This is a genomic window from Alphaproteobacteria bacterium (assembly GCA_030740435.1).
Lineage (GTDB): Bacteria > Pseudomonadota > Alphaproteobacteria > UBA2966 > UBA2966.
Genome location: JASLXG010000035.1, coordinates 1 through 52,582, shown reverse-complemented (window position 1 = coordinate 52,582; position 52,582 = coordinate 1). Strand labels below are relative to the sequence as shown.

51 protein-coding genes and 2 pseudogenes are annotated in these 52,582 nt (G+C 65.9%); 29 read left to right on the top strand and 24 right to left on the bottom strand.

The window, feature by feature from the left end:
* Positions 1-257 (top strand): mechanosensitive ion channel (locus tag QGG75_04210; protein ID MDP6066444.1); only part of this gene is annotated, 257 nt, incomplete at its 5' end.
* Between the two features lie 37 nt (positions 258-294).
* Here the strand turns inward: QGG75_04210 and QGG75_04205 are convergent.
* Positions 295-1,248, bottom strand: a complete 954-nt coding sequence (locus QGG75_04205; protein MDP6066443.1) for a DMT family transporter — start codon at positions 1,246-1,248, stop codon at positions 295-297.
* Positions 1,249-1,365: 117 nt separating this feature from the next.
* Between QGG75_04205 and QGG75_04200 the strand changes: the two genes are divergently transcribed.
* The 3 genes from QGG75_04200 to QGG75_04190 are packed head-to-tail and all read left to right on the top strand — an operon-like array spanning position 1,366 to position 4,295.
* Positions 1,366-3,327, top strand: coding sequence for an acetoacetate--CoA ligase (locus tag QGG75_04200; GenBank protein ID MDP6066442.1), 1,962 nt, complete (start codon positions 1,366-1,368; stop codon positions 3,325-3,327).
* A 19-nt stretch (positions 3,328-3,346) separates the two neighbouring features.
* Positions 3,347-3,763: an HIT family protein gene (locus QGG75_04195; GenBank protein MDP6066441.1), complete on the top strand. Its 417-nt coding sequence runs from the start codon at positions 3,347-3,349 to the stop codon at positions 3,761-3,763.
* 7 nt (positions 3,764-3,770) lie between these two features.
* A complete protein-coding gene (locus tag QGG75_04190) occupies positions 3,771-4,295 on the top strand; it encodes a hypothetical protein (GenBank protein ID MDP6066440.1) in 525 nt (174 codons plus the stop codon).
* A 436-nt stretch (positions 4,296-4,731) separates the two neighbouring features.
* On the opposite strand, the gene QGG75_04185 is transcribed toward QGG75_04190, so the two are convergent.
* Positions 4,732-5,607 (bottom strand): D-amino-acid transaminase, encoded by an 876-nt coding sequence (locus QGG75_04185; protein MDP6066439.1) that lies wholly within the window; start codon positions 5,605-5,607, stop codon positions 4,732-4,734.
* A 3-nt stretch (positions 5,608-5,610) separates the two neighbouring features.
* Entirely contained in the window at positions 5,611-7,200 is a 1,590-nt protein-coding gene (locus QGG75_04180; protein ID MDP6066438.1) for an AMP-binding protein, read from the bottom strand.
* A 114-nt stretch (positions 7,201-7,314) separates the two neighbouring features.
* Here QGG75_04180 and QGG75_04175 point away from each other — a divergent pair, with 114 nt between their 5' ends.
* From QGG75_04175 to QGG75_04165, 3 genes are all read left to right on the top strand, one after another.
* A complete protein-coding gene (locus tag QGG75_04175; GenBank protein ID MDP6066437.1) occupies positions 7,315-7,737 on the top strand; it encodes a helix-turn-helix transcriptional regulator in 423 nt (140 codons plus the stop codon).
* A complete protein-coding gene (locus tag QGG75_04170) occupies positions 7,737-8,498 on the top strand; it encodes a hypothetical protein (protein ID MDP6066436.1) in 762 nt (253 codons plus the stop codon). Before QGG75_04175 ends, QGG75_04170 begins: the two co-directional genes overlap by 1 nt.
* 84 nt (positions 8,499-8,582) lie before the next feature.
* Positions 8,583-12,863 carry a BadF/BadG/BcrA/BcrD ATPase family protein gene (locus QGG75_04165; protein MDP6066435.1) on the top strand — a complete coding sequence of 1,427 codons (4,281 nt, stop codon included), beginning with the start codon at positions 8,583-8,585 and terminating at the stop codon, positions 12,861-12,863.
* Between the two features lie 12 nt (positions 12,864-12,875).
* On the opposite strand, the gene QGG75_04160 is transcribed toward QGG75_04165, so the two are convergent.
* On the bottom strand, positions 12,876-14,009 hold the full coding sequence (locus QGG75_04160) for a nitronate monooxygenase family protein (protein MDP6066434.1): 1,134 nt from the start codon (positions 14,007-14,009) through the stop codon (positions 12,876-12,878).
* Positions 14,010-14,159: 150 nt separating this feature from the next.
* On the opposite strand from QGG75_04160, the gene QGG75_04155 reads away from it, so the two are divergent.
* Positions 14,160-14,450: a hypothetical protein gene (locus QGG75_04155; GenBank protein MDP6066433.1), complete on the top strand. Its 291-nt coding sequence runs from the start codon at positions 14,160-14,162 to the stop codon at positions 14,448-14,450.
* 30 nt (positions 14,451-14,480) lie between these two features.
* Here the strand turns inward: QGG75_04155 and QGG75_04150 are convergent, their stop codons facing one another.
* Both QGG75_04150 and QGG75_04145 read right to left on the bottom strand, forming a co-directional pair.
* Positions 14,481-14,915, bottom strand: coding sequence for a DUF2784 domain-containing protein (locus QGG75_04150; GenBank protein MDP6066432.1), 435 nt, complete (start codon positions 14,913-14,915; stop codon positions 14,481-14,483).
* On the bottom strand, positions 14,915-15,598 hold the full coding sequence (locus tag QGG75_04145; GenBank protein MDP6066431.1) for a lysoplasmalogenase: 684 nt from the start codon (positions 15,596-15,598) through the stop codon (positions 14,915-14,917). The genes QGG75_04150 and QGG75_04145 overlap by 1 nt, the downstream gene beginning before the upstream one ends.
* Before the next feature lie 185 nt (positions 15,599-15,783).
* Between QGG75_04145 and QGG75_04140 the strand changes: the two genes are divergently transcribed.
* On the top strand, positions 15,784-16,575 hold the full coding sequence (locus tag QGG75_04140) for a lipase family protein (GenBank protein MDP6066430.1): 792 nt from the start codon (positions 15,784-15,786) through the stop codon (positions 16,573-16,575).
* A gap of 28 nt (positions 16,576-16,603) precedes the next feature.
* Complete coding sequence (locus QGG75_04135; protein MDP6066429.1) at positions 16,604-18,322, top strand: hypothetical protein; 1,719 nt, start codon at positions 16,604-16,606, stop codon at positions 18,320-18,322.
* 48 nt (positions 18,323-18,370) lie between these two features.
* On the opposite strand, the gene paaF is transcribed toward QGG75_04135, so the two are convergent.
* Genes paaF through paaG form a run of 4 tightly spaced genes read right to left on the bottom strand, consistent with a single transcriptional unit; the run spans position 18,371 to position 22,123 of the window.
* Positions 18,371-19,693, bottom strand: coding sequence for a phenylacetate--CoA ligase (paaF, locus tag QGG75_04130; GenBank protein ID MDP6066428.1), 1,323 nt, complete (start codon positions 19,691-19,693; stop codon positions 18,371-18,373).
* A gap of 9 nt (positions 19,694-19,702) precedes the next feature.
* Entirely contained in the window at positions 19,703-20,911 is a 1,209-nt protein-coding gene (gene pcaF, locus QGG75_04125; GenBank protein MDP6066427.1) for a 3-oxoadipyl-CoA thiolase, read from the bottom strand.
* The gene (paaI, locus tag QGG75_04120; GenBank protein MDP6066426.1) at positions 20,908-21,327 is read right to left on the bottom strand and encodes a hydroxyphenylacetyl-CoA thioesterase PaaI; all 420 of its coding nucleotides are present in this window, start codon (positions 21,325-21,327) and stop codon (positions 20,908-20,910) included. The genes pcaF and paaI overlap by 4 nt, the downstream gene beginning before the upstream one ends.
* 1 nt (position 21,328) lies before the next feature.
* A complete protein-coding gene (gene paaG, locus QGG75_04115; GenBank protein ID MDP6066425.1) occupies positions 21,329-22,123 on the bottom strand; it encodes a 2-(1,2-epoxy-1,2-dihydrophenyl)acetyl-CoA isomerase PaaG in 795 nt (264 codons plus the stop codon).
* A gap of 130 nt (positions 22,124-22,253) precedes the next feature.
* Here paaG and QGG75_04110 point away from each other — a divergent pair, with 130 nt between their 5' ends.
* Positions 22,254-22,865, top strand: coding sequence for a transferase hexapeptide repeat family protein (locus QGG75_04110; protein ID MDP6066424.1), 612 nt, complete (start codon positions 22,254-22,256; stop codon positions 22,863-22,865).
* Positions 22,855-24,030 (top strand): acyl-CoA dehydrogenase family protein, encoded by a 1,176-nt coding sequence (locus QGG75_04105; protein MDP6066423.1) that lies wholly within the window; start codon positions 22,855-22,857, stop codon positions 24,028-24,030. Before QGG75_04110 ends, QGG75_04105 begins: the two co-directional genes overlap by 11 nt.
* Before the next feature lie 15 nt (positions 24,031-24,045).
* On the opposite strand, the gene QGG75_04100 is transcribed toward QGG75_04105, so the two are convergent.
* Both QGG75_04100 and QGG75_04095 read right to left on the bottom strand, forming a co-directional pair.
* Entirely contained in the window at positions 24,046-24,858 is an 813-nt protein-coding gene (locus QGG75_04100; GenBank protein MDP6066422.1) for a nitroreductase family protein, read from the bottom strand.
* A 145-nt stretch (positions 24,859-25,003) separates the two neighbouring features.
* Positions 25,004-25,249, bottom strand: coding sequence for a hypothetical protein (locus tag QGG75_04095; protein ID MDP6066421.1), 246 nt, complete (start codon positions 25,247-25,249; stop codon positions 25,004-25,006).
* Between the two features lie 251 nt (positions 25,250-25,500).
* Here QGG75_04095 and QGG75_04090 point away from each other — a divergent pair, with 251 nt between their 5' ends.
* The 4 genes from QGG75_04090 to QGG75_04075 all read left to right on the top strand — a co-directional run bounded on the left by QGG75_04090 (position 25,501) and on the right by QGG75_04075 (position 30,184).
* On the top strand, positions 25,501-26,466 hold the full coding sequence (locus QGG75_04090; protein ID MDP6066420.1) for a hydroxymethylglutaryl-CoA lyase: 966 nt from the start codon (positions 25,501-25,503) through the stop codon (positions 26,464-26,466).
* A 107-nt stretch (positions 26,467-26,573) separates the two neighbouring features.
* Positions 26,574-27,443 carry an SAM-dependent methyltransferase gene (locus tag QGG75_04085; protein MDP6066419.1) on the top strand — a complete coding sequence of 290 codons (870 nt, stop codon included), beginning with the start codon at positions 26,574-26,576 and terminating at the stop codon, positions 27,441-27,443.
* 30 nt (positions 27,444-27,473) lie between these two features.
* On the top strand, positions 27,474-29,144 hold the full coding sequence (locus QGG75_04080; protein ID MDP6066418.1) for an acyl-CoA dehydrogenase family protein: 1,671 nt from the start codon (positions 27,474-27,476) through the stop codon (positions 29,142-29,144).
* 125 nt (positions 29,145-29,269) lie between these two features.
* A complete protein-coding gene (locus tag QGG75_04075) occupies positions 29,270-30,184 on the top strand; it encodes a hypothetical protein (GenBank protein ID MDP6066417.1) in 915 nt (304 codons plus the stop codon).
* Positions 30,185-30,255: 71 nt separating this feature from the next.
* Here QGG75_04075 and QGG75_04070 read toward each other — a convergent pair whose 3' ends face one another.
* The gene (locus QGG75_04070; GenBank protein ID MDP6066416.1) at positions 30,256-31,710 is read right to left on the bottom strand and encodes an FAD-dependent oxidoreductase; all 1,455 of its coding nucleotides are present in this window, start codon (positions 31,708-31,710) and stop codon (positions 30,256-30,258) included.
* A 76-nt stretch (positions 31,711-31,786) separates the two neighbouring features.
* Here QGG75_04070 and QGG75_04065 point away from each other — a divergent pair, with 76 nt between their 5' ends.
* Together QGG75_04065 and QGG75_04060 are read left to right on the top strand one after the other, a co-directional pair.
* On the top strand, positions 31,787-32,161 hold the full coding sequence (locus tag QGG75_04065; GenBank protein ID MDP6066415.1) for a cupin domain-containing protein: 375 nt from the start codon (positions 31,787-31,789) through the stop codon (positions 32,159-32,161).
* Positions 32,162-32,300: 139 nt separating this feature from the next.
* Positions 32,301-33,074, top strand: a complete 774-nt coding sequence (locus QGG75_04060; GenBank protein ID MDP6066414.1) for an enoyl-CoA hydratase/isomerase family protein — start codon at positions 32,301-32,303, stop codon at positions 33,072-33,074.
* A 95-nt stretch (positions 33,075-33,169) separates the two neighbouring features.
* Here the strand turns inward: QGG75_04060 and QGG75_04055 are convergent, their stop codons facing one another.
* The gene (locus QGG75_04055) at positions 33,170-34,468 is read right to left on the bottom strand and encodes an aspartate aminotransferase family protein (protein ID MDP6066413.1); all 1,299 of its coding nucleotides are present in this window, start codon (positions 34,466-34,468) and stop codon (positions 33,170-33,172) included.
* A gap of 94 nt (positions 34,469-34,562) precedes the next feature.
* Between QGG75_04055 and QGG75_04050 the strand changes: the two genes are divergently transcribed.
* Entirely contained in the window at positions 34,563-35,795 is a 1,233-nt protein-coding gene (locus QGG75_04050) for an MFS transporter (GenBank protein MDP6066412.1), read from the top strand.
* A 102-nt stretch (positions 35,796-35,897) separates the two neighbouring features.
* A pseudogene (locus tag QGG75_04045) lies at positions 35,898-36,044 on the top strand (glycine cleavage system protein T).
* A gap of 19 nt (positions 36,045-36,063) precedes the next feature.
* Here the strand turns inward: QGG75_04045 and QGG75_04040 are convergent.
* Together QGG75_04040 and QGG75_04035 are read right to left on the bottom strand one after the other, a co-directional pair.
* Positions 36,064-37,472, bottom strand: a pseudogene (locus tag QGG75_04040) (trimethylamine methyltransferase family protein).
* 31 nt (positions 37,473-37,503) lie between these two features.
* Complete coding sequence (locus tag QGG75_04035; GenBank protein ID MDP6066411.1) at positions 37,504-37,980, bottom strand: thioesterase family protein; 477 nt, start codon at positions 37,978-37,980, stop codon at positions 37,504-37,506.
* Positions 37,981-38,228: 248 nt separating this feature from the next.
* On the opposite strand from QGG75_04035, the gene QGG75_04030 reads away from it, so the two are divergent.
* The gene (locus tag QGG75_04030; GenBank protein ID MDP6066410.1) at positions 38,229-39,089 is read left to right on the top strand and encodes a LysR family transcriptional regulator; all 861 of its coding nucleotides are present in this window, start codon (positions 38,229-38,231) and stop codon (positions 39,087-39,089) included.
* 3 nt (positions 39,090-39,092) lie between these two features.
* Here QGG75_04030 and hisI read toward each other — a convergent pair whose 3' ends face one another.
* Both hisI and QGG75_04020 read right to left on the bottom strand, forming a co-directional pair.
* Positions 39,093-39,491 (bottom strand): phosphoribosyl-AMP cyclohydrolase, encoded by a 399-nt coding sequence (hisI, locus tag QGG75_04025; GenBank protein MDP6066409.1) that lies wholly within the window; start codon positions 39,489-39,491, stop codon positions 39,093-39,095.
* 31 nt (positions 39,492-39,522) lie between these two features.
* Positions 39,523-40,431, bottom strand: a complete 909-nt coding sequence (locus QGG75_04020) for a zinc ABC transporter substrate-binding protein (protein ID MDP6066408.1) — start codon at positions 40,429-40,431, stop codon at positions 39,523-39,525.
* A 72-nt stretch (positions 40,432-40,503) separates the two neighbouring features.
* Between QGG75_04020 and QGG75_04015 the strand changes: the two genes are divergently transcribed.
* From QGG75_04015 to QGG75_04005, 3 genes are read left to right on the top strand one after another with little or no spacing between them, the layout of a single operon-like run.
* Positions 40,504-40,980 carry a Fur family transcriptional regulator gene (locus QGG75_04015; GenBank protein ID MDP6066407.1) on the top strand — a complete coding sequence of 159 codons (477 nt, stop codon included), beginning with the start codon at positions 40,504-40,506 and terminating at the stop codon, positions 40,978-40,980.
* Positions 40,973-41,728, top strand: a complete 756-nt coding sequence (locus QGG75_04010) for a metal ABC transporter ATP-binding protein (GenBank protein ID MDP6066406.1) — start codon at positions 40,973-40,975, stop codon at positions 41,726-41,728. Before QGG75_04015 ends, QGG75_04010 begins: the two co-directional genes overlap by 8 nt.
* Positions 41,721-42,515: an iron chelate uptake ABC transporter family permease subunit gene (locus QGG75_04005; protein ID MDP6066405.1), complete on the top strand. Its 795-nt coding sequence runs from the start codon at positions 41,721-41,723 to the stop codon at positions 42,513-42,515. Before QGG75_04010 ends, QGG75_04005 begins: the two co-directional genes overlap by 8 nt.
* Here QGG75_04005 and metC read toward each other — a convergent pair.
* Positions 42,499-43,665, bottom strand: coding sequence for a cystathionine beta-lyase (gene metC / locus QGG75_04000; protein MDP6066404.1), 1,167 nt, complete (start codon positions 43,663-43,665; stop codon positions 42,499-42,501). The genes QGG75_04005 and metC overlap by 17 nt on opposite strands.
* A 236-nt stretch (positions 43,666-43,901) precedes the next feature.
* On the opposite strand from metC, the gene QGG75_03995 reads away from it, so the two are divergent.
* From QGG75_03995 to QGG75_03975, 5 genes are all read left to right on the top strand, one after another.
* Positions 43,902-44,918 carry an amino acid ABC transporter substrate-binding protein gene (locus QGG75_03995; GenBank protein ID MDP6066403.1) on the top strand — a complete coding sequence of 339 codons (1,017 nt, stop codon included), beginning with the start codon at positions 43,902-43,904 and terminating at the stop codon, positions 44,916-44,918.
* 123 nt (positions 44,919-45,041) lie between these two features.
* Positions 45,042-46,238 (top strand): amino acid ABC transporter permease, encoded by a 1,197-nt coding sequence (locus QGG75_03990; protein ID MDP6066402.1) that lies wholly within the window; start codon positions 45,042-45,044, stop codon positions 46,236-46,238.
* Between the two features lie 3 nt (positions 46,239-46,241).
* A complete protein-coding gene (locus QGG75_03985; GenBank protein ID MDP6066401.1) occupies positions 46,242-47,336 on the top strand; it encodes an amino acid ABC transporter permease in 1,095 nt (364 codons plus the stop codon).
* A 21-nt stretch (positions 47,337-47,357) separates the two neighbouring features.
* Complete coding sequence (locus tag QGG75_03980) at positions 47,358-48,146, top strand: amino acid ABC transporter ATP-binding protein (GenBank protein ID MDP6066400.1); 789 nt, start codon at positions 47,358-47,360, stop codon at positions 48,144-48,146.
* 7 nt (positions 48,147-48,153) lie between these two features.
* Positions 48,154-49,356: a crosslink repair DNA glycosylase YcaQ family protein gene (locus tag QGG75_03975; GenBank protein MDP6066399.1), complete on the top strand. Its 1,203-nt coding sequence runs from the start codon at positions 48,154-48,156 to the stop codon at positions 49,354-49,356.
* A 4-nt stretch (positions 49,357-49,360) separates the two neighbouring features.
* On the opposite strand, the gene QGG75_03970 is transcribed toward QGG75_03975, so the two are convergent.
* The 5 genes from QGG75_03970 to QGG75_03950 form a co-directional block, all read right to left on the bottom strand.
* Positions 49,361-49,711: a HigA family addiction module antitoxin gene (locus tag QGG75_03970; protein ID MDP6066398.1), complete on the bottom strand. Its 351-nt coding sequence runs from the start codon at positions 49,709-49,711 to the stop codon at positions 49,361-49,363.
* A gap of 87 nt (positions 49,712-49,798) precedes the next feature.
* Positions 49,799-50,755, bottom strand: coding sequence for a GNAT family acetyltransferase (locus QGG75_03965; protein MDP6066397.1), 957 nt, complete (start codon positions 50,753-50,755; stop codon positions 49,799-49,801).
* Positions 50,756-50,768: 13 nt separating this feature from the next.
* On the bottom strand, positions 50,769-51,620 hold the full coding sequence (gene sseA, locus QGG75_03960) for a 3-mercaptopyruvate sulfurtransferase (GenBank protein MDP6066396.1): 852 nt from the start codon (positions 51,618-51,620) through the stop codon (positions 50,769-50,771).
* Between the two features lie 24 nt (positions 51,621-51,644).
* A complete protein-coding gene (locus QGG75_03955) occupies positions 51,645-52,349 on the bottom strand; it encodes an alanyl-tRNA editing protein (GenBank protein MDP6066395.1) in 705 nt (234 codons plus the stop codon).
* A 7-nt stretch (positions 52,350-52,356) separates the two neighbouring features.
* Positions 52,357-52,582, bottom strand: a 226-nt coding sequence (locus tag QGG75_03950; GenBank protein MDP6066394.1) for a cysteine synthase A, incomplete at its 5' end; no start/stop codon positions are given.

Here is a 52,582-nt window from a genome sequence, read left to right as displayed (position 1 = left end):
AACCCGAGCCCTTCGTGCTTTTTCAGGACTTCGGAGCCAGCAGCCTGGATTTTGAACTGCGCTGCTTCACCGGAAACGTCATGGACCGGCGGGCTATCGCCAGCGACATCCGCTTCGAAATCGACCGCCGCTTCCGCGATGCGGGCATCGAGATCCCCTTCCCGCAACGAGTCGTCCACATGCCCAGCGAAGGGGATCGGGAAATTGTCGATCGGGCCGCCGACCGCCACGGCGGCGAGGCCGGGGAAGCGGGGTGAAGCCGGCCGGCAAGGCGGCGGTCGGCGAGCCCCCCCCTTACCCCCCCGGCGGCGTCACCTGGGCCTCGCCGCCGCTGCCGGAGGCTTCGCGGGCGGCCAGCTCACGCGACAACTGGGCCTCGCGGTGGGTGATGTAAAGCGTGGCGCTGAAAATTATCGCGGCGCCCACCCAGGTCCAGATGTCGGGCACCTCGCCGAAGGCAAAAAACCCGATCAGCGCGGCGATGGGCAGGCGCACGAAATCGTAGGGCGCCATGGCCGAGGCCTCGGCCATGGCGAGCGCCCGGGTGATGGCCAGGTGGCCCAAGGTGGCGACGCCGCCGATCAGCGCCAGCCAGAACCATTCGGCGGCCGTTGGCCACTGCCAGACGAAAAGCGCCGGGATCAGCGTGATGGGTGCCAGATAGATCCCCATGTAGGCGACGATGGCGCCGGACTTTTCCGTGCGCGCCAGCACCTTCACGATGCAGACGTTGAGGCCCAGCATGGCGGAGGAAAAAAGCACCAGCAGGGCGCCCGGCTCGAGCACGCCGGCGCCCGGCCGGACGATGATCAAGGTGCCGAGAAAGCCGATCGCCGTGGCCGTCCAGCGCCGCCCGCGCACCACCTCGCGCAAAAACAACACGGCGGCGATGGTGGCAAACAGCGGTGCCGTGAAGCTCAATGCCATGACATCGCCCAGCGGCATCAGCGAGAGGGCATAGAACCAGGCCCACATGTTCAAGGGCCCCATCAGGCCGCGCAGCGCAAAGAGGCCGTGGCGTCGCGTCCTCAGCCCACCTAGCCCGTGTTGCCAGAACCAGGGCGCCAGGGCCACGAGCCCGAAAAAGTTGCGGAAGAAGGCGATCTCGAAGGGCGAGAGGCCACCCGAGAGGTGGCGGATGGTGGCCGACATGATGGTGAAGCAGGTCATGGCGACGACCATCAGGGCCGCCGCCTGCAAGGCGACGGGCGCGCGCCCGGCGGCGGCAAGAGATCGGAACGGCGGCATGGCGCTAAACTAGAGCCTCGCGGTGCCCGGCACCACTGCGCCGGGCGCAGAGCTGCCTTGTGCAGGCTCAAGCCGCTCGGCGATACTGAGCGACCTGCCGGCCACCGGAGAAGCGCCGTGACGAATGCCGACCAGCCGCTCTGGCAACCCTCAATGGCACAGATCGAAGCGGCCAACCTGACCGCCTTCATGCGCCAGGCGGCGGCGCGCTGGCAGACCGAATTCGCCGACTACCAAGCCTTCCGGCGCTGGAGCGTGGCCGAGAGCGAAAAATTCTGGCAAAGCCTCTGGGATTTTGGCGGCGTCATTGCTTCGACCCGCGGCGACCGCGTGGTGGCCGACAAGGAACGCATGCCGGGCGCGCGTTGGTTCCCGGATGCCCGCCTCAATTTCGCCGAGAACCTCTTGCGCCGGCGTGACGGCGCCACCGCCATGGTCTTTCGCGGCGAGGACCGGGTGCGGCGCTCAACGACGTTCGGCGAGCTCTACGACCGCGTCTCGCAGCTCGCCCAGGCCCTGGCGGCGGCCGGCATCGGGCCCGGCGACCGCGTCGCCGCCTTCATGCCGAATTTGCCCGAGACCATGATGGCCATGCTGGCCAGTGCCAGCCTGGGCGCCATCTGGTCGTCGTGCTCGCCCGACTTCGGCCCCAAGGGCGTGATGGACCGCTTCGGCCAGATCGAGCCCCGCGTGCTGTTCACGGCCGACGGTTATTTTTATGCCGGCAAGCAGCACGATTCGCTCGAGCGCGCCCGTGCCATCGCCGGCCAGCTCGATAGTCTGGAAACCGTCGTGGTGGTGCCCTACGTCGGCGAAAACCCCGATCCCGGCGGGCTGCCGGGCGGCGTGTTGCTGGATGACTTCGTCGCCCCCCATACGCCGGGCGACATCGCCTTTCAGCCCATGGGCTTCAACGATCCCCTCTATATCCTCTATTCCTCGGGCACCACCGGCATGCCCAAGTGCATCGTCCACGGTGCCGGGGGCACGCTCTTGCAGCACTTGAAAGAGCACCAATTGCACTGCGACCTGAAGCCCGACGACAGGCTCTTTTACTTCACCACCTGCGGCTGGATGATGTGGAACTGGTTGGTCTCGGGCCTGGCCACGGGGGCGACGCTGATGCTCTACGACGGCGCCCCCTTCCATCCCGACGGCAACACCGTCTTCGATTTTGCCGCCGAGGAGCGCTTCAGCCACCTCGGCACCTCGGCCAAGTTCATCGATGCCGCCAACAAGGCGGGGCTGGAACCGGCCCGCAGCCACGACCTGGGCGGCTTGCGCGCCATCCTGTCCACCGGCTCGCCGCTGGTGGCCGAGAGCTTCGATTACGTCTACCGCGCCATCAAGTCCGACGTCTGCCTGGCCTCGATGTCGGGCGGCACCGACATCGTCGGCTGCTTCGCCGGCGGCAACCCCATAGCACCGGTCTGGCGGGGCGAATTGCAGAGCCTGGCGCTGGCCATGGACGTCGAGGTCTTCGACGCCGCCGGCCAGCCGCTGCGCGGCGACAAGGGCGAGCTGGTGTGCCGCAATTCCTTCCCCTCGATGCCCGTGAGTTTTTGGCACGACGACGACGGCGCCAAGTACCGGGCCGCCTATTTCGAGGTCTACCCCGGCGTCTGGCGCCACGGCGACTGGTGCGAGATTACCGGCCACGAAGGCATGATCATCTACGGCCGCTCCGACGCCGTGCTCAATCCCGGCGGCGTGCGCATCGGCACGGCCGAGATATACCGGCAAGTAGAACAGCTCGACGAGGTGCTGGAGGCCCTGATCATCGGCCAGGACTGGCAGAACGACGTGCGGCTGGTGCTGTTCGTTCGCCTGGTCGAAGGGCTCGAGCTCGACGGCAAACTGGAGACCCGCCTCCGCCGCCAGATCCGCGACAACACGACGCCGCGCCACGTGCCGGCCCGCATCGTCCAGGTGGCCGACATTCCGCGCACCATCTCGGGCAAGATCGTCGAACTGGCGGTGCGCGACGTGGTGCACGGCCGCGAGGTCAAGAACCGCGATGCGCTGGCCAACCCCGAGGCGCTCGAGCTTTTCAGCGGGCTGCCGGAGCTGGCTGAATAGGGATAGGGACACGAGTGTCATGGACCAGCGCCTCCTCGACGTGAGCTACCCGGTTGTCGAACTCGAAACCGCCGCCGTCAGGCTGTGGCGCGACTTCGCCCACCCCGGGCGTTCACTGCTGATCCCGTTGGCCGAAGCGCGCGAGATCCATGACCTGGCGGCCGAGGACTACATCGTGCTGATGGCCGAACTCCGCCTTCTCAGCCGGGTGCTGCAGCACCTCTACCGGGCCGACAAGATGAACCTGGCCTGCTTCGGCAACCAGGTGCCCTGGCTGCACTGGCACGTCATCCCGCGCCACCAGGACGATGCGCAATGGCCCCTGAGTGTCTGGCAAGAGCCGCCCGAGGCGGCACCGGCCGACGAGGCGGTTCTGGCTGAGCACGCCGAGCGCCTGCACTGGGCGCTGGTTGACGACGACGGGGAGGGGGCCTGAGGCGATCATGTCCCGGCTGCATCAGTTCAGCATCGACTTCGTGGCCGAGGAAGACCGGCTGCTGCTCAAGGTCAGCACCACCGATGGCCAGGAAGTCCGGGCCTGGCTGACGCGGCGTTACGTGCGCACCATCTGGCAGCTCATCGCCAAGCTCTTGGAACGCCATCCCGAGGTGCAGCGCCAGAGCGACCCGGCGACGCGCCAGGCCGTCGTCGGCTACCAGCACGACAAGGCCGTCGAGGCGGCCGATTTTTCCCAACCCTACCAGGCGGCCGAGGCGGTGACGGTGCGTCCGGCCGGCGACGATCCCATCCTGCCGATCACCCTTACGATCAAGACCAAGGGCAACATGCACACGCTGACGCTGTCCCCGGAGGCCGGCAAGGAGGTGGCGCTGGGTCTCGATTCCGATCATTTGCATTCCTTCGCCCACCTCTTGGTGGCCGCCGTCAAGCGGGCCGACTGGCAGCTCGAGCTGCCCATCGGCGACAAGGGCACGACCGAGCACGCGGCGCCGGAGTATCTTATGTAGCCGCCGCGGGCGGTGGTTCCTGGACAACGAAAAAACACCCCCTCCCTCGCCCTCCACCGCTTGCGCTAAGGGATGCACACATCTTCAAGGGCGCAGCCAGTTGAAGCACGGGGAATTGACCACAGAGGCACAGAGGCACAGAGAGAGTTGTCAGGGCGCGCCGTGGCGGAATCTTCATGAGCCACCGGCTCTCAGCTGTCTTTTTGCCGGACGCTGCCCTAGCGATGCAGGTATCAAGACTCTTCCTTGGCGATAACACCGGCCAGGCGACCGACGCCATTGGCCTCTTGGCAAATCTCTGTGCCTCTGTGCCTCTGTGGTCAATCTACAAGGCTTTTCCACAGCCCAGCCGGTGCCGGGCATGACCGGAACGTCAACTACTCGATGTGTGCATCCCTTAGCTTGATGGGGGAGGCAGGGAGGGGGTGTTTTTTCGTTATCGAGAGGGCGCGCTTTTGCGGTCGGGCGCCAGGGTGTAGCTGTCGTAGAGCTCGACCAGCAGGCTGGTCAGGTGGCCGGGCTTGCCGTTGGCGATGACGCTGTCGTCGATTTGCACCACCGGGCTGACGTAGGCGGTGGTGCTGGTCATGAAGGCCTCGCGGGCCGCCTTGGCCTCGGCCACCGTGAAGGGGCGCTCGACGATTTCCACCTGTTCGCGCTCGGCCAAAGCGAGAATCGCCCGCCGCGTGATGCCAGACAGGATGGCGTTGCCAAGGTTGCGCGTCACCAGCTTGCCGTCGGCATCGACGATCCAGGCGTTGGTCGACGAGCCCTCGCTGACGCTGTCGTCGGGGCGCACCATCCAGCCCTCCTGGGCACCGGCGTCGCGGGCCAGCTGCTTGACCAGGACGTTGGGCAACAGCGAGACCGACTTGATGTCGCAGCGCTGCCAGCGGATGTCGGGCGTGGTGATGACTTTGATGCCATCCTCCACGACCTGTCGCGAGGGCGGCCGTTGGCTGCGCGCCATGACCACCAGGGCGGTTCGCGGCACCGCCGGAAAGCCGTGATCGCGGCGCGCCACGCCGCGCGTCATTTGGATGTAAACGATGCCCTCGCGCACCCGGTTACGGCGTACGGTCTCATTGATTACCACCTCGATGGCGCGTCGTGACCGGCCCATCGCGATGCGCAGCTCGGTCAGCGAATATTCCAGCCGGTCGAGATGCGCTGCGGCATCGACCAGGGCGCCCCGGCGCACGGCAATGACCTCGTAGACGCCGTCGGCGAACTGGTAGCCCCGGTCCTCGACGTGAACCGCTGCCAGGTGGTGCGGCAGATAGCGTCCGTTGACGTAGGCAACGCGGGACATGGTTTACGCTCCCTTCTCGAGCCGGGCGCGAAGCTCGGCCTTGGCGATTTTCTCCAGCGTCGAGCGCGGCAGGCTGTCGACCAGGATAACCTCTTTCGGCACCTTGAAGTCGGCGAGCTTTTCCCGGCAAGCGGCCAGCACCTTCTCGGCCAGATCGGACGCCGCCCCCTCGAGGCCGCCTTCGACCAGCACGAAGGCCACGGGCACTTCGTCCAGCATCTCGTGTTTCTTGGCCACCACGGCCACTTCGGCGGCCTCGGGTATCTCCATGATGACACGCTCGAGCTCGGAGGCGGCGACGTTTTCGCCGCCCACCTTGAGCATGTCCTTGTCGCGGTCGGCAAACGAGATGAAGCCGTCCTCGTGCAGCGTCACCAGGTCGCCGGTGTCGAACCAGCCCTGGTCGTCGTAGGCCGCTGTGGTGGCCTCGGGGTCGCCCAAGTATTCCTTGAAGAGCGACAGCCCCGGCACCCCCAGCACCCGCAGCCCGCCCGTCTCACCAGGCGCCACCGGGTTGCCGTCGGGGTGCAATATCGCGATGCCGTATTCCGGCGCCGGTTTACCGATGGCCAGCGAGCGGTTGGGATGATGCACGTCGCCGACGATGCCGTGGCTCATGGTTTCGGTCATGCCCCACCAGCCGATGGTCTTGACGCCAAAGCGCTGGTCGCTGGGCGGTTCGCAAAAGCCGTTGCCCCAGAGGCGGTAGTGGTGGCGGTTCGGCGCTTCCACCCCCTCCAGGGCGCGCAGGCAGAACCACACCATCGAGGTCCAGGTGCAGCGCTGGTCCAATGATACCTGCCAGAAACGGCTGGTCGACCAGCGCGGCTGCACCACGCAGGTGCCGCCGGCCCACAGCGTGGCCAGTACGGAATAGGCCTGGGCGTTGGTGTGGAATAGCGGCAGCGTACAGAGGTGAACGTCATCGGCCCTGAGGTCCTGGTGAGCCGCATTGATCCTGGCGCCCCAGAGCGCGTTGGCGTGGGTCCAAAGCACGCCCTTGGGGCGCGAGGTGGTGCCCGAGGTGTATTGCACGCCGACCGGTGCCATGGGGTCGGCCGGGCGCTCCGGGATGGTGGCGGGATCGCCGTCGATGGCGGCGAAGGCCGAGGCGGCCTCGGGCGCCTGGCCGGCGGCGGGCGGGGCGCCGTTGTCGTGGGCGGTGACGGCCAGCCACTCGAGGTCGGGAGCAAAACGGTTGACCAACTCGGCCAGGTTGGGCTGGGTGATCGCCGCCTTGGCACCCGAGTGGGCCGCGAAATACCCAAGCTCGTCTCCCGACGAACGCGCGTTGGTGGTCACGGCGACGGCGCCGATCTCCGCGCAGGCATACCAGGCCAGGATGATCTTGGGGCTGTTTTCCAGGTGGATCAGCACATAATCGCCCGGCCCGACACCACGCGCCAGCAAGCCGGCGCCCAGGCGCCGCACCTGGTCGCGAAAGCCTGCATAGGTCAGGGTCTGGCCCTCGCCCTCGAAGGGCACCCAGACGATGAAGGGATGGTCGGGCCGCGTGGTGGCGCGGCTTCGCACCAGACGGGGCACGTCCCAGCCCGAAAAGGGATGAACCAGGGGGTGGCGGAGCGCGGGCATCGACGAAACCGGAGGGCTGGTTGAGGGTTCGCACATGTTACACCGCCGGCCGCGACTTGTGGGGCGATATCGGCTATCCTAGGGGGTCAAGATCAGCCGGGATCGGACAAAACCATGCCCTTCCACCCCGTAGATGCCCACGTCGGCGGCAGGCTGCGCCTGCGCCGCAAGTTGCTCGGCCTCAACCAAACCAAGCTCGGCGAGGCCGTCAGCCTGACCTTTCAACAGATCCAGAAGTACGAACGCGGCACCAACCGCATGGGTGCCAGCCGGCTTTATCAGTTCTCCCAAATCCTCGACGTGCCCATCAGTTTCTTTTTCGCCGACATGCCGGCCGATATCGGCGAACACATCGCCCCGGTCGAAATGCTGGCCGACGACCGCCTCGCCGAGACCGGTATTCCGGAAGAGGAAGTCAACGCCCTGGTGGTCGACTATCACCGCATCAAGGATCGCAAGGCCCGGCACCGGCTGCGCGACCTGGCTCGCGGTTTCGCGGGCATCAAGCGCGGCCGGGCGAAAGCCAAATCCGGGTGATGGCGCGGTCAAGGATCGCCCGAGAGATCGTCATCGATGAACATTTCGTCGGCCCGCCGGGCATCACGCTGGGCAGCTACGTCGGCGGCTTGGCCGCTGGTTATCTAGAGAGCCCCTGCGCCTGCGTCAGCATGCAGGCGCCGACGCCCATGGGCCGGCCCATCAGTGTCGACAGCGAGCCCGGCCGGGTGCGCTTCTTCGTAGCTGATACCTTGCTGATCGAGGCCACGCCGGCAACGCTGGATCTCGACATCCCCGCGCCCATCGATCTCGCGGCCGCCAAACGGGCCTCGCTGCGCCACGCCAGGGAGATGCCCTATCCCGACTGCTTCGGTTGCGGCTCCAACCGCAGCGACGACGACGGCCTGCACCTGCGCTCGGGCCCGGTTGTCGGGCAAAACCTGGTGGCCATCGACTGGCGGCCTCGGCCTCTGGCGGTGGGGGCCGAGGAAGGCGCTAAGGTCCCGTCCTTGATGACCTGGGCCGCCCTTGAATGTCCGTTGGCCAGGGCCCTCGATCTTCCCGGCATGAAGACGGCAGACGAGCTCATCGTACTGGGCCGCATGACGGCTCGCATCGATGCCTTGCCGCGGGTTGGGCGTGAGCACTTCTTCATGGCCTGGCCGCTGGAAAGGGTGGGCCGGCGCCTGGAGATCGCCGGCAGCCTGCACGACGCCGATGGCGCTTTGCTGGCTGCCGCGGCGCTCACCTTCGTGGTCTTGAAGGCCGGCGTTTCGTATACCGAGCTGGGCGGGCGTTAATTCGCCAGGGGTGTTTTTCGCCTTGCGGTCGTTTTACCATAAACTGGGGCGAGTTGGTTGGGGGTGTTGCGGGGAGGTTTGTTAATGAAAATCGCCGGTTGTGATTTGGGCAAGGCTTCCGTGAGCTTTGTCATCGCCAAGTTGGGCGATGGTGGCGAAATCGAAATCGAGGACAAGTGCTACGCTCTTCACGAGGGCGACCCCATGGGCCTTTTCCAGGCCTGGTACCGCGATAACGACGTTTCCTCCTGCGCCGCCCTGGCCGCCACCGGCGTTTACGCCGACGAGCTTTGCGAGCCGGTGCTGATGCTGCCCGAGGACAGCTGCCAGGAAGCGGCGCTGGAATTGGCGCCCGAGCTCGAAGGCGCCCTCAATCTGGTCAGCATCGGTGCCCGGGGCTATGGCGTGCTGAGCCGCCGGCCAGCCGGGAATGGTGCCGGGGGCAGCAGTAAATTCCATTACCAGTATCTCGAGAACGACAAGTGCTCGTCGGGTACCGGCGAGAATATCCAGAAGATCACCGAACGCTTCGGCTTGGCCGTCGAGGAGGCCGACGCGCTGGCGCTATCGGTGGCCGACAGCATCGCCATCACGGCGCGCTGCTCGGTCTTCGCCAAGTCCGAGATGACGCATTTCGCCAACCAGGGCCGGCCCAGGGCCGAGCTCTTCAAGGGCTATTTCGGCTCGGTGGCGCGCAACACCTATGCCTTGGCGACGCGCAACCGGGTGGACGGTCCGGTGTATCTGATCGGCGGCCCGGCCCGGATCCAGTCCTTCCGCACAGCCTTCGAGGAGTTGCTCGGCGGGCCGGCTCTCAGCCCGCCGCTGGCCGAGTGCTTCGAGGCCGCCGGCGCCATGGCCATCGCGGGGCGGCAGGCGCGGGCCGGCGGCATCGGCAGTCAACTTCCCCAGGACCCGGCGGCTCTGCTGCGGCCGCCGGAGAAGCGTTTCGAGGTGCTCGAGCCGGCCAGCCGGCAGCAAGACAGGGTGACCATCATGACCGAGCCGGCCGTGCCCGAGGGCGCCGCCAATGATCCCGCCATCCTCGGTCTTGATCTGGGCTCGACCGGCGCCAAGGCGGTGCTGACCTCGATCGAAAGCGGCGAAGTGGTGCTCGACGTCTACGACAGCACGCGGGGCAATCCGGTCGATGCGGCGCGCCGCCTGGTCAGCGCGCTCATCGAGCGCACTCAGGCCGACGTGCGCGCCATCGGCGTCACCGGTTCGGGCCGCGAGGCCGTGGCGACGTTGTTGCGCGCCGTCTATCCCGAGAGCGAGAACATCGTCGTGCTCAACGAGATCGTGGCCCATGCCACGGCCGCCAGCCGCTGCGACGCGGACGGCGGCGCCGATCTTTCGGTGATCGAGATCGGCGGCCAGGACGCCAAGTACATCCGCGTTCAGGGTGGCCGCATCGTCGAGAGCGACATGAACAAGGCCTGCAGCGCCGGCACGGGATCGTTCCTCGAGGAACAGGCGAACCTTTACGACGTCCACGACATTCAGGAATTCATCGACCTCGCCTCGGCCGCCAAGCGGCCGCCCGAACTGGGTCAGATGTGCACCGTTTTCGTGGCCGACGCGGCGGCCCTGGCGATCAAGGAGGGCTTCGGCCGCGATGACATCTTCGCCGGCTTCCAGTATTCGGTGATCCACAACTACCTCAACCGCGTCATGGGCCAGCGCACGCTGGGTCAAAAGATCTTCTTCCAGGGCAAGCCGGCCTCCAATCCCTCGCTGGCCTGGACCCTGGCGGCGGTGACGGGGCGCGAGATCGTGGTGCCGCCCAACCCCGGTGCCATGGGGGCCTGGGGCATCGGTCTTTGCGCTATCGAGCAGATGGGGGAGGTTGCGCTGGCGGCGGCGGCGCGGCTTGAGCTGGGCCAGATCCTGGAAGCCGAAATTACCGCACGCTCGGAATTCCAGTGCCGCGATGCCGAGTGCCAGACGCTCTGCCCCATCGAGCGCACCACCATCAAGGTGGGCGAAACCAGCCGCCAGGCGGTCTCGGGCGGCGCCTGCCCCAAGTTCGAGGTTTCGACCAAGACCCAGCCCAAGCTGGCCAAGGAGGCACCCAATCCCTTCGAGCAGCGCGAAGCCCTGATCGCCAGCTTCGTGGTGCAAGTCGAGCCCGGCGGCGGGCCGGTGCTGGCCATTCCCATGGTCTCGTCGCTGGGCCCGCATGTGCCCTGGCTCGCCACCTTCGCGGCTGAGCTGGGCTTTGCCGTCGAGCTGCTGCGTTCCGACAAACACTCGCTGGCGGCCGGCGAGCAGCTTTGCAACGCCTTCGATTCCTGCGGCCCGGTCAAAATCGCCCACGCCGTCTGCGACAGCGACGCCGAGCTGATGCTGTTTCCCAGCATTTTCTACGTCGCCGACACCAAGAGCCGGGGCGGCCAAACCTGCGTAGCCGAACAGACCATGCCCTCGCTGATCGAGCAGTTGCTGCGCTCCCAGGGCCGCCGCACCAGGATCGTGCGGCCCCGGCTTTCCTTCCGCGAGGGACCCGGCGCCCCCGAGGTGGTGACCGAGATGGAGCGCCTGGCCGCCGAGCTCGGTGTCAACCGGGCCAAGATCTCCGGTGCCGTGGCCAAGGCGGCCGAGGCCCATCATGCCTTCGAGGATGGACTGGAGCGCATCGGCGAGGAAGCGCTCGACTATGCCCGCCGGAACGACCTGCCGGCGGTGATTCTGGTGGGCCACCTGCACGTCATCTACGACGGCGCCATCAACGCCAATATCCCGCACCTGCTCAGGCGCAACGGCGCCATGGCCATCCCGGCGGACTGCTACGAGATCGAGGCTGAGACGCCGTTGGTGAAAAATATCTACTGGGGCGATGCCAACCGGGGCCTGCGTGCCGCCGTCCAGGCCCGGGCCCAGGGCGAGGTCTTCCCGGTACTGCTGGCGTCGTTTGGCTGCGGCCCGTCCTCGTTCACCGAGCAGGTCTTCCAGGCGCTGCTGGAGGGCTATCCCCACACTATCCTGGAGAGCGACGGCCACGGCGGCGAGGCTGGTTTCATCACGCGCATCCAGGCCTTTTTGCAGTCCGTGCGGCAGTTCCGCGCCGACCGCGCGCCGTCGGTGCCCGACAATTCCAGGCGCATCGGTTACGTCAGCCCGCTGCGCCGGAGCCGGCCCGGCTTCCTCGATCCCGAGGTTCACTACGTGGCCATGAGCATGGTCGACAACGTCGGCGAGACCTTCGCCGCCACCTACCGGGCCTACGGCTACGACGTGGTGTGCGCGCCGCCCCACAGCGACGCCACCTGGCAGGCCGGCAAGGCCGACTGCTCGGGCAAGGAATGCTTCAGTTATCAACTGATGTGGGGTTCCTTCCGCCAGCACCTGGAGCAAAACCCGCCGCTCAGGGAGACCGTGCTGCTGTGCTTCTCAGGGCAGCTCTGCCGCACCGGCGCCTTCGCCGCCAAGAACCGAATCTCGCTGGAAAAGATGGGCTTCGACAGCAACGTCGCCATGGAAGGCATGCCGTTTGGCGGTGACCGCTCGATGTCGCTGCTGCTGTGGGCCGGCCTCTCGGCTACCGAGATCATGCGCCAGCTCTACATCTACCACCTGCCGGTAGAGAGCCAGCGCGGTGAAGCTCGGGCTCTCTACGATGCCGGCGCCGCCCAAATCCATAGCATTCTCGAGGCGCCCATGGCACTGACCGGGAACGACGAGGCTCGGCCCGAGGTCGAGAGCCGCGCCGTGGCCATTGGTGCCGCGTTGCGCCAAAGCGGCCAGCGCTATGCCGAGATGGAAAGCCGCTGGCAGGGCAGCCGCTCATGGCGCACCGTCTTTGTGGGCGGCGAGACCATGACCAAGGGCAACGACTTCGCCAGCTCCGGCCTCTTTCTGCGCTTCAGCGAGCAGGGTCTGAGGCTGGTGCTGGAGCCGCTCACCGACTTCTTCGAATACCTGGCGCGGCGCCACCCCTACCTGCAATACGGCCGGGCCAAGCCGCTGGCCGAGGCCCAGCTGATGACCGAGGAACAAGCCGAGTTGCGGACCTGGCTCTACGCCCAGTTGGCTGACGAACACCCCTGGCTGCCGGCACCGGCCGTCCAGGAGGCCCTGGAGTTGGCCGAGGAGCTGATCGATCCGACCACCGTCGGCGGTGCGCCCATGGAGATTGCCGGCGTGCTGCACGCCTGGGAGACGGGGCTCTACGACGGCGTCGTGGTGGCCAGTTGCTGGGGCTGCGACAACAGCCTGATCACCGAGGGCTTGTTGCGCTACAGGAAGGAGATCCCGTTCTTCTTCTTCTACGGCGACGGCACGCCCTTGGACGATCGCCGCCTGCGCAGCTTCAGCTATCGCCTGCAACGCGGCGGCGCAGAAGAGGTGGCGGAGGTGGCCTGAAGGGGCGGCCTGTCACTCCTCCAGCAGGCCCGAGAGCCGCTCCACGGCAGCAGCAAAGTCCTCGACCATTTCGCGCACCACATCGCGGCTCGAACGCGTTTCGTTGATGGACCCGATGATCTGGCCCACGGGCGATGAGATGAGGCGGCCAGGGCCGCTCTCGGGATCGGCGCTGGCCGAGCCGGCGGCGGCGTAGATGCGCTGGACGTAGTTGCCCACCAGGTGGGTCTGCCAGGGCGCCGGCAGTGGCTCGGGGGCATCGGGGCGGGCCCATTCGTCGCACCAGGCGGTATCCAGGAATCGCGCCGACTTGCCGGTGAAATAGGTCGTGCGGGCGGTTTGGTCGGAACCGGCATTCAGCAGCTTTTCCTTGACCAGCGGCAGGGTGTCCGATTCCACCGTGGTCAGCCAGAGCGAGCCGCACCAGACGCCTTGCGCTCCCATGGCCAGGGCGGCAGCCATCTGGCGGCCGCCGCCGATGCCGCCAGCGGCCAGCACCGGCAGCGGCGCCACGGCATCGACCACCTCGGGGATCAGCACCATGGAGCCGATGTCGCCGACGTGGCCGCCGGCCTCCGACGAGGTGGCAACGACGAAGTCGAGGCCGGCATCGCGGTGACGCACGGCGTGGCGGCCCTTGCCGGCGAGCGCGCCGACCAGCATGCCGCGGGACTGGGCGCGCTCGGTAACGTCGGCCGGCGGCGTGCCCAGGGCGCTGACGAAGACGCGTGGATTGAACTGGAACATGACCTCGATCAGGGCCTGGTTCTGCTCGGCCGTGAAGCGGGTCTCGCCCAGGCGGCCCTGGGGGTCGCCGCGGTCGGTGTCAACCTCGGGCACGTCATAGCGTGCCATCATGTCGTCGAGGAATGCGGTGTGCTCGGGCGGCAGCAGGTCGTCCAGGGATTGTCCCTCGGTCTGGGCCTGAAAATTGTCGGTGAGCAGCAGGTCGACCCCGTAGGGCCGTTCACCGAGTTGGGCCTCGATCCATTCGAGATCGCTGGCCAGTTCCTCCGGGCTGTGGATGGCGCCGCCCAGGACGCCGATGCCGCCGGCCTTTGAAACCTCGACGACGACGTCACGGCAGTGGGCAAAGGCAAAGATGGGGAAGTCGATTCCCAAACGGGCACAGATTTCCGTGGGCATGTTTGCTGCTCCTCCTGGCACCATCATAGAACGAATTCTTTGCTAGCCGAAATCGGACGTTTGTCTTTGGATCAGTGGCCAGGTAATAATTGACATCGCGGTCGTTTTGTTAGACTCTCCCGCTTTCACAAACAAGCGAGTTAGATTCCCATGGCAGTTGATGAAACAGGCCTAACCAAAGGTCAGATCCGCAAGCTCAATGCGCTGCGCAAATCGATCGGCGACGATCTTGCCAGCGATGCTTTCTCCAAATGGCTGAAGCTCCAGACCAAGGCCAGCAAGGCTCCGGCCCCCGATGCGGTGGCCGAGAAGATCGCCAAGGCCTTGAAGCCCTACGAAAAAGACAAGAGCTTCAACCTCGGCCGCCACGGCTACAAAGTTACGCGTTCCAAGGGCCGTGGCGTCAAGGGCGGTTTTTCCGTCAGCCGTATCGGCAAGTAATCGGCGTCACACCGATAAGGCAAATTGCGACTACGGAGTTGGCGGCGGTTCAGGATAACCGTCGCGGCTCCGTTGTTGCGTCTGGCGGCGTTTCTCCAGGTGACGTTTTATCAAGCGCCAATAAATCAGCCCGTTTAGAACAAGAACAGAAATCCCCATAGCCACGAATCCCCAGCGGGGAAAGCTGCCTAACAGAACCTCGGGATAGAGCAGCGGCAGCAGGTATTGCTCGATGAAGCTTGTTTCGTACCCCGCCAACGCACCCTGGCGGCGCAAATGATTCTCGAGATACGTCAGCGGGCAGATCCAGCCCAGAAGCTCGATGCCGCCGCCCCAGACAAAGGCCGGCAGGTGCAGCCAGGCCAGCTTGGGCCAGCGCCAGACAAAAAAGCCGCCGGCCACGACGAAAACCACGAAGCCCAGGTGCACGGCCAGCACCAGATCGGCGAGCAGACGCGCCAGCATCAACCCACCACCACGCCAAAGGCCAAAAGGCCCTGGGCGGTACAATAGCTGGTCCAGACGAAGGGGCCGGCGCCCGGCAGCGGCCCGCGGAATTTATTGGCCGCCAGCACGGCATCCGAAGCCACGAACGCCAGCGCCCCCAGCGCCACCCAAGGCGTGGCGAAATCGGCCAGCAACGCGGCCAGCGCCATGGCCACGATGACCGCCACATAGGCGGCCACGGGACCGCGCAAGCCCCCCAGGGTGGGCCACAGCCAGGCCAGCACGCCGCCGGCCGCGACGACCACGGCCAGGGCGGCAACGGTGGCCGCCGGCCCCGGCCACCAGGGCGTTTCGACGTGGCCCACGAAGATGGCGCCGTAGGCCACATGGGCCAGCAGGAAGGAAGCCAACCCGGCGCGAAACCTCCCTTCGCTCTCGCCCACCAGAAACACATCGCCTGCCGTTGACAGCACCAACGCTGCCAGCAGCAGCCAGCCGTCGAACCCGTCCAGCAGCCCCCGCAGCAGCAACCAGACCAGCAGCAACGCCAGCCCCCCGACCGCCGATCCCTTGACCAGGGCCCGGCCCCGATAGGAGCTCTCGCCCGAGGCCAGATAGCCGAGCGCCCCGGCCAACGAGAGACCCAGGATTCCCAGCTCCGTTGTCCCCAATGTGCGCCAGATTTCCGTCCCGCCGGCCATGCCGTTATTTGAGGCCGCGTTTGGCAATCGGGGCAAGGGGCGATATTGTCATGATGTGATAATCAATATATAATTTTCTTATTAAACGGGTATAATAAGCATCAAGAACCCTTATCGTTCGTTTTCCAGGGGTTTCGGCGAACTTTTTGGCTGAGCGCCATGGCGCCGATGAAAGGGAGGCTGAATTGGATTACGACCCCTCGAGGAAATCCCTTCTCGATCCCGGCGCCGCCAGGGATTTTTTCCCCAACGGCCGGCCTGACGACGAAGCGGCGCTGGGCGCCGAAATGTCGCGTCTGGCCTATTGCCGGGACGAAAGCGTCGTCGGCGGTGTGCTGGCCGGAATCGGCTATTCCGAGTTTTGCACCTTCGACCGGGGCGGCAGCCAGGCCCTGATGGCCTGGGATGGCCCCCCCGCCGTCCTGGCCTTTCGCGGTACCGAAGCGGACGATCCCACCGACATCATCGACGATGCCCTCTTTCTGCCGGAACCCTGGCCGGCGGGGGGCAATGTGCACATGGGTTTCGCCGGTGCCTTCGAGCGCATCTGGCCCGAAATCGAGCCGCAACTGGCTGGCGCCGGCCCTATCCTGTTCACCGGGCACAGCCTGGGTGCTGCTCTCGCCACCCTGGCGGCCAGCCGGCAGCCGTGTGCCGGCCTTCTCACCTACGGCTCGCCCCGGGTCGGCGACAGGGACTTCGGCCAAGCCCTGGCCGGGCAGCGCATCCGCCGCTTCGTCAATTGCTGCGACCTGGTCTGCCGGGTACCGCCCGAGCCCTACCGCCACGTTGGCGAGCTTCACTACATCGACCGCGACCGCCGACTGAACGTCTCCCCCGATCCGGAAGCGATTGAATCCGAGCAGTGGCGGGCACACCTCGAATACACGGTCCTGTGGGCCTGGCGCTGGGGCAACCTGGTGGTCCGCGACCTCGCCGACCACGCCCCCGTCAACTATTCCGGGGCGCTGCTCTAGGCGCCACGGGCGCTTTGTTGGGGCTTTCATGGCGGATGACCTCGAACCCACGGAACCCGAACGCCGCCTCATCGAGGCCGCCGCCAAGGGCGAGGTAGCCGACTACGCAGTGGCTGAGGAAACCGCCGACGACCCGGCCAACGGCGCCGATTGGGGGGACGACCGCAGACTGCGCGCCGGGATCATTTACGCGCTTTGCCTTGGCAGTAATGACGAGTGGCCGGTTCACGCCAAAGGTGTACGCGTCCGCGGCGCCCGCATCGCCGGCCGTCTGGATTTCGAGGACGCCATATTGGAGTGTTCCCTGGCACTCGCAGACTGCTTCATCGAGCAGGAGATGGTCTTGCTCGGCGCCGAGGGGCGGTCCTTGAATCTGGCCGGCAGTCTCGTTCGGAACATAAGAGCCGACCGCTTCAAGACATCGGGCGGCGTATTTCTCAGAAACGGTTTTCGCGCCAAGGGCGAAGTGCGCCTTTTGGGCGCGGATATCGGCGGCAACCTGGATTGCTCAAACGGCAGTTTCGAAAACGCGGACGGCAATGCCCTCTTCGCTGATCGTCTCAAGACGGCCGGCAGCGTTTTCCTCAGTGACAACTTCAGCGCCAAGGGCGAAGTGCGCTTTTTGGGAGCGGATATCGGTGGCAGCCTGTATTGCTTAAACGGCAGTTTCGAAAACGCGGACGGCAATGCCCTCTCCGCCGATGGTCTCAAGACGGCCGGCGACGTCTTCCTCCGTGACAACTTCAGCGCCAAGGGCGAAGTGCGCCTTTTGGGAGCGGATATCGGCGGCGACCTGGATTGCTCAAACGGCAGTTTCGAAAACGCGGACGGCAAAGCCCTCTCCGCCGATCGTCTCAAGACGGCCGGCGACGTCTTCCTCCGTGACAACTTCAGCGCCAAGGGCGAAGTGCGCCTTTTGGGCGCGGATATCGGCGGCGACCTCTCTTGCGTTGGCGGCCATTTTTCGAACCCTGGCAGCGATGCCCTCTCCGCTGAGAGGGCAATAATTAGTGGCGTATTCTTTCTTGGCGAATTTGCCTCACCGGTAGAGGGAACGATCAACCTCGCACATGCCGAGGCAGGCGTTCTGGCCGATGACGAGGCGGGTTGGCCGGCGCCCGGAAACCTTGTCCTGGATGGCTTCGTCTACGGGGCCATCGCTGGAAAGGCGCCAACCGCTGCGGCAAAAAGGCTCGATTGGCTCAAGCGGCAGCCGGCCGGCGATTTCCGGCCGCAGCCTTACGTCCAGCTCGCCAAGATACTGCGGGAGATGGGGCATGAACGCGATGCCCGCGAGGTTTCGATTGCCCGGCAGGAAGCCTGGATCGGGAGTGGCGACCTGGGCTGGCGGGGCAGGATCTGGCACCGCTTCCTCGGCCTCACCATCGGCCACGGCTACAAACCCTGGAAGGTGCTTTGGTTTTTCCTTGGCATCGTCATCCTCGGCAGTGCCGTTTTCGGCTTGGCGGAGTACGCAGGCTTGATGGTGCCGGCCAAGGAACGGGTCTATCTCGACGCGCGCTACCCGGAACTGCCGCCCGAATACCCGCGTTTCCAACCCCACCTCTATTCCCTCGACGTCTTCCTGCCGATCGTCGATTTGCACCAGGAGAGTTTTTGGCTGCCCAAGGCGGGGACGGGCTGGGGTTGGGCGGTGATGGCTTATTTATGGCTGCACATTCTGCTCGGCTGGGTCCTGACCACGGTGGCCGTGGCCGGGCTCACGGGTCTGGTGCGCAGGGACTGACGCGCCCGGGCCTGGCTGCCGTGGCCCGGCCCGGTGCGATACCGGCCCTCAGCCCAAATCGCGCAAATCATTAACCCGTTTGGCCTTGCCGATGGAGCGTTCGATCTCGTTCTGCCCTGCTATGCGGACCTTTGCGCTGACCCCGATCAGGCCCTTGATGCGGTCAGCCACGTCGCCGGCGCAGGCCGCCTTGTCGGCCTCGCCGGCGCCCGCCAGCTCGGGCTTCATCTCGACCGCCACGGTGAGCTGGTCGAGCGGGCCCTCGCGCCGCACCTCGAGGATGTAGTGCGGCGATAGGCGCTCGTCGGCCAGCAGGATTTCCTCGATCTGGGTGGGGAAGACGTTGACGCCGCGGATGATCAGCATGTCGTCCGACCGCCCCGTCACCTTGGCCATGCGGCGCATGCTTCGGGCCGAGCCGGGCAACAGCCTGGTCAGGTCGCGGGTGCGGTAGCGGATGATGGGAAAGGCTTCCTTCGAGAGGCTGGTGAAGACCAGCTCGCCCTCTTCGCCGTCGGGCAGCACGGCGCCTGTCTCGGGGTCGATGACCTCGGGGTAGAAGTGGTCCTCCCAGATGTGCGGGCCGTCCTTGGTCTCGATGCATTCGCAGGAAACGCCGGGGCCCATGACCTCGGAAAGGCCGAAGATGTCGATGGCATCGAGGCCGACGCGGGCCTCGATCTCGCCGCGCATGGCCTCGGTCCAGGGCTCGGCGCCGAAGATGCCGATGCGCATGCTTGATTCCCGCGGGTCCAGGCCCTGGGCCTCGAACTCGTCGGCCAAGGCCAGCATGTAGCTCGGCGTCACCATGATGACGGCGGGCTTGAAGTCGGTGATCAGCTTGATCTGGCGCTCGCTCAGGCCGCCCGACACCGGCACCACGGTGCAGCCCAGGCGCTCGGCGCCATAGTGCGCCCCCAGGCCGCCGGTAAACAGGCCATAGCCATAGGCGATATGGACCAGGTCGCCGGGCCGGCCGCCGGCGGTGCGGATCGAGCGCGCCATCAGATTGCTCCACATGTCGAGGTCGGCCTGGGTATAGCCCACCACCGTGGGATTGCCGGTGGTACCGGAGGAAGCATGGATGCGCACGACTTGCTCTCGCGGCACGGCGAACATGTCGAAGGGGTAGTTGTCGCGAAGGTCGGTCTTGACGGTGAAGGGGAACTTGGCGAGATCGGCCAGATCGTGCAAGTCTTCGGGGTGCACGCCGGCCTGGTCGAAGGCGGTTTTGTAGTGCCCGACGTTGGCGTAGACGTGGCCCAGCGTCCACTTCAGGCGCTCGAGCTGCAAGGCCGAGATTTCGTCGCGGCTGGCTATCTCGATGGGATCGAGCTCGCCCTTCTCCGGGGCCCGGTTGTCTGCTCTCATGGCTGGCCCCTAGTCGAGGCGTTCGATAAGCGCCGCGATGCCCTGGCCGACGCCGATGCACATGGTGCAAAGCGCCAGGCGGCCGCCGCTGCGCTCGAGCTGGTAGAGCGCCGTGGTGGCGAGGCGCGTGCCGCTCATGCCCAGGGGGTGTCCCAGCGCTATGGCGCCGCCCTGGGGATTGACGTTTTCGGCATCGTCGGCGAGACCCAGGTCGCGGGTTACCGCCAGGGCCTGGGCGGCGAAGGCCTCGTTGAGTTCGATCACGTCGACCTCGGCGATCTTGAGGCCAAGGCGATCCAAGAGCTTGCGTGAGGCCGGGGCCGGCCCCATGCCCATGATGCGGGGCTCGACGCCGGCCGTGGCCATGCCCACGACGCGGGCCCGGGCGGTCAGGCCGTAGCGCTCCACCGCCGCTTCGGAAGCCAGCAGCAGCGCCGCGGCGCCGTCGTTGACGCCCGAGGCATTACCGGCCGTTACCGTGCCGCCTTCGCGAAACGGCGCCGGCAGCTTGGCCAGACCTTCCAGCGTGGTCTCTGGCCGGGGGTGTTCGTCGTGCTCGACGACGATGTCGTCACCGCGGCGTTGGGGGATGGTCACCGGCACGATCTCGGCGGCGAAGTGGCCGGCCTCGCGGGCGGCCCCGGCGCGCTGTTGGCTGCGTTGGGCAAAGGCGTCCTGGTCGGCCCGGGAGATCTGGAATTCCTGGGCCACATTCTCGGCCGTCTCGGGCATCGAATCGACGCCGAACTGGCTCTTCATCAGCGAGTTCACGAAGCGCCAACCCATGGTGGTGTCGTAGATCTCGGCCTGGCGTGAAAAGGGCGTCTCGGCCTTGGCCATGACGAAGGGCGCCCGGCTCATGCTCTCGACGCCGGCCGCGATCACCAGCTCGGCCTCGCCGGTCTTGATGGCGCGCGCACCCGAGCCCACGGCATCGAGGCCGGAGCCGCAGAGCCGGTTGATGGTGGCGCCCGGAACCTCGGTGGGCAGGCCGGCCAGCAGCGCCGCCATGCGGGCCACGTTGCGGTTGTCCTCGCCGGCCTGGTTGGCGCAGCCCATGAGCACCTCGTCGACCTGGTCCCAGGCCACGTCGGGGTTGCGTTCCATCAGGGCCTTGATGGGCAGCGCCGCCAGGTCGTCGGTGCGCAGCTTGGCAAGGCCGCCGCCGTAACGTCCGATGGGCGTACGCACGGCATCGCAGATGAAGGCTTCGGTCATGAGGTTGGTCCCTCCGGGCTGTCGACGACTTTGGCGCGGTACGAGGTGCCGCGAAAGAGCGCCACGATGTCGCCATGTTGGTTGCTCACGGTGACATCATAAACGCCGGTGCGGCGCGAGCGCGAGCGTTCCTCGCAGACGGCGGTGAGCAGGTCGCCGACCGTTGGGGCCTGTCGGAAGGCGATGGTTGCTTCGATGGCCACAGAGATCGGCGCCGCCGAATTACAGGCGTAACCGAAGGCGGAATCGGCCAGGGTGAAGAGAAACCCGCCGTGCAGAGACTGGTACTGATTGAGCATGTCCTCGCGCACCGTCATGCGCGTCACGGCCCGGCCCGGGCCGGGCTCTTCGAGGCTGATGCCGAGGAGGCCGCCGGCGGTGTGGATCTTGAAAGCAGTGTCGGTAGTATCCGGCATCTCAGCGCCCCGTGAAGACGGCTTTGCGCTTTTCGATAAAGGCCGTCACGCCTTCGCGGAAATCCTCGGTGGCGAAGGCGGCGACCTGGCTGTCGCGCTCGACGTCGAGTTGTGCCGCCATGTCGTTGTCGAGTGAGACCTCCAGCGCCTGTTTCATGATGGCGATGGCCCGGGTGGGCTGTTTGGCCAGGCGCCGGGCCAGGCCCATGGCCTCGTCCATCAGCGCCTCGTCGTCGACGCACTTCCAGATAAGGCCCCATTCGGCGGCCCTCTCGGCCGGCAAGGGCTCGCCCAGCATGCAAAGCGCCCGGGCCCGGGCCGGCCCGATCAGGCGGGGCAGGTAGTAAGTGCCGCCGGCATCGGGAATGACGCCGATGCGCACGAAAACCTGGATGAATTCGGCCGAACGCGCGGCCAGCACGATATCGCCGACCAGGGCGAAATTGCAGCCCGCCCCGGCGGCGATGCCGTTGACGGCGACGATGACCGGCAGCTCCAGGGCGCGCAGGCGCTTGATCAATGGGTGGTAGTCGTCATCCAGGACGGCGGCCGCGTCTAGTTCGGCACCTTTGGCGATTTTCCCGGCCACGCCGGCCAGATTGGCACCCGAACAAAAGGCCCGTCCGGCGCCGGTGATGACCAGGGCACGGAGATCGGCGTCGCCCTCGATGGCGTCCATGGCGTGGCGCAGCTCGGCGTGCATGGCGTCGGTGAAGGCGTTGAGGCTGTCGGGCCGGTTGAGCGTGATGACGGCAACGCCGTCGTTGCTTTCAAAGCGGATGGTTTCGAAGTCCATGATTTTCCCGAGAGTGGTCTAGGGCAAGGGTTGCTCACAATAATCGCCGGGCCGGGCGGGGGCAACGCCAGCGGTTGCGCCGCCCTTGCCGCCGCCCTAGTTTCAGGCGGTCCCCATGCGGAGAGAAATAATGGCCAGCGTCTACGCCTTCGAGGGCATCGTCCCGGTGGTCGATCCCTCGGCCTACCTGCATCCCCGGGCCGTGCTGATCGGTGATGTCATCGTCGGGCCGCACTGCTACATCGGTCCCGGAGTCTCGCTGCGGGGCGATTATGGCCGCATTGTCATCGGTGGCGGTTCCAACGCCCAGGACAACGTCGTCATGCATAGCTTCCCGGCCGCCGAGACGCAGGTCGGCGAGGACTGCCATATCGGCCACGGCGTGGTGCTGCACGGCTGCAGGCTCGGGACCAACGTGCTGGTGGGTATGAACGCCGTGGTCATGGATGGCGCCCAGGTCGGCGACGACTGCTTCATCGGCGCGCTCGCCTTCGTCAAGGGCAACGACGAGATCCCGCCCCGCAGCCTGGCGGCCGGCATTCCGGCCCGGGTGGTGCGCGAACTCAGCGAAGACGACGTGTCGCGAAAATCCCGCGGCACGGCCCAGTACCAATGGCTGGCCCGGCGCTGTTGGCAAGGCCTGGTGGCCTGTGAGCCGCTTAGCGAGATCGAGGCCGACCGGCCCAGCGCCCGGTGGGACGAAAGCATCCGGCCGTTGCATGAAAAACCAAATGTCGAGTAGAGGAAGCGACATGGACATGGATGCCCATCTGAACGAGACCGAACGCGCCGTCGTCGAACGCGCGCGCCTTTTCGCCCGGGACGAAATAGCGCCCAAGGCGCCGGGCTGGGCGGTGACGCGCGAGGTGCCGCTGGAGACCACGAAAGCGGCGGCCGAGGCCGGGCTTTGCGGCCTGGTGGTGCCGGAAGCCGACGGCGGCAGCGGCCTCGGTATAAGCGCCATGGCCCGGGTCGTCGAGGAACTGGCGGCGGTCGACTTCGGTTTTCCCTTCGGCCTGGTGGTGCACAACAACCTGGCCGGCTCCATCGCCCGTAACGGCAGCGACGAACAGCGCCGGCGCTTTCTGCCCGATATGCTGGCGGCCCGGCGCATCGGCGCCTTTTTGCTCACCGAACCCGGCAGCGGCAGCGATGCGGCGGCGATCGCCACGCGGGCCGAGCGTGACGGCGAGGGCTGGGTGCTGAACGGCGAAAAGGCCTGGATCACCAATACCGTCACGGCCGAAGTGCTTTCGGTCTATGCCCAGACCGACCCCGCGGCCGGCTGGCGCGGCATCGCCTGCTTTCTGGTCGATGCCGATACCCGGGGTGTGAAACGCGGGCCTACCTACGAGATGATGGGCTGCCATGCCGCCGGCGTCGGTGGCTTCCGCTTCGAGGATTGCCGGATCGGCGAGGCCGATCTTTTTCTGGCGCCGGGCGAGGCCTTCAAGGCGGCGCTTTTTGGCATCGATATCGCCCGCATCATCGTGGCCGCCGGCTGCTGCGGCATGTTGCGAACAGGCATCGACACGGCGCTCTCGTATGCCATGCAGCGCCGCGCCTTCGGCCAGGCCACGGCCGACTTCCAGGGCCTGCAGTGGATGCTGGCTGACGCCGAGACCGACTGGCGGGCGGCGCGCTTGCTCACAGTCGAGGCCGGGCGGCTGCATGACGCCGGCGATCCGAGGGCGCCGCTGGCGGCGGCCCACGCCAAGAAGTTCGCCCCCCGCATCTGCCTTGCCCGCCTGGCCGATTGCATGCAGGTCATGGGCGCCGCCGGCTACAGCCATGACTACCCTTTGGCCCGCCACCTGGCGGCGGCCAAGATGGCCCAAATCGTCGATGGCACGACGGAGATTCAGAACGTGGTCATCAGCCGCGCCATGCGGAAGGCGGCGGGGTAATCCGCCGGCGCCTCCTTAGCGCAGCGGGAAGCCCATATCCTTCAGAATTTGGGAAAGTTTTTCGCGCCCGCTTATTGCTGAAATCGCTCCCAGCCGGTCGATCACACGCTCGGTCCAGGTGCTTTGCGCCATCTCGTGGCGGCCTGAAAAGTCGGCCATCTTTTGGTCGTAGGCGGCGCGCAGCCGAGGCTCGTCCGGATTGCCGTATTTCTCCCGAAAGAGAACAGCCGGCTGCGACAGGCGGGGTTTCACCTCGTTGGTGACATCGGCGGTGGCATATCCGACGCACAGGCCGAACATGCTCATGCAGCTGGCGGGCAGGCCCAGCAATTCCTTGACCTGGATCGGGTCGTTGCGCAGCGAGCCGATGTAGACGGTGGACAAGCCCAGCGATTCGGCTGCCACCACCGCGTTCTGGGCCGCCAGCGCGGCATCGATGGCGGCTACCAGGAAGGTCTCCAGGTAGGGGATGACCTCCAGCTCGATTCCTTCTTCGGCGCCGAGCCGCTGGTGGCGCGAAACATCGGCCAGCCAGACCAGAAATAGCGGGCACTCCATGATGTGTTTCTGGTTGTTGGCGAGTTTCGCCATCGCCGCCTTGGTGGCACCATCCTTCACCGCGACCACCGACCAGGTCTGCATGTTGGAACTGGTGGCGGCGGACTGCGCCGCCGCGATCAAGGTCTCGAGCGTGCCCTCGGGCAAGGCCTCGGACTTGTAGCCCCGGATCGAGCGATGCGAGAGCAGCAGCTCGATATGCTCGTTCCAGGGACCCGCGGCAGGAATGGCATCAGGGCCGTATCGCTTGGCCAGAGCTGCCGATTTCAACTGTCCCTTTGGCACGGAAATATTCATCGCTTCGTCCCGATGGCTATGGCGTCGAATGCGTTACCCTCATCTTACCCTATGGTTGTCACCCCACGGTAGCAACTGCACACCAGGCAAAAGGCGGCAGGATTGGGGGATCTGGGGGCTATCTCGCGATGATCCGCAGCGCCACGTAGGGAACCAGATTGAAGACCAGAATGGCGATCTTGTAGAGCCCGAGGAAGGCATAGAGGACCACGTCGAAGGCCTCGCGCGAGAGGTGGAACATTTGCCCGTGCCAAAGGTATACAAAATCCGAGAGCGCGATGATCATGATGATCGATAGGATCAGCAGGGCGACGTTGATGATGGTGCACCACTTGAAAAAGGCTGTCGCAGACCGGGTATCCATGATGTTTCTCCCGTCATTTAGCCAGGAACGCTTCATAACTGTGCCTCGCGACGCCCGGATTCAAGATTACGGGCGGCCGGGCCGGGCAGCGATATGACGGCCATCCGGGAAATCTCGGGTAGACTGCCTCGAGCAGCCCCGTGATCGAGGAAACCGCGATGATCCCCGCCAAGCCGTTGGCAAACCCGCCCAGCCACGAAGTCATCAGCCGTGCCATGCGGAAAGCGGCGGGGTAGGGGAGGCCTTCGCCCATGTCGGATCTGCCAGGCAGCGTGATTTTTCACGAACACGGCCCCCGCGAAGGCTTTCAATTGGAAAGCCGCCAGTATCCCCTCGAGAAGCGGGTGGCGCTTATCGAAGCAATCGCCGCGGCCGGCGTCTCGCGCATCCAGGCCGCCTCGTTCGTCAATCCCAAGCTGGTGCCGACCATGGCCGACAGCCGGGAATTGTTCGCCGCCATCAGAAAACGTCCCGGTACCCGCTATACGGCGCTGGCGCTCAATCCCTGGGGTTTCGAACAAGCCCTCGAGGTGCCCCAGGTCGACCACCTGGGTTCCGTCGTGCTCTACGCCTCCAACGGATTCTGTCTGGCCAACAACAATTGCAGCAAACAGGAAGCCCGCGCCCGCCTGCAGCAGTGGACCGAACTTTACGACCGCCACCAGGTCGCCTTGGAGCAAGTCTACGTATTGTCGGCGTTCGGCGACAATTTCGAGGGCGAGGTGCCGCTTTCCGACGTCATGGAGGAAGTCCGCCACACCGTCGAATTGTGCCGCCAACAGGGCCGCGCGCTGCCCCGCATCGACCTCGACGACAGCATGGGCTGGGCCGATCCGCACAGCATTCGGACACGCATCGGCGCCGTCCGCGAGGCCTATCCGGAACTGGAAGTCGGTCTCCATCTGCACGACAGCCGGGGGCTCGGCGGGGCTTGCGTTTTTGCCGCGCTGGAGCTGGGCGTGCGCCATTTCGACAGCTCCATCGGCGGCCTCGGCGGCTGCCCCTTCGCCCGCCACAAGAACCGCGCCGCCGCGGGCAACATCTGCACCGAAGACATGGTGCACCTCTGCCACGAGCTCGGCGTTGAGACCGGCATCGATCTCGACGCCCTGATCGCAGCCGCCGGACTGGCCGAAGACATCGTCGGCCGGCCGCTGATGGGCCGGGTCATGCATTCCGGCTCGCTCAGCGAATACCGGGCGGCAGGGTCGGGCTGATATCACCGCTCTCCGCCACCTTTCAGGGCCGCTTGAAAGCGGCCGTCCCGGCCGCCACATATAGCTCGTCTCTTGCTCCCGGCGGGGCGAGCCGGGGCGGAACCAACATGCGCAAACAGAAACCCAGCCGGACCGCGCTCAAGATCGCCATGGCGATCGTCACCCTTTCGGCCAAGCCCCGGATGGCGGCCGTGATTCCCGCGGGAGCGGTGGAAGCCACGGAAAAACTGCTGGTCGCCTCCGGTGCCGTGAGCGAGAGGATCGTGCGCTGGGCCCGGACCCGGCGCATGGCTTCGTTCTACGACGCCTTCGACTGGATGCTGCCCGGCATGTTCGCATCGCTGGGCCAGCGCAAGGCCTTTTGCGAGCGCCAAGTGAGGGACGGCATCGCCGCTGGCGCCACCCAGGTGCTGGTGCTGGGCGCGGGTTACGACACGCTGGGCTGGCGGCTTGCGCCCGAGTTCCCCGGGGTACGCTTCCATGAGATCGACCACCCGGCCACGGCCCGCCTCAAGAGGAGGGGCATCGAGGCGCTGGGGCGGCGGCCCAACCTGGTGCTCGCCGCCGAGGATCTGGGGGAGCGGCAGCTTTCCGAGGTCCTGGCCGAGCTGCCGGGGTGGGATTCCAGTGTCGCTGCCGTCTTCGTGGCCGAGGGCTTGGTGATGTACCTGCCGCCGCAGGCGGTGCCGGAACTCTTTCGCCAATGTGCCGCCGGCTCTGGTCCGGGAAGCCGCATCGCCTTCACCTACATTCCCACTGGCGCCGACGGCCGGCCCGACGTCGGGCCTTGGAGCGGGTTGATGCTATGGCTGCAGGGAGCCGTGGGCGAGCCCTGGACGTTCAGCATCCGGCCCCAAGAGCTCGGGCCCTTCCTGGCGGCGGCGGGCTGGCGCGATGCTTCGGCGACAGCTTTCGGGGCCGGTAAGCGCGGCGTCGAATACTACGCCGCGGCGGTCTTGCATAATGCGGTAGACTGACGCCGGCAGTTCCGGAACCAGGAGATCGCCATGATCCCGGCCAAACCGATGGCAACCCTGCCCACCCATGAAGTCACCAACATGCCGCCCCACCTCGGCGACCAGGACCTGTGGCGGAACGACAGGGCCTTGCGCGAGGGCGTGGAGCGCGAGGGCGGCGGCTGGGCGGGGGAGAAGCTGGCCGCCTTCGGCAAGCTCGCCGGCGCCGCCGGGACCTTCGAGAAAGCCGACCAAGCCAACCGCCATGGGCCCGAAATCCGCGCCTTCGACCGCCATGGCATGCGCATCAACCAGGTCGAGTTCCATCCCGCCTATCACGACCTGATGGCGCTCGCCATCGAGAACGAGGTGCCGAACTTCGCCTGGCGCCACGAGGGGGCCGGTGCCCAGGTCGGGCACGCGGCGCTCACCTACATGCTCAATCAGGCCGAAGGCGGCGTGCTTTGCCCCATGGCCATGAGCTATGCCGTGGTGCCGCCGCTTAAGCAGAGCCCGGGCGTCGGCGACGACTGGATCCCCAGGCTGTTGTCGACGTCCTACGACCCCCGCGATTTTCCGGTGGAGCAGAAATCCGGTGCCACCATGGGCATGTTCATGACCGAGAAGCAGGGCGGCTCGGATGTGCGCAGCAATTCGACCGGGGCTCGGCCGCTGGGCGCGGCCACCGGCGAGGGCGCCGAATACCGCCTCACCGGCCACAAGTTCTTCTGCTCGGCACCGATGTCGGACGCCTTCCTCACGCTGGCCTATGCCGACGGTGGGCTTTCCTGCTTTCTGGTGCCGCGCTGGGGGCCCGACGGCGAGCGCAACAACCTCTTCCTGCAGCGCCTCAAGGATAAGCTCGGCAACCGCTCCAACGCGTCTTCGGAGATGGAGCTCCAGGACACCTGGGGCGTCATGGTGGGCCAGGAGGGCAGGGGCGTGCGCACCATCATCGACATGGTCCAGGGCACCCGGTTCTACTGCTGCTTCTCGTCGGCCGCGCTGATGCGGCAGGGGCTGGTCCAGGCGCTGCATCACACCAGCCACAGGCTGGCGTTCCAGAAGAAACTGCTTCAACAGCCCCTGATGCGGAACGTGCTGGCCGACCTGGCCCTCGAGGCCGAAGCGGCCCTGGTGCTGACGCTGCGCCTGGCCCGGGCCATGGACCAACGCGCCGGCGACGAAGGCGCCGCGGCGCTGGCGCGAATCGGCACGGCGGTGGGCAAGTACTGGATCTGCAAGCGTGCGCCGGGGCACGTCTTCGAGGCCATGGAGTGCCACGGCGGTCCCGGCTACATCGAGGAATCGATCCTGCCCAGGCTCTACCGCGAGGCGCCGGTCAACAGCATCTGGGAGGGCTCGGGCAACGTCATGTGCCTCGACGTGCTGCGCGCCATGCTGCGCGAGGAGGCCGCCGTACCGGCCATCCTGGCCGAGCTCGAGGCGGCCCGTGGCGGCAACGCCGCCCTCGATGCCGCCGCCGCGGCGCTGGCGGATGAGCTTGCCCGGCCCGAGGATCTGGAACTGCGCGCCCGGGGCGTGACGGAATTATTGGCCATCACTTTGCAGGCCGCATTGTTGGTACGCCACGCCCCGGCCGCCGTGGCCGACGCCTTTTGCGCCTCACGCCTGGGCTCGCGCTGGACCGGCGCCTACGGTGCCCTGCCGGCGGGCCTCGATTTCGACGCCATCATCGAGCGCGCCGTTCCGGATTCATAGGATCCCGGGGGCCAAAATGGGGCACCTGCCTTGGCTCCCGAATGTACCCGTCACCCTTTCCCCGCGAACCTGAAGCCGGGGAAGACGTGGGGTTTTTTTGACTGCCCGGGATGAGACCAAGGATCGTGAGAATTGCCGCCAAAGATTATGTGCCAAACCATTGGCTTGGCCAGCAGTCCCTGACTGTCTCGTTCTGGATAAATTTCGTGCTGCTACGCGCCGCAATCGTCGGCGTGGAGGTATTGTCTCTCACCCGTTTTGTCGAAGGTGTTTCCTTAGAAATCATCATATCCAGTATTTTGATTTTCGTGGCTGATCTCGTCATTATTTTATGGCAATTTGTTGGAGTGATTCGATCTTGTGACAGGTATCAATCCTCCTATGGATCTGTTTCGGCGGTGTGGGGTGTGTATTTTGGCATTGTCATGGGCTTGCTTTTCGCTATCGTAATTGTTTTCATATTCGTCCAGAACATCAGCGTTAGACGCGACAAATATTCCTTGAGCACCTTGTGGGAACGGGAGCGTACAGCCAAGTACGCACTGACCCTTGCGGAAAAGGGAGACTACCTATACTTGAAAGGCAGCTTCGAGTTGGGGGTCACCAAAGCTCTGAAGAAGCTTTTACAGGAAAACTCCCATGTCAAAGGCATCGTCTTGGCCAGTCCGGGGGGAAACACTTTTGCAGGGCGGGGCGTTGCCAGGGTCATTCGCGACCATGGCCTGAATTCCTATGTTTTCGCAGACTGCTTTTCCGCCTGCACCCTTGCTTTCATCGCTGGGGTGAAGCGAACTCTTGGGCCGAACGGCAGGTTGGGATTCCACCGGTATGGGCTTGACGCGGACTATCAAGTGCCGTTTGTCGATATAGAGGAAGAGCAGAGCACTGACAGGGAATTTTTCAAGCTACAGAATATCAAGAACGCCTTCTTGAAAAAAGTCTTCGCAACTTCGCATTCGGAGCTATGGATTCCCGATAGGCAAGAGCTGTTGGAAGCAGGAGTTGTTCACAAAGTCGATGCAAGGCTTCCGGTGGAATAACCCCGCCCGCAATCATAAACAAGCTGATCCCGAGGGTACGATTCGGCCCCGTCGAACGTCTATGAAATGCCCTATTCCGCCGCCTGGGCAGCCAATGCCGCCTCGGTCTCGGGTGAAAGGTAGGCGCCCTGGCGCAACAGCTCGCGCTGCACGAGCTGGGCATCGAGCTCACGCGGCAGGATCCCCGCATCCGCCGCCAACGCCGCTGCCACGCCGGCGGCGTGGCCGGTCATCCAGCACTGCGGCACCTCGCGCAGGAAGGAGTGCGAACTGGCGTCGCAGGCGATGTGGCGGCCGGCGGCCAAAACGCCGTCGATAGCGGCCGGCGTGAGCGCCCCCAGCGGCACCGAGATGTTGGGCGTCTCGGGCGCGAGCGAGGTAGAGACGCCGATCTCGTCGGGCCACACACGGCCCTCGTCCCACTGCCCCCGGCTGACCTGGTTCAGGCCGATCAGGCGGCGGCTGTGGCGCACGCCGATCTGCGGCGCGCCCAGCATGAGGAAGGCGTTCTCGAAGCCCGGCGCGTTTTGGCGATAGAAATCGAGATGGCCGACGGTGAGCCGGCGCGACTGGATTTCGACTTCGCTCAGGTCCTCGACGTCGACGGCGCTGTAGCCCGAAAGCCGGGGCCCCATGAAAAGCGCCACGTCGTTGCGCCACGAAACGAAGGCTTTTTCGAAGAATTTGAGCTGCTCGCGGCCGCGCGCCATGAAGTCCTTGAAGCCCTCGGCATCCTCGAAACGGAAGGGCAGCCAGCGCGCCATGTCGACGCCGCCGAGCAGGAAGGCGGTGTTGATGCAGTGGTGGATGCTGTCCTCGTCGATGTCGTTCTCGAACTCGAGGCCGGCCCGGGCCAGCAGGTCGGCATCGCCCGTGGTGTCGACCACCACCTTGGCCAGGATGGCCCGGCGGCCTTCCTTGCTCTCGAAGATGGCGCCGCGCATGACGCCCTGCTCGACGATGGGCTCGACGGCCCAGGCATGGAAGGTGAGGCGGACGTTCTGCTCCAGCGTAAGTTCCATCGATAGCGTCTTGAGCGCCTCGGGATCGACGGTCGGCGAGAAGGTGACGATGCCATGGTAGGCGGCGGTGCGTTGCGACCAGTAGGCCGCCGTGGCGGCGTCGCGCGAGCCCCAGTCGGCCCGCGACGGGCCCTGCTTGGCCTCCGCCGGCAGGCGTTCGAGGATGTCGTGGGCGATGCCGGAGATGATTTCACGGCCGCTCCAGTCCGTCATGCGGTCGATCCAGATCACCAGTCCGCCGGTCGACAGGCCGCCGAGGTGGTTGTAGCGCTCAACCAGCATGACGTCGGCGCCCAGCCGCCCGGCCGCCACCGCGGCGGCCGTGCCCGAGGGCCCGCCGCCCACCACCAGCACGTCGGTCTCGGCGAACACTGGGGTCTCGCGGGCCGCTTCGCTGATCGTCTTGGCCGGGCGCGGCCGTCGCGGGCCGCGGCCCGCACCGGTGAAAATCTGCACTCCCTGTGTGTCGCTGATGCTGGCGCTCAGGTAATTGCTTTTTTTCATCTCGCCCTCGCACGATTTGAGGAGGTGGCAATATGCTATCAGATGATGCCGGGAAAATCAGGGAAGGGCCAAGCAGATGCCGAAGACGCACGTCCAACTCATTGAAAAACCAACAATAATCTCCGCAGCAGGCAACAAGCCCAAGTCCATCGAGGAGTTCGTCGGCCGCGCCAACTCGGCCACCAGCGAGGTCAGCATCGCCCGCATGCGCAGCCCGGCCGGCTGGCAGGAGCCCGGCCAGACCCCGGAATTCGACGAATACACCGTGGTGCTGACTGGCACGTTGCGCGTCGAGACCGGCGATGAAGTGTTCGAGGTCGGCGCCGGCCAGACCATCATTACCCCCAAGGGCAACTGGGTGCGCTATGGCTCGCCCCATGAGGGCGGCGCCGAATATATCGCGGTCTGCCTGCCGGCCTTCGCTCCCGAGACCGTCCACCGCGACGAATAGGCATGTGTCCCGTCGTGGGCAATCATGTGGCCCTGCCGCGTCCGTGCTGATTCGGTTCTAAATCGACGGTTTTATGATATGGAATATTGGGCTACCACTGCGGCAAAAATGTGGATCATCTTGGGGGTATTGGCTGGTCATGACGTTCAAATTTGTTGACCTGGATGTGCGCGGATCGGTCGGTTGGTATCGTTTCAATCGACCGGCAAGAAACTCCGTGGATTGGGAAATGTTGTACGAGCTTGCGCCCGCCTTCGAGGCGCTGCTCGAGGCGGCGGAGGTCAAGGTCATCGTGATCGCCAGCGCGCTGGACGATTACTTCAGCACCGGCGCGGATATCTCGGCTTTCAAGGACGTCGCGGCCGAACGTATGCAAGATTGGGTGCGAGAGACCCAGAAAGTGGCGCAAGTCCTGCGCTCGTCTTCGAAGCCCGTGCTGGCCGCCATCAACGGTGTGGCGGTTGGAGGCGGGCTCGAGATGACGTTTCACGCGGATCTGCGTTTCCTTGCCATTGATGCCCGCCTGGGACAGCCGGAGGTCAATATCGGCTTCATCCCACCCGTCGGTGGCACCCAAGGATTGCTGCGGCTGGTGGGCCGAAGCCAGGCCTTTCGCATGCTCTATGGCGGCCAGGTCATGGAGGCCAAGACGGCGCAGGAGATTGGCTTGGCCGATTTTGTCGTGCCCGTCGACCAACTGGCCAGCGAAGTCCAAAGCTACGCCGACATGTTGGCCAGCAAGCCGGCCAACACCTTGGCGGCCATTCGACGCTGCCTGGTCGATGGTGGCGGGCGGGCTTTTGACGACGGTTTGGAGATCGAGAGGGATCAGGCGTTCGCCCTCGCCGGCCATGCGAATTTCGCGGAAGGTGTTACCGCATTCCTAGAAAAACGAAAGCCTGAATGGCGATAGAGCGAAAGGATCGGGGGGGGAATGCGGGTTGGTGCCGCACCAAGATAACAGCGACCCCTGACGGCGGTGCCGAATACGTTGCCCTCAGCGGCTGCTCAGCACAGCCAGCGCCTCGTCGGCCGCCTCGAGGGTGGTGCGCGGACATCTTCGTCGCTCAGTTCGCTGCACACGAACCAGGTGCCGCGGCCGGTCGTGCGCACGCCCCGGTGCTGCAGTTCTTCGACGAAGCCGAGGCGCATCGCCTCATCGGAGGCCTTGTAGCCGCGGTAATCGTAGAGCGGCGAAGATGGCGTGAAGAGGGCGGAAAAGACCGTGCCGATGCCCTGGATATGCAAGGGCAGCCCGTGCTTTCGGCCGAGCCCGTCGAGCCCCGCCATGAGGCTTCTGCCGCGGGCCTCCATCGCCGCCAACAGCGCCCCGTCGTCCTCTGCCAGTTCCGCGATGGTTGCCGCGCAGGCCGCCACGCTGGAGGTCAGGCCGTTGTAGGTGCCGCCATGCAGGACGCCGCTGGTCACGCCATCCATGATGTCACGGCGGCCGGCGACGATGCTGATGGCAAATCCGGCCGCCGCCGCCTTGGCGAAAACCGCGAGATCCGGGGTCACGCCGTAGCGCGCCTGGGCGCCCCCCAGCGCGGCCCGGAAGCCGGTGATCACTTCGTCGAAGATCAGCACGATGCCATGTCGGTCGCAAAGCTCGCGCAGGCCTTCGAGATAACCGGGTCGGGGCTCGATGACGCCGGTGTTGCAGGCGATGGGCTCGAGCACGATCGCCGCCAGCTGGTCGGCCCTGGCTGCGACCGTTTCCTCGAGCCGGGCCAAATCGTTGAAGGGCTGCACCACCACGTTGGCGATGGCCGTCTCCGGCTGGCCCCGGCTCTGCCCCACCGTGGCCGGTGCCTCGGGCGGGCCGGCCTCGTTCAAGCCCGGTGTCACGCTGGCCAGAATGTTGTCGGCCCAGCCATGGTACTGGCCTTCGAACTTGAGGATCAGCTCGCGCCCGGTGTGGGCCCGGGCCAGGCGGATGGCGATCTGGTCGGCCTGGGTTCCGGAAATATCGAAACGAACCTGTTCGGCGCAGGGAATGATCTCGCACAATCGCTGGGCCAGGGCCAACTCCGACGAATGAAGGGCTGTGAAGGCCTGGCCTTGATCGAGGCTGGCCCGCACCGCCTCGATCACCCGCCCTGGGCTGTGCCCGAGAATGGCCGGCCCGTTGCCCAGCATGTAGTCGATGTAACGGTTGCCATCGACGTCCCAGACATAGGCGCCCTCGCCGCGCTCGAAACAGAGCGGCACGGGATTGGTCTGATAGCGGAAATTGCTGCTGACGCCACCCGAGAGGACACGGCAGGCCTCATCGTGGATGGCGATTGACTTGTCGTAACGTCCCATTGCCGGCCCCTTCGAGCTGCCGGCTCCCTCCGGCAGGAATTCTCCCCATGCTAATCTATCGGGCGCGTATCTATCGTCCTCTTTTTGGTTCCCCATGTCCGACCAAAACCAAACCCCCGACTTGGCTGCCAGCGCCCACGGCTATCGTTGGGCGGTGCTGGCCGGCGTCTGGCTGGTCTATTTCAGTTTTGGCCTGACCATCGTGACGCTGGCGCCGCTGGTCAGCGTGGTGGGGCAGGATCTGGGGCTCAGCCATTCCCGCATGGGCACGGTGATGGGGGCCTGGCAGCTCGTCTTCATCGCCTCGGCCATACCTTGCGGGGTTCTGCTCGACCGCATCGGGCCGCGGCGCGCGTTGTTGTTGGCGGTGCTGGTCATCGCCGCCTCGGGGGCCTTGCGCGCCGCCGCCGGCGGGCACCTCAGCCTGTTCCTGGCCGTCGCCCTCTTTGGTCTGGGCGGGCCCCTGGTCTCGGTGGGAGCGCCCAAGCTGATCGGCTTGTGGTTCGAGGGCCAGGAACGGCGCTTTGCCATGGGTCTCTATATGACGGGACCGGCCGTGGGCAGCGTGGCCTCGTTGGCGCTGACCAACAGCCTGATGATGCCGCTGCTGGGCGGCAACTGGCGCGCCGTGATGCTGGCCTACGCCGCCGTCGTGTTGGCCGTCGGCCTGGTCTGGCTGGCCGTCACGGCCCATCCCGCCAGCCGGGCCATCGAACAGAGGCTGGCCGCCGAGCCCCGCGAGCCCCAGTTTGCTGCCTTCGCGGAATTGCTGGGGATCCCCGCCGTGCGCATCGTGCTGGCCATGGCCATCGGCATTTTTTTCGTCAACCACGGACTCAACAACTGGCTGCCGGAAATTCTCCGCAGCCACGGCATGGCGGCGGCCGAGGCCGGTTTCTGGGCCGCCATTCCCACCGCCGTGGGCATCATCGCTGCGCCGACCATCCCGCGCCTGGCCACGCCGGCCCGGCGCATGGGCATCCTGGCGGCGCTCTTTCTGCTGGCGGCCGGGGCGACATTGCTGTTGCTCAGCGCCGACGGCGCGCTGCTGGCCGCGGCCCTGGTGATGCAGGGCATGGCGCGGGGCGGCATGATGACCTTGGCCATCCTGATCCTGCTCGACGTTCCCGAAGTGGGATCGCGCCGCACCGGCCTGGCCGGCGGCCTCTTTTTCTCTGCTGCCGAAGTCGGGGGCTCGCTGGGGCCCATGTCGATCGGCGTTTTGGCCCAGTTGAGCGACGGTTTCGCCGCCTCGCTGGGCATGCTGACCGGCATCACCGTGGCGCTGCTGGCGCTGTTGCTGGTGTTGCGGCGCAAGACCGCCTAGCCCGAATATCTTGCGCGAAATGTGCTATCCTGACGCATTCCTAACGCATTCCTGGCGCTAGCTGATTTCGCGCCTTGACTGCCTTTGCTGGAGCGATGGCCCATGACCATCGAGTTTCCGCTCAGCCCGCGTATCCGGAAATCGCCCTATTTCGAGGCGACGCTGCGTTGGGGCGCCAAGGGGTTCCTGGTCTACAACAAGACCTATCTGCCCATGGGCTACCGCTCGCTGGAGGAGGAGTTCTGGCATGGTGATCGATGGCACCGCCGCCGCCCTCACGCCACTCCTTGATGCTTTGGCGGTTACCGATGCGGGGATAGATGTATTCGCTCTCCATCAGGCCCAGCGTTTGGTGGTGGCTGAGATAGTGGCCCTCGCCACCCAGGCAGACCTCGCGGATGGCCTCGAGGGAAACGCTCTGGTCGTTGACCTCGATGCCGCGCACGGCGCGCATGACGTTGCCCAGCATGTCGTTGTCGATGACGTAGCTTTCCAGGCAGGCGCCCATCAGGCTGGCCTGCATGCCGGCCGCCTCGTAGACCAGGTTGGCCCCGGCAAGGCCGGCCAGGGCATTGGAATAGCCCTTTTCGTAGCCCGACTGGGCGTCGGGCAGTTTGGCGTCCGTCATGCCCGCCGCCACGCCGCCGGGCAGGTCGTAATGCTGGGCCATCTGGGCGCTGGCCGCCATCAGCAGGGCCTGCTCGCCGCTGCCGCCCGACATGGCGCCGGTGCGCAGATCGGAGACGAAGGGCCAAGTGCCGAATATGACGGGATGGCCCGGCGCGATCAAATTGACGTAGACCAGACCGGCCAGCACCTCGGCAATCTGCTGCACCAGGGCGCCGGCCAGCGCCGCCGGGCTGGTCGCGCCGGCCTGTCCGGCGGCCAACAGCAGCACCGGCATGCCGGCCCGCACGGCTATTTCCAGGCACTGGCAGGCCTCTTCGGCGAAGCGCAGCGGCGGCACCACGAAGCAGCAGTTGAGCGATACGAAGGGCCGGGCCCGCCAGGCCGCCTCGCCGCCGGCCACGGTGTGCAGCATGTCCAGGGTGCGGCGCGCGCCTTCGGCCGTGCTGAAAGCCGTGCCGACGTGCTTGGAGGTGCCCGAGATGAGGCGTAGGCGGTGTTGACGTCGAGCGCTACCGGGTCGTCGATGTCGCAGGCGATAACCGAACGCTGGCAAAAGTGGATGTGTTCGAGGGCGTCGATCAGGCGGGCGATGTCGTAGAGGTCCATCAGCGTCGAGGGGCGGAACTCGCCGCTTTCGCCGTCGACCATGTGGACGGCGGCACCGCCGCTGCCGAAATGCACTTTGGTGCCCCAGGGCTCGAGGTCGTGGCGCGGGTCCGAGCCGGGTAGCACGAAATGCCGCCCGGCAAGGGCGATGCGGTCTTCCACCAGGGCGCGGGGAAAGAGCAGCCGGCCCTCGGGCGTGAGTTGGCCGCCGGCCGTGGTCACCAGTTCGACGCAGCTCTGGATGGCGCCAGCCAGGCCGACCTCGGCCAGCAGATCGAGCGCGGCAGCGTGGATGCGCCCCACGTCAGCTTCGTTCAGGGGCTTGTACCAGCCCCCTTCCTGGCCCGGCCGCACGGGTGCCATGGTGGGGGCAGTGCTGCGCTCGGCCTGCCTGGCCGCCCGGCCGCCGCGGCGCCGGCTCTCGGGCTTGAAGACGTTCATGACCCACCCCCGGGCTGGGGGCGGCGGCGCTTCAGGGTTTGAGCGCGATGGCGCGGCCCGCCTGGGGGTGCCAAGGGAGCCCGGCGTGGGCCCGGCCGATGGCCTTGATGCGCGCCATCACCTGCGCATCGAACGGCACCGCCTTTGGCCCCTGCATGTCGACATTCAGCAGCACCGCCTCCTGGGTGGCCGTGACGATGGCGCCCTGGCGCTCCATGGCGTGGAAAATGCGCATACGCTTCTCGTCGTATTCCAGCATCTGCGTGGTGACGCTGAGCGGCTCGCCTTCGGCCATCTCCAGCAGGTAAGAGATGTGCGTTTCCATGGTGTAGATGGTGAAGCGCACGCGGGCGCGAAAGGGTGCATCCATGCCGATGCGGTCCATCAGCTTGTCGGTGGCATTGCCGAAGGCGATGGCGTAGTAACCCTCGCTCATGTGGCCGTTGTAGTCGATCCAGTCGCTCTGGACGTGGTCCTGGTAAAGCGCGAGCGGGGCGTTTTCGGTCATGGTGGGTTAGGGATTTTGTCTGGCCGGGCGGGTCGGCGAAACCATAGGCGCCCCGAGCCCCACCGACAACCTGAGCTTCGCCGCCAGACTGCATGACCACAGAAAGCATGACTGTTTCCCACGCGGGCCTTGTACAGGCTTACTGTCTCGCAACCGATTAAATTTGAAAATTGAAATTTTTTGATGACTATGATCGAATCATTCGATCGAAGATCAACATCTTGTGTGCTGGAGCAAGGCACTACGCCATGAACATCGAACACATCCGGACCTTCCTCGAAATCGCCACGACGGGCAATTTCAACGTCGCCGCCGACCACCTCAACGTCACCCAGTCGACCGTCTCGGCCCGCATCAAGGCGCTCGAGGAACGTCTCGACCAGCCCGTTTTCCTGCGTGGCCGCAACGGCGTCGAGATGACGGCGGCGGGCCATCATTTCCATCGCCACGCCGTTACCATGTTGCGGGCCTGGGAGCAGGGCCGGCAGATCGTCTCGCTGCCCGAGGGTTTCCAGGGCATGCTCGGCGTGGGCACCCAGGTCAGCTTGTGGGAGCGCCTGATCGCGCATTGGCTGCCCTGGATGCGGGCCCAGGCGCCGGACGTGGCGCTCAGGCTGCAAAGCGACTATTCGGAAAGCTTGATGCGCCAGCTCTCGGACGGCCTCTTGGACGTGGCCGTGATGTATTCGCCACGCGCCACGCCGGGGCTGGAGATCCGCAAGCTGCTGGAAGAACGTCTGGTGCTGGTCTCGACCCAGCGGCGCAAGCTGGCGGCCGGCTGGCCGGAGGATTACGTCTTCGTCGACTGGGGCCCCGAATTCCACAGCGCCCACAGCGAATCCTTTCCCCACGCCTCATCGTCGGCGGTCAGCGTCGGGCTGGGCGCCATCGGCCTGCAATACATTCTGGTAAACGGCGGCAGCGGCTACTTCCCGCTGCGCGTGGTGCGGCCTTATCTCGCCGAACGCCGCCTCTTCCGCGTGGCCAAGGCGCCGGTCTTCCAGCGTCCGGCCTACCTGGTCTATCCCACCCAGCCGCCGGACGAGGATCTGGTGGCACTGGCGGTGCGCGGCCTGATCGACGTGGCGGCCATGGAGAAGGAGCGCTGAGGGTTAGCTGTATAGCTCGTCCGGATCGACTTCGACCTCGGCGATGGTCTCCAGCCCGCCCTCCCTCAGCGCCCGGAAGAAACAGTTTCGCCGGCCGGTGTGGCAGGCCACGCCGGTCTGATCGACCAGCAGCAACAGCGTGTCGCCGTCGCAGTCGAGGCGGGCTTCGACCAGCGCTTGCACCTGGCCTGAGCTCTCGCCCTTGGCCCAGAGACGCTGCCGCGAGCGCGACCAGTAGTGCACCCGGCCGCTGGTGATGGTCTGCTCCAGGGCAGCGCGGTTCATCCAGGCCATCATCAAGACCTCGCCGCTGTCGTGCTGCTGGGCGATGGCCGGCAGCAGGCCCTGGTCGTCGAAGGAGACGGCGTCGAGAGCGGCTTTCAGCGAAATGTCAGTGCTCATAGCGAGAACATAGCCCAGCCCGCGGCTGTGGTCACGGTGCGCCGAGGCAGGCCGTCAGGGCCGCCACACCCTGGCGCATGAGCTTCGGGTAAAGCCCGGGCCCCGGCTCGAGGCTCGAGCCGAGCACGTCGAAGCTGGCCAGGCGGGCGCCCAGGTCGGCGGCCAGCGCCCGGGCCGGCCGGCCCGGGCGAGGTCCGTCGCTGAGCAGGCAAGTGATCCTGGCGGCGCCGGCGCGCCGGCGCAGCGCCAAGTTGCCCCGAGCCCCCAGCCGGGCACCGTCGGCGCCCGCCAGCGCTCCTATGGTGCGCAGCCCATAGCGCGCCTCGAGGTACTGGAAGGCGTCGTGGCTGGCCACGAAGGGCCGCTTGGCGGCCAGGCGGCCGGCGATCTCGGCGTCCAGGCGGCCGAGCACGGCGGCTGCCCTCTCGGCCCGGGCGCCAATGGCCTCGGCGTTCCGGGCGTTTTGTGGATCCAGGGCGACCAGGGCGTCGGCGATGGCCCGCACCATGGCGGCGGCGTTGCGGGCGTCGAGCCAGATATGGGGGTCCGTGCCGCCAGCGCCGCGGCGGGGCAGGCGGATGATTCCCGGCACTTGGCTGAGCGTCAGGATGGTGCCGCCCGCGGCCATGGCCCGCAAGGGCCGGCGCAGCGCCGTTTCGAAATCGGCAGCGACGCGCACGATCAGGTCCGCCGCCTGCAGCGTGCGTGCCTGGGAGGGTCTGAGCGCTGCCTCGTGGGGCGATTCGGCGCCGGAATAGAGCAGCACCGGCTGGCCTTCGGCCATCACCATGGCAACCAGCGAATGCACGGGCCGGATGCTGGCGACGACCAGCGGCTCGGCGGCCCGGGCCCCCCCGACCGTCCCGGCCGCCCCGACCAGGGCGGACAGGGCGGCAGAGATCAGCAGCCAGGCGGCGATCAAGGTGCGGCGATTGCTCATCGGAACGATATACTATAACATTACATAGTTGACCAGTCGGAGACTTGGCGGGAGGGCATGGTGAGCGACGGGATGGCAGCCGGCCACGACCACGATCATGACCTTTGTATCGACACGGCGCTGGCCGCGGCGGCCGAGCTCTGCCGCCGCCGCGGCGCCCGCTTTACGCCGCTCCGGCGCCGGGTGCTGGAACTGGTCTGGGGCGGTCATGCACCGGTGGGTGCCTACCAGATACTCGACCGGTTGCGCCACGACGGCCGCCCGGCGGCGCCGCCGACGGTCTATCGGGCGCTCGATTTTCTTATCGCCCAGGGTCTGGTGCACCGGCTGGAATCCCTCAACGCCTATATCGGCTGCCCCCGTCCCGACGAGGGGCACCGGGCGCAGTACCTGATTTGCGAACGCTGCGGCGAGGCCGCCGAGGTCGAGATCACCGGCCTGCTGCGAACCATCGATGCGGCGGCCGCCGAGCATGACTTTGCTGTCTCGGGCCAGACCGTCGAGGTGCGGGGCACCTGCGCCTCGTGCCGGGAGCCGGCTAGTGTCTAAAGTGCTGGTGGCGGCGCGAGGGGTCAGTTTGGCGCTGGTCGAGCCCATACTCGAGAACGTCGATCTCAGCGTCGAGGAGAGCGAAATCGTCACCGTGGTGGGGCCCAACGGGGCCGGCAAGACCAGTCTTGTGCGCTTGCTGGTGGGGCTGGCCCGGGCGGACAGTGGCAGCGTCGAGCGCCGGCCCGGCCTGACCATCGGTTACCTGCCCCAGCACTTCGCCGTCGATCCGGTATTGCCGCTTACCGTGCGTCGGTTTCTGTCGCTGGGCCTGAGTTACCCGCCGGGTGCCCGCCGTGACATCATGGACGAGGTCGGTGTGCCGCTGCTGATCGAAAGGCAGCTCGACGAACTCTCCGGCGGCGAGTTGCGCCGCGTGCTGCTGGCTCGGGCGCTGCTGCGCCAGCCCGACCTTTTGGTGCTCGACGAGCCCGTGCAGGGCGTTGACGTCACCGGCCAGAGCGAGATCTACGACCTCATCGGGCGTTTGCGCCAAAGCCGCGGCCTGGGCGTATTGATGGTCAGCCACGATCTCCACCTGGTGATGGCGGCCACCGATCGCGTGGTTTGCCTCAACCGCCACGTCTGCTGCATGGGCCATCCCGAGGCGGTGCAGCGCCATCCCGAATACCTGGCGCTGTTTGGCAGTCCGGCCGAAAGCCTGGCCGTCTACGCCCACCATCACGACCACAGCCACGACAGTCACGGCGACGTGGTCGGGGAGGGCAGGGGGCCTGCCGATGGATGATTTCCTGCTGCGCGCCCTGGCGGCCGGGCTGGGCGTGGCGCTGGTGACGGGGCCGCTGGGTTGTTTCGTGGTCTGGCGCCGCCAGGCCTATTTCGGCGCCGCCCTGGCCCACGCGGCGCTGCCCGGCGTGGCGCTGGGCATTCTCTTGGATCTCAATGCCGCCGTCGGTGTCGCCGTGGTCTGCCTGCTGGTGGCCCTGCTGGCGGCGGCGCTGGAGGGCCAGCGGCGCCTGGCCAGCGACACGCTGCTCGGCATCATGGCCCATGGCGCCCTGGCGCTTGGTCTGGTGGCGGTGGCCTTGATCGAGGGCATGCGGGTCGACCTGCTGGGTTATCTTTTCGGTGACATCCTGGCGGTGAGTTGGAGCGACGTGGCCTGGATCGCCGCCGGCGGCGGTCTGGCGCTGGGCCTGTTGGGGCTGATCTGGCGCCAGCTATTGGCGCTGACGGTACATGAGGAACTGGCCGCCGTCGAGGGCGTGGCGGTGGCCCGGACGCGGCTCTTGTTCATGGTGGTCATGGCCCTGGTGATCGCCAGCGGCATGCGCGTGGTGGGAATTCTGCTGATCGTCTCGCTGCTTATCGTGCCGGCCGCGGCGGCCCGGCGCTTTGCCGCAACGCCCGAGCAGATGGCGCTGCTGGCGGCCGCCGTGGGGGCCGCTTCGGTGGCCGGCGGTCTGGCACTCTCGCTGGCCTGGGACACCCCGGCCGGCCCTTCGATGGTACTGGTGGCGGTGGCGGTGTTCGTCGTATCGCAGCTGGCGCCTGCACTCAGGCCGTGGCGTTGAGCCTTTCGAATCCGGCCTCCAGGTCGGCGATCAGATCGTCCGGGTCCTCGAGCCCGGCGTGCAGCCGCCAGGTGCGGCCGTGCGCCGGCCATTCCGTGGCCGTGCGCAGCTTGCCGATGTTGGTGGGCACCAGCAGGCTCTCGAAGCCGCCCCAGGAATAGCCCAGGCCGAAGTGCTGCATGTGGTCGAGCATGGCGGCCTGGGCCTCGGCCGAGACCGGCTTCAGCACCAGGCCAAAGAGCCCGCTGGAGCCCGAGAAATCACGTCGCCAGATGGCGTGGCCGGGATCCTCGGGCAGCCCCGGATGCAGCACACGCTCCACCTCGGGCCGGGCCGCCAGCCAGCGCGCCAGCGCCAGCGCCGTCTCCTGGTGCCGGGCCAGCCGCACCGACAGGGTACGCAGGCCGCGCAGCGCCAGCCAGCAGTCGTCGGGACTGACCGAATAGCCGAGCTTCCAATAGACGTCGAAAAGCTCGGGCCAATGTTCCTCGTTGGCCACGGCGCTGCCTAGCATGACGTCGGAATGGCCGACCACGTACTTGGTCAAGGCCTGCACCGAGATGTCGACGCCAAAATCGAGCGGCCGGAAAAAGACCGGCGTGGCCCAGGTGTTGTCCATGATGACGGTCGCGCCGCCATCGTGGGCGGCCTCGGCGATGGCCGGAATGTCCTGCATTTCGAAGGTGTAGGAGCCCGGCGCCTCGACGAACACGACTTTCGTTTCGGGTCGCATCAGGCCGGCGACTTCGGCCCCGATGGTGGGATCGTAATAAGTCGCCTCGACATTGAAGCGCTTCAGGAAACGCTGGCAAAATCCCCGCGTCGGGCCATAGACCGAATCGGGCAACAAGACGTGGTCGCCGGCGCCCACCCGCGACAGCACCGCCGCCGTGATGGCGGCCATGCCCGACGACGCCAACAGGCAGTCGTGGCCACCCTCCAGGGCCAGCAGCGCCTCGCGCAGCGATTCCTGGGTGGGCGTGCCGAAGCGGCCGTAGAAGGTGCCGCCTTTGAGCGGCTTGTCGGGCGCGGCAAAGGCTTCAACGGTGGGGAACAGTATCGTCGAGGCGCGATAGATCGGCGGATTGACGACGCCGTGATTGTCCAGCGAATGCAGCCCGGCGTGGGTGATGGTGGTGTCTTTTTTCATGTTGGCGTCCGCTGGTTGGGCTCGGGGCGACGGCGGGCATCATGTCAAAGCTCGGCAGCCGATGCCAGGGCGCGCGCCAGCCGGCCGATTCCGGCCTTGCCAAGCGCCATGACATTGGACAAGGTGCTATCCTAACGGTGCGCGACTTGGTGCAGTCCCGGTTGCGTGGCCAAAGCAAAGTTATGACAAGGCCGGTGAGTAACCGACCGAAATTTAATAGGGAAGGTTTTGCGATCATGAAAACATGGAAAATTCTCGTTGTCGCCGCCACGGCGGCTTTGCTCGCGGGCACCGCTTCGGCCGGCACGCTGGACGACATCAAGGCGAGGGGGCATGTGCTGTGCGGCGTCGGCACCGGTCTGCCCGGCTTCGAGTCGCCCAACGACAAGGGCGAATGGTCCGGTCTGGACGTTGACGTTTGCCGGGCCCTGGCGGCCGGCATCTTCGGCGACCCGCAAAAGGTAAAATTCTCCACCAGCACCGCCAAGACCCGTTTCCCGCAGCTCCAGTCGGGCGAGATCGACCTTTTGTCGCGGACCACGACCTGGACCTTCGATCGTGACGTCAAGCTCGGCTTCGAGTTCACCGGCGTCAACTACTATGACGGTCAGGGTTTCATGGTGCGCAAGGACCTTGGGGTCAAGAACGGCTTGGGCCTGGACGGCGCCAGCGTCTGCGTGGTCACGGGAACCACCACCGAGCTCAACCTGGGCGACTACTTCCGCTCCAACAACATGAAATACACGCCGGTGGTGTACGAGAAGCCCGACGAAGTACGGCCGGCCTACGAGGCGGGACGCTGCGACGTCTGGACCACGGACTCCTCGGGCCTGGCGGCGCAGAAGTCGACCCTGGCCAAACCAGACGCGCACATGATTCTGCCGACCATCATCTCCAAGGAGCCCCTGGGCCCGGTGGTGCGTCACGGCGACAACCAATGGGGCGACGTGGTGCGCTGGAGCCTCAACGTCATGATCATCGCCGAGGAGATTGGCGTTACATCGAAGAACGTCGACCAGCTCAAGGGGTCTTCGAAGAACCCCGAGATCAAGCGCCTGCTCGGCGTCGAGGGCGAATACGGCGCGCGTCTCGGCCTGCCCAACGATTGGGCCTACAACATCATCAAGATGGTGGGCAACTACGGCGAATCCTACGCCCGCAACGTCGGCACCAACACCCCGCTCGGCCTGCCGCGCGGACTCAATCAGTTGTGGACCAAGGGCGGCATCCTGTACGCCCCGCCGTTCCGGTAGGATACTAAGTCTCGGATGGCAAATTGGCATGTCCGGCGTTCTCGCCGGGCATGCCGCCGCCTGAAATCCGCGTAGGACCTTGATGAAAGGGCGCGCGCGGGGCCGGCCCTGGGGAAACGGGAAATGGCTGCGGACGAACAACTGATTGCGGCTGGCACCACGCCGGCGCGGGCACCGCTTTGGCGTGATGCCAAGATACGGTCGCTGTTCTACCAGGCCTTGACGCTGATATTGCTGGCCGCTGGAATCGGTTACCTCGCCTACAATACGGTTACCAATCTCGAGCAGCGCGGTATTGCCTCGGGTTTCAGGTTCCTCGAGCACCCCACCGGCTTCGGGGTGCTGTTCACGCTGATCGAATATTCGGAGGCGTCGACCTACGGGCGGGCCTACATTGTCGGCATAGTCAACACCCTCTTCGTCTCGGCAATCGGCGTCGTCCTGGCAACCATCCTCGGCGTCACCATGGGCGTGGCGCGACTCTCGTCGAACTGGTTGGTCGCCAAACTGGCCACCGTTTATGTCGAGGTCGTGCGCAACATCCCGCTTTTGCTACAGATACTGTTCTGGTATGGCGTCTTTCAGCAGTTGCCGAGCCTGCGCCAGAGCGTTAATTTTGGCGACGCCATATTCATCAATTTGCGCGGCATATACCTCCCGCGCCCGATCTTCGAGTCCGGTGCCGAATGGATCCTGGCGGCGCTGATCGTCGGCATCCTGGCGACCATCGGGATGACCAAATGGGCCCACCGGCGGCAGGATCTTACCGGCCAGCAGTTTCCGCTGTTCCAAGCCTCGGTCGCCCTGATTGTCGGGTTGCCGGTATTGGCGGCGCTGGTGACCGGGTTGCCGGTTTCGTTCGACTACCCCGAGCTGAAGGGCTTCAACTTCCGCGGCGGCATGGTGATCCTGCCCGAACTCATGGCACTGGCCCTGGCGCTGACCGTCTACACCGCCGCCTTTATCGCCGAAGCGGTGCGCGCCGGTATCCAGGCGGTCAGCCGCGGCCAGACCGAAGCGTCCTATTCGCTTGGGCTGCGGCCAGGCCCGACGCTCAGGCTGGTGGTCTTTCCCCAGGCGTTGCGGGTAATCCTGCCGCCGCTGACCAGCCAATACCTCAACCTGACCAAGAATTCCTCGCTGGCGCCGGCGATCGCCTATCCCGACCTAGTTCACATCTTTGCCGGCACGGTGCTCAACCAGACCGGTCAGGCGGTCGAATGCATCGTGCTGACCATGGCCGTCTATTTCACCATCAGCCTGCTGATCTCGGCCTTCATGAACTGGTATAACAGGCGCATCGCGCTGGTGGAGCGCTAGCCGATGACCGTCGTTCACACCCCCGCGCCGTCGCTGCCGCCGCCGACTTCAGAAATCGGAGTGCTCGGCTGGCTCAAGCACAACCTGTTCTCGAACTGGTACAACAGCGTGCTCTCGGTGCTGGCGATCTATTTGATCTACCTGGTGGTCCCGCCGGTGATCACTTGGGCGATCATCGATTCCAACGTGCTCGGCTCCAGCAAGGACGACTGCACCGGCGGCGGCGCCTGCTGGGTCTTGGTAACCCACCGCTGGCAACAATTCCTCTACGGCTTCTACCCGGCGGAAGAGCGCTGGCGCGTCAATCTCGGCATCTTTCTCGGCTTTGCCGCGCTGTTCTGGGTGCTGGCGGAAGGTACGCCGTGGAAGAAATACGTGACGCTGTTCCTATGCCTCGGCTATCCGTTCGTCGCCTTTTTCCTGTTTGCCGGCGGCTATTTCGGTCTGGTCGAGGTCGAGACCAACAAGTGGGGCGGGCTCTATCTGACCCTGGTGGTCTCCGGCGTCGGCATCTCGACGTCGCTGCCGATCGGTATCGTGCTGGCGCTCGGGCGGCGTTCCGACATGCCGGTGATCCGCATGTTGTGCGTCGGCTTCATCGAGTTCATCCGTGCCGTGCCGCTGATCACCATCCTGTTCATGGCCGCGATCATGCTGCCGCTGTTCCTGCCGCCCGGCACCAACTTCAACTTGCTGGTCCGCGTTCTGATCGGCGTTTCGCTGTTCTCCGCGGCCTATATGGCGGAGGTGGTGCGGGCTGGCCTGCAGGCGATCCCCAGGGGCCAGTACGAAGGCGCCCAGGCGCTCGGCTTGAACTATTGGAAGATGATGGGCCTGATCATCCTGCCGCAGGCGCTGAAGATCTCGATCCCGAACATCGTGTCGAGCTTCATCGGCCTTTTCAAGGACACCACGCTGGTGCTGATCATCGGCTTGTACGATTTGTTGAACATCACCCAGTTGGCGGTCACCGACGGCAAGTGGCTCGGGCTTGCCAACGAGGGCTACTTCTTCGCCGGCGCCACCTTCTGGGTCTTCTGCTTCGGGATGTCGCGCTACAGCGTCTATCTGGAGCACAAGCTTCACACCGGGCATTGATGGAAACGGGAGCTCGCAATCATGGCTGACGCGACGGAACTGGCGACAAACCGCGCGCAAATGACCGTCTCCGACGAGGTCATGATCCAGATCGTCGGCATGAACAAGTGGTACGGCGAATTCCATGTGCTGAAGAATATCGATCTGACCGTCAACAAGGGCGAGCGGATCGTTATCTGCGGTCCGTCCGGCTCCGGCAAATCGACCTTGATCCGTTGCATCAACCGGTTGGAGGAGCATCAAAAGGGGCAGGTCATCGTCGAGGGCACCGAGCTGACCAACGACGTCAAGAAAGTCGACGAGATCCGCCGCGAGGTCGGCATGGTGTTCCAGCACTTCAACCTCTTTCCCCACCTGACCGTGCTCGATAACCTCGCCCTGGCGCCCATCTGGGTGCGCAAGCTGCCCAAGGAGGAGGCCGAGGCAGCCGCTCGCAAGTATCTCGAGCGCGTCAAGATCCCGGAACAGGCGGAAAAGTACCCGGGCCAGCTTTCGGGCGGCCAGCAGCAGCGCGTGGCGATCGCCAGGTCGCTCTGTATGAACCCCAAGATCATGCTCTTCGACGAGCCGACCTCGGCGCTCGATCCCGAGATGATCAAGGAGGTGCTCGACGTCATGGTCGACCTCGCCGAATCGGGCATGACCATGATCGTGGTGACCCACGAGATGGGCTTCGCCAAGACCGTGGCCAACCGCGTGATCTTCATGGACGGGGGCGAGATCATCGAGCAGAACGAGCCCGACGAGTTCTTCAACAACCCCCAGAGCGATCGCACCAAGATCTTCCTCAGCCAGATCCTGCAGCATTAAGGCGGTTTTGAGCCTGACTGTCACGGCCGCCCAGGCTCGGCGGCTGATTCTCTTTCTACAGGGCCTGGGCGAGGCGCCAGGCCGGCGTTCGCAGGCCGAGCTGCTGGCCCTGATCGAGCGCCTGGGCTACGTGCAGCTCGATTCCATCGACCGCTTGGCCCGGGCCCACCACATGATCCTGCGAAGCCGCGATTCCGGCTACCGCCCGGCGGCGCTCCATCGCCTGCAAACGGACCGCCTGATCTTCGAGAACTGGACCCACGATGCCGCCGTCATTCCCATGGCCTTCTATCCCTATTGGCGGCGGCGTTTTCGCGAACAGGCGGCGGCCCTGGCCAAGCGCTGGCGGCGCTGGCGCGGGCGCCAGTACGAGGCGCTCTTGGACGACGTGCGCGAACGCGTGCGCCAGGACGGCGAGGTCATGGCCCGCGACTTCGCGCATACCCGGGTGCGGCGGGCAGGTGGCGCCTTCTGGGACTGGCACGGCGGCAAGACGGCGCTGGAATACCTCTGGCGCACCGGCGAGCTTGCCATCACCCGGCGCGAGGGCTTCCAGAAAGTTTACGACCTCGCCGAACGCGTCATCCCCGAGCATTTGCGAAACGCCGAGCCCGGCGCCCAGGCCACCGTCGACTGGGCCTGTGCCGCCGCTCTTGAACGCCTGGGCTTGGCTACGCCGGGCCAGATGGCCGGCTTCTGGGGCGGTCTCAGCGCCGCCGAGACCAAGGCTTGGTGCCGGGCAGCGGTGGCCGAGGGGAGGGCGGAAGTCGTCCAGCTCGAAGGCGTCGATGGATCGCTGCAGTCGCTCTTCGCCCCGGCCGGTATTGCCGAACTGCTGGCCAAGGTTCCCGATCCGCCGCGCCGGCTCAGGCTCCTCAACCCGTTCGATCCGGTGCTGCGCGACCGCCGCCGTCTGGCCCGGGTCTTCGGCTTCGACTACCGCATCGAAATCTTCGTGCCCGAGGCCGAGCGCCGGTACGGCTACTACGTCTTTCCCCTCTTGGAAGGCGAGCGCCTGGTCGGCCGCATCGACCTCGTGGCCCAGCGCCAGGCCGACGCCCTGGCCGTCAGGGCGCTCTGGCTCGAGCCCGGAATCCGTTTCGGTCGGGGACGCCAACGCCGCCTCGAAGCCGAGCTCGAGCGCTGGCGCCGTTTCGCCGGCCTCGGCAGCGTGACCTGGACCGACGGGTTCGTGAAAGGCGAGGGCTGAGCGGTCAGGCCGCCCGGGGCGTTACCTCGGCCTCGATCTGTTTCAGGTTCTGCTGCGCCACCTCGAGATCGTAGTGGCTTTGCAGGTTGATCCAGAATTGCGCCGTGGTGCCGAAATAGCGGCTCAGCCGAAGGGCCGTGTCGGCGCTTATGCCGCGCCGGCCGCGGGCGATGTCGTTGATTCGCGAGCGCGTCACTTTCAGCGCCTTGGCCAGGGCATAGACGCTCATCTCCAGCGGCCCGAGAAAGTCCGCCCGCAAGATTTCGCCGGGATGAACCAGAGGCAGTCGCCGCCCCGTTGCAACATCTGTGAAATCAACCTTTCCGCTATCCAGATCGGCGCGCTCGATGGTCATGATATTCCTCAGTGGTGCTTGGCGGAGCACTGAATCATCCGTTCTACGTACCGTTTATCGGTACGAAAATCAAATCACAGCCAAAACCTAAACATTCGGATCCATGAAGCCGGTTTCGCGCTTGTAAACCTGGAACCCCGCCTTTTGGTAGAGCGGCAGCGCATTGGGGTGGTCCAGCGTGCAGGTGTGGACCCAAAGCCGCGCCGGAGCGTAGCTCCAGGCCTGGCGGATGGCGCTGTCGAGCAGGAAGCGGCCCAGGCCGCGGCCCATGAAGCCGGGGATCAGACCGAAATAGGCGAGCTCAATGTCGGGCGGGCTGCGCCGGTCGAGCTCGGCGTAGCCGGCCGGTACGCCGCCCACATAGAGTACGTAGATCTCGTCCAACGGATCTCCGATGATGGCGCCCAGTTCCTCGTCATTCAGGCGCTTTCGGTCAAGCCAGAGCCAGTCGCGGCCGACGGCGTCATAAAGGTAACGGTAAAAGTCGAGACTGGGTCGGTCGGCGCGCAACAGCGCGGCAATGCCGGGCGGCGGCGGCAGGGCCGGGCCTTCGGGCTGGGCCTGCATTTGCAGGTAGGTGACGGTGGTCTCGATGAGATCGGCCTGGTCGGCCGTGACCAGGGCCGCGGTCTTGCCGTCGAGGCGGCGCGACATGATGACGCGGGGCTCAATCTGGTAGCCGACGCGACGGTAGAACTCGCGCACGTCGGCGTTCGATTCGCGGATCATCAACTGCACCTTGGGCAGGCCGCGCTCAGTCAGCCAAAGTTCGGCCGCTTCGACCATCTGGCGGCCCAAGCCCCCACCCTGGCGGTCCGGCCGCACCGCCAAATAGTAGACCCAGCCGCGGTGGCCGTCATGGCCGACCATGCAGGTGGCGATAAGCAAGCCCTCGTCCTCGCCGATCAGCAGTGCACCGTGGCCGCTTTGCTGACACATCGCGATGTCGTCATGGGGGTCGTTGAGCGGGTGCAAAAGGCCGCAGGCCCGCCACAACTCGACTATGGCCTCGCCGTCTTCGGGCCTTAGATCCCGGATGATCATGGCCGGCCCGTGCTCAGGGCTCGATGGGGGTGTCGTCGCGGCTCGCCCATTCGCTCCAGGAGCCGTCGTAGACCGCCACCTGGCGATGGCCCAAAAGGTGCAATCCAAGGGCCAGAAGGGCCGCCGTGACGCCCGAGCTGCAGGTCGTGGTAACCGGTTTGTGCAAATTCACGCCGGCCTTGGCGAAGGCTTGGCGCAGTTCCTCGGCCGGCAACATGGTCTTTTGCATGTCGTCGAGAAGCTCGGTAAAGGGCAGGTTGAGGCTGCCCGGCATGTGGCCCGAGGGCAGGCCCTCGCGGGGCTCCGGCGCCGTGCCTTCGAAGCGGCCCGCCGAACGGGCATCGAGCACCTGCTCGCTGTTCGTATCGAGCAGGCGCCGCACGTGAACCAAGTCGCGCACCAGCGTCGAGTTCAGCCGCGCCGTGAAGTGGCGGTTGCGGGGCACCGGCGGCAGGTCTTCCAGCGGCCGCTCCTCGGCCCGCCACTTGCCCAGGCCGCCGTCCAGCACCGCCACGTCGTCGTGGCCGAAGAGGCGGAACATCCACCACACCCGGGCTGCCGAAGCCATCAGGCCGCCGTCGTAGACGACGATGCAGTTGCCGTCGCCCAGCCCCATCTTGCGCACCCGGCTGGTGAATTTCTCGGCGCTGGGCACCATGTGGGGCAGCGGGTTATCGCTATCGGCAATCTCGTCGATGTCGAAGAAGACGGCCCCCGGAATGTGCCCGATTTCGTATTCGATACGGGCGTCGCGGCCCTCCTGCGGCAAATACCAGGAGGCGTCGACGACGCGTACATCGGGAGCTTGCAGGTGCTGAGTCAACCAATCGGTCGAGACCAGCACTTCGGGGTGCACGTAAGACATCAAAAGCGAATCCTTTACGAGAAATCAGTCGGCGAAAGCCAGCGAGACACGGCGGTTGAGGCGGCCTTTCTTTTGGATCTTGCGTACCACGACGGGGCCGATCTCACCGCTGCGGGCGATATGGGTGCCGCCGCAGGGCTGCAAGTCGAGATCGCCGATGCGGATCAGGCGCACCTGGCCGGCGCCCGTCGGCGGCTTAACCGACATGGTCTTGACCAGTTCAGGCTGGGCCGCCAATTCGGCATCGCTGATCCATTCGGCAGTGACGGCGTGGTCGGCGGAAATCAGCTTGTTGAGCTCAGCCGCGATCTCCTCCTTGTCGAGCACGGCTTCGGGGATGTCGAAATCGAGACGGCCCTTGCCGTCGCTTACCTGACCACCGGTAACGGGATAGCTGAGCACCGCCGAAAGCAGGTGCATGCAGGTGTGCATGCGCATCAATCTGTGCCGCCGCTCCCAGTCCAGTTCGGCCGTCACCGTGTTGCCCACGGCCGGCGGTGCAGCGCCCTCGGCCGGCACGTGGATGACGCCGTCGGGGCCGTCGCCCTTTACGGCGTTGACGATTTCGACGTCACCCTCGGGGCTGCGCAAGTTGCCGCAGTCGCCGGGCTGACCGCCGCCGGTGGGATAAAAGACCGTGCGGTCGAGCTGGATGCCGCGCTCGTCGACGGCCGTGACCGTGGCTTCGCAGGAGCGGGCGTAAGCGTCGTCGCGAAAGAGGATTTCCATGGCTGCCTCAAGTAGGTACTAGGTATTCGGGAACCGGGAGATCGTTCTGGCGCAGGAAGTCGGCGTTGAAGAGCCGGCTTTGATAGCGCGTACCGGAATCGGCCAGGATGGTGACGATGGTGTGGCCCGGGCCCATCTCGCGGGCCAGCCGGTGGGCGCCGCAGATGTTGATGCCCGACGAGCCGCCCAGGCAGAGCCCTTCCTGAAGCAGGATGTCGAAGACATAGGGCAGC

Bases quoted from the DNA above. Each gene is read 5' to 3' on its own strand.
- QGG75_03990 (MDP6066402.1), top strand. From the start codon at position 45,042: ATGGCTGCGGACGAACAACTGATTGCGGCTGGCACCACGCCGGCGCGG.
- QGG75_03955 (MDP6066395.1), bottom strand. From the start codon at position 52,349: ATGGAAATCCTCTTTCGCGACGACGCTTACGCCCGCTCCTGCGAAGCC.
- paaF (MDP6066428.1), bottom strand. From the start codon at position 19,693: ATGAGAGCAGACAACCGGGCCCCGGAGAAGGGCGAGCTCGATCCCATC.
- paaG (MDP6066425.1), bottom strand. From the start codon at position 22,123: ATGGACTTCGAAACCATCCGCTTTGAAAGCAACGACGGCGTTGCCGTC.
- QGG75_04195 (MDP6066441.1), top strand. From the start codon at position 3,347: ATGGACCAGCGCCTCCTCGACGTGAGCTACCCGGTTGTCGAACTCGAA.
- QGG75_04180 (MDP6066438.1), bottom strand. From the start codon at position 7,200: ATGCCCGCGCTCCGCCACCCCCTGGTTCATCCCTTTTCGGGCTGGGAC.
- QGG75_04035 (MDP6066411.1), bottom strand. From the start codon at position 37,980: ATGACCGAAAACGCCCCGCTCGCGCTTTACCAGGACCACGTCCAGAGC.
- hisI (MDP6066409.1), bottom strand. From the start codon at position 39,491: ATGAGCACTGACATTTCGCTGAAAGCCGCTCTCGACGCCGTCTCCTTC.
- QGG75_04060 (MDP6066414.1), top strand. From the start codon at position 32,301: ATGACGTTCAAATTTGTTGACCTGGATGTGCGCGGATCGGTCGGTTGG.
- QGG75_04170 (MDP6066436.1), top strand. From the start codon at position 7,737: ATGGCGCGGTCAAGGATCGCCCGAGAGATCGTCATCGATGAACATTTC.
- QGG75_04065 (MDP6066415.1), top strand. From the start codon at position 31,787: ATGCCGAAGACGCACGTCCAACTCATTGAAAAACCAACAATAATCTCC.
- QGG75_04150 (MDP6066432.1), bottom strand. From the start codon at position 14,915: ATGCTGGCGCGTCTGCTCGCCGATCTGGTGCTGGCCGTGCACCTGGGC.
- QGG75_04110 (MDP6066424.1), top strand. From the start codon at position 22,254: ATGGCCAGCGTCTACGCCTTCGAGGGCATCGTCCCGGTGGTCGATCCC.
- QGG75_04175 (MDP6066437.1), top strand. From the start codon at position 7,315: ATGCCCTTCCACCCCGTAGATGCCCACGTCGGCGGCAGGCTGCGCCTG.
- QGG75_04145 (MDP6066431.1), bottom strand. From the start codon at position 15,598: ATGGCCGGCGGGACGGAAATCTGGCGCACATTGGGGACAACGGAGCTG.
- QGG75_03995 (MDP6066403.1), top strand. From the start codon at position 43,902: ATGAAAACATGGAAAATTCTCGTTGTCGCCGCCACGGCGGCTTTGCTC.
- metC (MDP6066404.1), bottom strand. From the start codon at position 43,665: ATGAAAAAAGACACCACCATCACCCACGCCGGGCTGCATTCGCTGGAC.
- QGG75_04015 (MDP6066407.1), top strand. From the start codon at position 40,504: ATGGCAGCCGGCCACGACCACGATCATGACCTTTGTATCGACACGGCG.
- paaI (MDP6066426.1), bottom strand. From the start codon at position 21,327: ATGCCGGATACTACCGACACTGCTTTCAAGATCCACACCGCCGGCGGC.
- QGG75_04080 (MDP6066418.1), top strand. From the start codon at position 27,474: ATGATCCCGGCCAAACCGATGGCAACCCTGCCCACCCATGAAGTCACC.
- QGG75_04190 (MDP6066440.1), top strand. From the start codon at position 3,771: ATGTCCCGGCTGCATCAGTTCAGCATCGACTTCGTGGCCGAGGAAGAC.
- QGG75_03980 (MDP6066400.1), top strand. From the start codon at position 47,358: ATGGCTGACGCGACGGAACTGGCGACAAACCGCGCGCAAATGACCGTC.
- QGG75_04055 (MDP6066413.1), bottom strand. From the start codon at position 34,468: ATGGGACGTTACGACAAGTCAATCGCCATCCACGATGAGGCCTGCCGT.
- QGG75_04030 (MDP6066410.1), top strand. From the start codon at position 38,229: ATGAACATCGAACACATCCGGACCTTCCTCGAAATCGCCACGACGGGC.
- QGG75_04185 (MDP6066439.1), bottom strand. From the start codon at position 5,607: ATGTCCCGCGTTGCCTACGTCAACGGACGCTATCTGCCGCACCACCTG.
- QGG75_04135 (MDP6066429.1), top strand. From the start codon at position 16,604: ATGGCGGATGACCTCGAACCCACGGAACCCGAACGCCGCCTCATCGAG.
- QGG75_04070 (MDP6066416.1), bottom strand. From the start codon at position 31,710: ATGAAAAAAAGCAATTACCTGAGCGCCAGCATCAGCGACACACAGGGA.
- pcaF (MDP6066427.1), bottom strand. From the start codon at position 20,911: ATGACCGAAGCCTTCATCTGCGATGCCGTGCGTACGCCCATCGGACGT.
- QGG75_04020 (MDP6066408.1), bottom strand. From the start codon at position 40,431: ATGAGCAATCGCCGCACCTTGATCGCCGCCTGGCTGCTGATCTCTGCC.
- QGG75_04085 (MDP6066419.1), top strand. From the start codon at position 26,574: ATGCGCAAACAGAAACCCAGCCGGACCGCGCTCAAGATCGCCATGGCG.
- QGG75_03970 (MDP6066398.1), bottom strand. From the start codon at position 49,711: ATGACCATCGAGCGCGCCGATCTGGATAGCGGAAAGGTTGATTTCACA.
- QGG75_04005 (MDP6066405.1), top strand. From the start codon at position 41,721: ATGGATGATTTCCTGCTGCGCGCCCTGGCGGCCGGGCTGGGCGTGGCG.
- QGG75_04205 (MDP6066443.1), bottom strand. From the start codon at position 1,248: ATGCCGCCGTTCCGATCTCTTGCCGCCGCCGGGCGCGCGCCCGTCGCC.
- QGG75_04165 (MDP6066435.1), top strand. From the start codon at position 8,583: ATGAAAATCGCCGGTTGTGATTTGGGCAAGGCTTCCGTGAGCTTTGTC.
- QGG75_04160 (MDP6066434.1), bottom strand. From the start codon at position 14,009: ATGCCCACGGAAATCTGTGCCCGTTTGGGAATCGACTTCCCCATCTTT.
- sseA (MDP6066396.1), bottom strand. From the start codon at position 51,620: ATGTCTTACGTGCACCCCGAAGTGCTGGTCTCGACCGATTGGTTGACT.
- QGG75_03985 (MDP6066401.1), top strand. From the start codon at position 46,242: ATGACCGTCGTTCACACCCCCGCGCCGTCGCTGCCGCCGCCGACTTCA.
- QGG75_04095 (MDP6066421.1), bottom strand. From the start codon at position 25,249: ATGGATACCCGGTCTGCGACAGCCTTTTTCAAGTGGTGCACCATCATC.
- QGG75_04050 (MDP6066412.1), top strand. From the start codon at position 34,563: ATGTCCGACCAAAACCAAACCCCCGACTTGGCTGCCAGCGCCCACGGC.
- QGG75_04155 (MDP6066433.1), top strand. From the start codon at position 14,160: ATGGCAGTTGATGAAACAGGCCTAACCAAAGGTCAGATCCGCAAGCTC.
- QGG75_04090 (MDP6066420.1), top strand. From the start codon at position 25,501: ATGTCGGATCTGCCAGGCAGCGTGATTTTTCACGAACACGGCCCCCGC.
- QGG75_03965 (MDP6066397.1), bottom strand. From the start codon at position 50,755: ATGATCATCCGGGATCTAAGGCCCGAAGACGGCGAGGCCATAGTCGAG.
- QGG75_04105 (MDP6066423.1), top strand. From the start codon at position 22,855: ATGTCGAGTAGAGGAAGCGACATGGACATGGATGCCCATCTGAACGAG.